Source organism: Bacillus sp. FSL R5-0443 (assembly GCF_038608285.1).
Classification (GTDB): Bacteria; Bacillota; Bacilli; order Bacillales; family Bacillaceae; genus Bacillus; species Bacillus velezensis.
In genome coordinates, this window is record NZ_CP152013.1 from 2,601,311 (window position 1) to 2,657,516 (window position 56,206).

Genomic DNA, 56,206 nt, shown 5'->3' on the forward strand with positions numbered 1-56,206 from the left:
TGTTTGAACGGTAGCGTATTTTTGCCGCTTCTGAAATGATTTGGTTGACCGCAGGCAGAATGAAATCGGCAAACTGCATCTCGGCAATCGGGCGCATGCCGTACATCGCGGCGCCGATGCCGACACCGGCAATCGCTGATTCAGCAAGCGGCGTATCCATCACCCGCTCTTCTCCGAACTGTTCATAGAGACCCGCCGTGGCTTTAAACACGCCGCCTTTTCTCCCGACGTCTTCCCCGAGAACAAACACGCGCGGATCTCTTTCCATTTCTTCTTTCATTGCTGCATTAATACTGTCAATATAAGACATTACAGACATAAGTATTCCTCCCTACTTCGCATAAACGTGATCAAGCGTTGATTCAGGAGATGCGTATGGCGCTTTCTCCGCTTCGTCTGTCGCTTCGTTTACGATAGCCATGATGTCATCCAGCATGGTCTTTTCTTCTTCTTCACCTAGAAGCCCGGCTTCTTGCAAGTATGCTTTGTATAAAAGAAGCGGATCTTGTTTCTTCGCTTCTTCTACTTCTTCGCGTTCTCTGTAGCTGCTGTCGTCGTCATCACTGGAATGCGGCGTCAAACGGTAGGAAACCGTTTCTATTAATGTAGGGCCTTCGCCTTTAGACGCCCGTTCGCGCGCTTCTTTTACGACCCGGTAAACTTCCAGCAGGTCGTTTCCGTCAACAGTGACTCCCGGCATGCCGTAGCCTGCCGCCCGGTCGGATATTTTCTCGCACGCCACCTGTCTGTCATACGGGACAGAAATAGCATACTTATTGTTTTCACACATGAAAATGACCGGCAGTTTATACACGGCGGCAAAGTTTGCCCCTTCGTGAAAATCCCCCTGGTTGGAAGATCCTTCTCCAAAGGTAACGAAAGAGACGATATCCTTTTTATCCATGCGTCCCGCAAGCGCGATTCCGACTGCATGAGGAACCTGCGTCGTAACAGGGGATGAGCCCGTTACGATTCTGTTTTCCTTTTGCCCGAAGTGGCCCGGCATCTGCCTTCCGCCTGAGTTCGGGTCAGCTGCTTTCGCAAAACCCGACATCATCAAATCCTTTGCAGTCATACCGAATGCAAGCACAACCCCTATATCTCTGTAGTACGGAAGCACATAGTCGGTATCACGGTTTAAGGCATAGGCCGCGCCTACTTGCGCCGCTTCCTGTCCTTGACATGAAACAACGAACGGAATTTTGCCCGAGCGGTTTAAGAGCCACATTCTTTCGTCGATTTTTCTGGCTAACAGCATGGTTCTATACATTTCAACGGCTTCTTCGTCAGAGAGCCCTAATGCTTGATGGCGGTTTGTAGTCATTCAAACCCCTCCTTCTTTCCTTTTAAAAATGAATCGCGTTTCCGTCTGCGGCTAACGCAGCTTCTCCAATCGCTTCTGACAGCGACGGATGCGGATGTATGGACTGGCCGATTTCCCAAGGCGTCGCGTCGAGCACCTTGGCAAGCCCCGCTTCAGAGATCATATCGGTGACGTGCGGGCCGATCATATGAACACCGAGAATATCATCTGTATTCCGATCGGCGACGATTTTGACAAAGCCGTCGCTTTCTCCGTATACAAGAGCCTTTCCGATCGCCATGAACGGAAACTTCCCGATCTTCAGTTCATGCCCTTTTCGAAGAGCTTCCTCTTCTGTCAGACCGACGCTCGCCGCTTCCGGATTTGAATAAATACATTTCGGCACAAGAGCGGCATCAAGCGGAGCCGGATTAAGACCCGCCATATGCTCAACGGCAATGATGCCCTCACGGGAGGCCACATGCGCAAGCTGCAGCCCGCCGACAACATCACCGATCGCATAAATGTGCGATTCCTTCGTCTGCCCGGCTTCGTTCACGATGATAGAACCGTTTTCCGCTTCAATATCCGTGTTTTCAAGCCCGATCCCTTCAATGTTCGGCTGGCGGCCGATGGAAACAAGCATTTGTTCCGCGTGATACGTTTCTTTTTTTCCATTCTTTTCAGCGGCAATTGAAACGCCGTCCGCTTTTTCCAATGTATCCGGAAGCACTTTCGCACCCGTCACGATCTTAATTCCTTTTTTCGTTAACAGTTTTTCCATCTCGCTTGAAATATCACGGTCTTCCGTCGGCAAAATGCGGTCCGCATATTCAATCACAGTGATATTGACGCCGAAATCCTTCAGCATGGATGCCCATTCAATTCCGATGACACCGCCGCCGACGATCATCATGGAGTGGGGCAGACGTTCAAGCTCTAACGCTTCATCTGATGTCAGAATATATGTACCGTCTGCTTCTAAACCCGGCAGCATTTTCGGCCTTGAACCGGTTGCGATAATCAATTGTTTCGGTATCAGCATGTCGTTTTCTTCACCATTTGCGTATTCGACGGAAACCGTACCGGGAAGAGGTGAGAAGATGGAAGGGCCGAGCATACGTCCGTACCCGTTGAATACATCAATCTTCCCCTTTTTCATCAAGTGGGCGACACCGCCGGCCAGCCGGTCAACGATTCCCTGCTTTCGTTTTTGCACGCTGTCAAAGCGGAGGGAGACACCTTCCGTTTCAATGCCGAATGCTGCCGCTTCCTTTGCGGTTCGGTACACTTCCGCGCTTCTTAACAGCGCTTTACTCGGGATACATCCTTTATGCAGGCATGTTCCGCCGAGCTTTTCTTTTTCTACAACGGCCGTTTTTAAGCCGAGCTGGGCCGCTCTGATGGCGGCTACATAACCGCCCGTGCCGCCGCCCAGAATGACCACATCATACTCAGTCGCCATTTGTTTTCACTCCTTCGCCGATCTGATATTGCTTTGACTGCTCCTCACCGGCTAAAACCCGAAGCGCGCCTTGCGCGAGAGATTGCAGTTCATTTTCTCCCGGGTACACCAGTACATCCGAAATCCAATCTATGTACGATCTGATGGCGGATACGAAACTTTTCCCGTACGCCAATCCGCCCGTCAGGACGATAATGTCTACTTTTCCTTTTAAAACGGCGCTTGCCGCCCCGATTTCTTTTGCTACTTGATAAGCCATGGCGTCATAAATGAGCCTCGCATGCTCATCTCCGGCCTGAATGCGTTTTTCCACCTTCACCGCGTCCGTTGTCCCCAGGTAGCCGGAGAGTCCGCCCGTGCCGACAAGTTTTTTCATCATATCGGCTTTTGAATACTTGCCGGAAAAACACATTTCTACCAAATCACCCGCAGGAACGGTTCCCGCGCGCTCCGGGCTGAAGGGTCCTTCTCCGTGAAGCCCGTTGTTGACATCCGTCACCCGTCCGCAATCATGGACACCGACTGTGGTGCCGCCGCCCATATGAGTGACGATCATCTTCATCTGTTCATACCGTTTGCCGAGGGACGCCGCCGCCTGACGGGCAACAGCTTTTTGATTCAAAGCATGGAAAATGCTTTTCCGCTTGATTTCAGGCATTCCTGATACTTTAGCGAGCGGAGTCATCTCATCCACCACGACCGGATCGACGATATACGCGGGGATATTTAATCCGTCAGCTATTTCCCTGGCAATAATTCCGCCCAGATTAGAAGCATGCTGGCCGTTGTAGCCGTTTTTCAAATCAGTGATCATGGCGTCATTCACTTCATATGTGCCGCCCTCAATCGGTCTGAGCAGGCCGCCCCTGGCACAAACGGCATCGAACTTTGAAATGTTGATGCCCTGTTCGTGCAAAGACTCAAGAATGCTTATTTTTCGAAATTCGTATTGGTCGATGATGCTGTTAAATGTTTTCAGCTCTTCTTCGGGATGCCGCAGCGTCTTTTCAAAGATACAGCGTTCATTGTGAAAGACACCGATTTTCGTTGATGTTGAGCCTGGATTCAGAATGAGAATGCGTTTTTCCTTTTCGAACATTTTCATACCTCCAGATCAAATTCCTATCGTCTGCTTAATATACTTTGGCCGTTTTGCAGAAACTGGCTTCTTGAACGGCGCATGCGCTCAATTCGTTCCTCAGCCAGACGGTCGGCCGCTAAGTATGTCGGAATGCCGTCACGCGCGGAAATATCGAGCACCCGCTCAATATTTGCATAAATGCCTTCAACCTTTTTCAAAGCCCGCTCAGCATTGTAGCCGTAAAGCTCATCGGCCACATTGATGACGCCGCCTGCATTGATGACATAATCCGGAGCGTACACGATTCCCATTTCATGAATGGTATCGCCGTGGCGTGTTTCTTTCAGCTGGTTATTGGCCGCTCCCGCAATGACTTTCGCCTTCAGGTGTTTAATCGTGTCATCGTTAATGACGGCGCCGAGAGCACATGGGGCATAAATATCGCACGCCTGTGAGTAAATGTCGCCGGGATCAACTGCGCGGGCGCCGAAGTCCTCAACGGCACGTTTAACAGATTCTTTATTGATATCCGTTACGATTAAAGAAGCGCCTTCTTCGTGAAGGTGGCGGCATAGATTGTAAGCCACATTTCCCACGCCTTGCACGGCAATTGTTTTACCTTCCAGGGAATCAGTGCCAAACGCCGCTTTCGCTGCGGCTTTCATCCCTTTGTAGACGCCGTACGCCGTAACGGGAGACGGATTTCCTGATGAACCGAATGCCGGAGAAATTCCGGTTACATAGTCTGTTTCATCATGAATGATGTCCATATCTTCAACGGTGGTGCCGACGTCTTCCGCCGTAATATACCTTCCGTTTAAGCCTTGGATGTAGCGGCCGAACGCGCGGAACATTTCTTCATTTTTATCTTTGCGCGGGTCTCCGATAATAACGGTTTTCCCGCCGCCTAAGTTTAAACCGGCAGCCGCATTTTTATAAGTCATGCCTTTTGCGAGTCTTAGTGCATCTTCAATCGCCGCTTCTTCACTGTCATATGTCCACATTCTTGTTCCGCCGAGTGCGGGGCCGAGCGTCGTATCATGAATCGCGATGATCGCTTTTAATCCGGATTGTTCATCTTGGCAGAATACCAATTGTTCGTAATCATAAGTCTCCATATATTTAAAAATTTCCATAGGTTCGTTCCTCCTACTGTTCTTGTGATGCGCAAATCGCAAGCGCAATTGAATACAGTTTATTTTCTGCGGTATCCGCTCTGCTCGTTAATGCGATCGGCGCTTTTGCACCGGCGATGACGGCAGCAACATTTGCTTTCGCAAAATAAATCATTGACTTATAAAGCATATTTCCGGCCTCGATTGAAGGAACCAAGAGAATATCCGCCTGGCCCGCTACGCTTCCGGAAATCCCTTTTTGCAGCGCAGCCGCTTGGGATACGGCATTATCCAAAGCAAGCGGTCCGTCCGCAATGCAGCCGGTAATCTGTCCTCTGTTGCACATCTGGACGATCGCAGCCGCGTTAAGGGTCGCCTCCATTTTCGGATTAACCGTTTCAATAGCGGCAAGGACTGCGGCTTTCGGCATAGGGTTCCCTACTGAATGTGCGACATGAACCGCATTTTGCAGAATATGCCCGAGCTCTTCAAGAGACGGGGCAATGTTCAGCGCTGAATCAGTCACATACATCAGCCGGTCATAGTCCGGCACCTCAAAAACGGCTACATGTGATAACACCCTTTTTGAACGAAGCCCTTCATGGCGGTTTAAAACCGATTTCAGAAGAGTTGAGCTCGGGAGATTCCCTTTCATTAAAACGTCCGCCTCTTGTTCACGCACTGCGCGCACTGCTTTTGCCGCAGATTCTTCGGGTGAATCGGCGTGGATGATTTCAGCATTGAACTTCGGCTCATTTGCCAGAAGCTCTTTCAGCTTTCCGCTGTCACCCGTCAGTAAAAATCGTGCCGACAAGTGTTCTGCCGCCATTTTGACGGCCTGGATCACTTCTTTATCTGCTGCGTGGGCCACTGCAATGGTTTTTGCGTTTTTTGCCGCGGCTTTTTCAACTAGGTCTCTCAGCTTCATTTTGTACCACCTTCCTTGTGCGAATCCGCTTTTAACAATGCAAGTTCCGTGCCAAATATGCGGGAGGGTTTATTCCGGCTTTCTTCAAGAAAACATGCAGCTGTTTGCGCTTTCTCTGCAATTTATTGCATGCCGTCATTTGCAAGGCCGTACTTGTCCATTTTGTAGTACAGATTCCGAATACTGACACCAAGCGCTTTTGCCGTTTTGGTTCGGTTGAATTTATGCTTTTCAAGCGTTTTTTGAATGACGTGCGCTTCAAATTTTTCAACAGCCTGAGACAGCTTTTCCCCTTCCACATCCGGAAAATCACTTTGGGTGCCGTTTTTTTCATTCAGCTCTGATTCAAAAACAGGCAGATGCTGCTGTTCGATCCGTTCCATGTGCGGCTCTAAAAATATCATTGCCCGTCCGAGAACATTTTCAAGCTCCCGGACGTTTCCCGGCCAGCTGTAGGCTGTTAAAGCTCGCAGCGCGTTCGGCGTAAGCCCCTTTACATTGCGGCCGTAATCCTGATTGATTTTTTCAATGAGCCGAATGCTCAGCGCTTCAATATCTTCTTTGCGCTGCCGAAGCGGCGGGATTGAGATCGGATAGCGGTTAATCCGGTAATACAGGTCTTCACGGAACGCGCCTTCCGCCATGGCCTTTTCGATGTTGACGTTTGTCGCTGCGATAATTCTGACATTGACAGAAATCGCTTTAGCGCCGCCGACTCTGATAATTTCTTTTTCCTGCAGAACTCTGAGCAGCTTTGCCTGGGTGCTTTGGGTCAGCTCTCCGATTTCATCTAAGAAAATGCTGCCGTTATTTGCTTCCTCAAAAAGTCCTTTTTTGCCCCCGCGCCTCGCGCCCGTAAACGCGCCTTCCTCATAGCCGAAAAGCTCGGATTCTAGCAGTGATTCAGACAAGGCCGCACAATTGACCCGGATGAACTTATTGTATTTTCGGTCGCTTTCATTATGGATGGCGTGGGCGAAAAGTTCTTTTCCTGTGCCGGATTCTCCCCGCAGCAGAATCGTCGCCGGCGTTTTCGCCCCGAGCTTCGCCTGTTCAAGGGCGACCAGCATTTGTTCACTCGTGCCGATAATGTCGTCAAACGTGTATTTCGCTTCAAGCGTGCGGATGATCTGGCGCGCCCGATTCAGCTCAGCAGTCAGCGTTTTAATTTCTGACACGTCGTGGATGACGCCGACGCTGCCTTTTAAAATACCGTCCACAATAACGGGGGCAACATTTACGATAACATCCTTTTTATTGGGGCCGACCTTCATTCTCACACCCCGCACGGGCCGCCTTGTCCCCAATACTTTCAGGTGCATGCTCTCCCCTTCTGAGATATCGGTGGAAGCGGGTTTTCCGATGACTTCGCTTTCTGACAGCCCGGTCATTTTTGTATACGCTTTGTTGATTAACATTCCGATGCCGTTTTCATCAACGACAGAAATGGCCTCGTCTGATGATTGTATAATCGCTTCAAGCATGGTGCGGATTTGTTTTAAGTTCGTGACCTCTTCCGCCAGTTCAACTGCGTCGGTGATATCTTTAAACACGCATAACGCGCCGAGAAGTTTTCCGCCTTCATCAATGATCGGCAGTCTTGTCGTGACAATCTGCAGGTGCTTTCCGAGAAGCTGCTTCTGGTTATATTCCGGCTCTCTCGTTTCCAGAATCCGCGGCAGCTTTGTGTTCGGCACTACATCTTTAATTTGGCGGCCGATGACATCCTCCCGTTTTTGGCCGACCATTTTTTCTGCCATCTGATTAAATAAAATGATCGTTTCGTTGACGTCTATAAAAATCATGCCGTCGTGCGTTGAATTAAAAATCCGGTCATGCTTATACGTCTGCGACTTCAGCATTTGGATAAGCTGCTGTTTTTCCTCCATCAGCTGAAACACCATGTACGCCAATTTTCCCGGCATGACGATGGTTTGTTCTTTTTTCTCATGGAGCAGCTCATCCATGACCGCTTTATCGCCTGTTGTATGGATGATAATATCTATATCTTCAGTTATGTAGGGTTTCCAATCTGATGAGGTTGCAATTCCATATTTCCGGGCTTCTTGCAGCCCTTGCGCCTCCGGATCTTGATCAACCACCGCAATAATCCGGATCAGCTTTGTTTTCATCAAAATCTGTAGGAGCGCCGTGCCTCCTTTACCAGCACCTATAATCAGCACCTTCTGCATCCCGATACCCCTTTATATGAAAAAATTTGCACACCTGTATTTCCCGTTGCAATAATTTGCACAACCCCTATGTTACCACGTTTTGATCTCTTGACAAAATATTTTTTCGATTGGACAATAAAGGAAAACATATCGTAAAGGGGTTTTCTGAATATGAGCCGGCTTGTTGCGCTTTTGATTCTGGTCCTCCCCGGCGCTGTCGCGGCGCTCGGCATTAAGCTGATGAGAGATGCATTATTCGGGCATGCGTTTTCCCCGTTTCCGTCCCTTTTTCTTCAGGGGGCGGCCGGATTGGCGTTTTTTTTGTTCGGCCTTTATGTTCTGGCCGGGTTTATTCTGTACAGAGATCGGAAACGCAATCAAGTCAGCCCGCGGTTCAGGAAAAAAAAGCTGTAAAAAAAGCCCTTGCAAAAAAAAGGGCTTTTTCAGTCGTCCGGCAGTATCGTTTTGGCAATGGATTGATCCAGTTCTTCATAGTCATCGTAAGCGATCGTTTCATATAGTTCTTTTCTCGTCTGCATATCCGAAAGCCCCTCTTTTTGCGAGCCTTCTTCTTTCAGAAGGCGGAAAATACGCTCAAAAGCCTTGGCCGCCGTTCTGAGTGACGTGACCGGGTAAATGACCATCTGACAGCCCATATCGGAAAATTCATCAGCACTGTAATACGGCGTTTTTCCGAATTCAGTCATGTTTGCGAGAATCGGCACACTGATTTGTTTGGAAAACGCTCTGAATTCACTTTCGGATTGGAGCGCTTCCGGAAAAACAGCGTCAGCACCCGCTTTTATATAAGCGGACGCCCTTTTTAATGCCCCCTCCAATCCTTCCTGCTGTCTGGCGTCTGTTCTCGCAACAACAAGAAGAGTCGGCGCGGCCCGCTTGACCGCTTGGATTTTTTGCGCCATTTCTTCAATCGGCACGAGCTGCTTCCCATTCAGATGTCCGCATTTTTTCGGCAGGCGCTGATCCTCCATCTGGACGGCGGCCGCGCGCGCTTCATACATTTCTTTCGCCGTCCGGGCGGCATTCAGCACTCCTCCGAAACCCGTGTCAATATCGACAAGGACGGGCAGGTCAGACGAGCGGACCAGATCTTTAACCCGTTCAGCCATTTCCGCCGACGTGATGATCCCTAAATCAGGAAGCCCTCTGCTCGCCGTGTAAGCCGCGCCTGATAAATAAAGAGCCGAAAACCCCGTTTTCTTGGCGATAAGAGCGGCCATCGCATCGTGAGCGCCGGGGATCTGCAATAGATCCGGCGCTGCCATCAGCGTACGGAACCGCTCTGCAAGCTCCTCTTGAGACGACTGCTTGCTGACGATCCACGTCATGTTTGTCACCCTCCTATTTTATACGAGAAATAAGTCCATAAATTCACTAACGCTGAGCTTCTGCATTCGGCCGCTATGTTCGCAGGCCTCTTTGATTTTACGCTGCTGCTTCAATGAAAAATGAGTGCTGATGTTTGCTGAAAACTTGGCAAGAATCTTCGGAACGGCTTCTTTTCTGCGGAACCGGTGCCCGAGCGGGTATTCACATTCAATCCGTCCCGTAGCCGTGCCGTCTGTAAAATGCACCTGTACGGCATTTGATATGGATCGCTTATTCGGGTCTAAGTAATCTTTTGAGTACGCTTTGTGTTCCGTCACCTCCATTTTGCTCCGCAATGTATCAATTCTCGGGTCAGACGCCGTTTCCTCTTCATAATGATCGGCCGTGATATCTCCGAAAAGCAGCCCGATTGCCGTAATGTACTGGAGGCAGTGATCCCGGTCAGCCGGATTGTGAAGCGGCCCTTTTTTATCGATAATCCGGATTGCCGACTCATGCGTCATAATCGTGATCCTGTCAATGTCTTCGATGCGGTCTTTCACCTCCGGATGAAGCCGGACCGCGCATTCCGCCGCTGTCTGGGCATGGAATTCAGCCGGGTAGGATACTTTAAACAGAACATTCTCCATCACATAAGACCCAAGCGGGCGGGCAAGCTTCATTTCCTGCCGGTTAAACAATACGTCTTGAAATCCCCACCCAGATGCGGTCAGAGCCGTCGGGTACCCCATTTCACCTTTGTGCGCCATAAGGGCCAAATATACCCCTCTGCTCGTCGCGTCGCCGGCCGCCCATGATTTGCGTGATCCGGTATTCGGCGCATGACGGTACGTTCTGAGGCTTGAATTATCAATCCAGGCATGAGATACGGCGTTATTGATTTCCTCTTTTGAGCCGCCCAGCATTTGCGCGCAAACAGCCGCAGTCGCCACTTTCACAAACAGCACATGGTCAAGCCCCACTCTGTTTAAGCTGTTTTCCAAAGCGAGAATTCCTTGAATTTCGTGCGCTTTGATCATTGCGCAAAGCACATCGCGCACGGTAAGCGGTTCTTTCCCTTCTGAAATCCGCACTCTGGATAGATAATCCGCACAAGCCAATATGCCTCCGAGATTGTCAGACGGATGACCCCATTCCGCCGCAAGCCACGTATCATTATAATCGAGCCACCTGTTGATACAGCCGATATTAAAAGCAGCCGTGACCGGGTCTAAAACAAAAGGCGTGCCCGGGACTCTGCTGCCGTTGGGCACGGAGGTTCCCGGGACAATCGGGCCGAGCAGCTTTGTACATTCGGGATAGCTGAGCGCCAAAATTCCGCAGCCTATCGTATCAAGAAGCACATGTCCTGCCGTAGTAAAAGCTTCTGAACTGTCAATCTCCTGATGGAGCACGTAGTCAGAAATCTCTTCGATTACAGCGTCCATTCGGCGGGGTTCTGTCATGTTTTCATCTTCCTTTCTCATCTGTTTACAGGCGCGCTCCGGTATAGCGGACACGCGGGCGGAAAAGCCGATTTCGGCTGTGCTGTTCAATGACGTGGGCGCATAATCCGACCGTCCGTGCGCTGAAGAATATAGGCGTGTACAGCGGTATCGGGATGCCGAGCATGTAATAGACCGGCGCTGCGTAGTAATCTAAATTCGGATAAAGGCCTTTTTTCTCCCGCATGACGGTTTCGCCGGCTTCACACATATGATAAAGACGGAAATCACCTGAAAGATCAGACAGCTTTTTTAACGCTTCTTTCATCATGAGCGCCCTCGGGTCCATTTTTTTCATGTAGACACGGTGGCCGAAGCCCATGATTTTTTCTTTGTTTGCGAGTTTTTGAGTTAATAATTGTGTAAACCCGTCTGTATCCTTCGCTTCTTCAAGCATGTACATAACCGCTTCGTTCGCTCCGCCGTGAAGATTTCCCTTAAGCGAGGCGACGGCTCCGGTCAGCGCGCCGTAAATATCCGATTGCGTCGAAGCGATGACACGGGCCGTAAACGTTGAGTTCGGCAATTCATGCTCACTGTATAAAAGAAGCGACCGGTCGAAGATTTCTTCTTCCAAAGATGACGGCGTTTTTCCGGTAATCATATATAAAAAGTTTGCGCTGTATGATAAGGTTCCGACCGGCGCCAAAGGCTCCAGCCCGTTGATGACTCGATAGCTGTTGACCGTCAGATTCGGCATTTTGCCTATCAGTCCGCGTACGCGGTGCTGATTTACGGAAGATGAACGGTCATCGATGTCCTTGTCAAAGCCTCCAAGCGCAGACAAACCCGTCCTCAATCCGTCCATCGGGTGAGTATGTTCGGGCAGCAGACGGCATATGTGCAAGATTTCCTCGGGAAGGTGTCCGCCGCGCCGAACGTCTTCTTCAAGCGCCGCCTTCTCTTTCACATCAGGAAGTCTGTCTTCCAATAAGAGATGAACAATGTCCATATAGCCGGCCGTTTTAGAAAGCTCAATCAGATCGTGGCCTTTGATTAAAATACTGCCCTGCTGTGTATCCAGGAAAGAAATCCCCGTTTCCACCGCAATGACGCCATCTAAACCGGGAGAATAAGATTCCATGGTTTCGCTCCTTTGCGCACTTTTTATTGAAGAAGATACTTAGAAATAATCAGCCTTTGAATCTCATTGGTTCCTTCATAGATTTGCGTGACTTTCGCATCCCGAAATAAACGCTCCGCGGGATACTCTTTCATATAGCCGTAGCCGCCGTGAATCTGCACAGCCTCCACCGCCGCTTTCATCGCCGCATCGGACGCGAATTGCTTCGCCATAGATGCTTCTTTTCCGCACGGAAGCCCTCGCTGATACAGATCAGCGGCATGATAGACCAATAATTTGGCAGCTTCCGCATTCGTCGCCATGTCAGATAATTTAAATGAAACGGCCTGATTCGAAGCGATGGGTCTGCCGAACTGGCTGCGGGTTTTGGCGTACTCCACCGAGCAGCCGAGCGCCGCTTCGATAATCCCGAGCGCCTGAGCCGCTATGCCGATCCGTCCGACGTCAAGGTTTTTCATGGCGATTGAAAAGCCCTCGCCCTCTTCGCCGAGCCGGTTTTCAATCGGAATTTCCGCTTGGTCAAACTGCAATTCGACAGTATTGGAACCTAACAGTCCGAGCTTTTTTTCTTTTTTTCCGACAGAAAAACCGGGTGTGTTTTTCTCAATGATAAACGCGGAAATTCCCTTTCTCCCCTTACCTGGATCGGTTATGGCGAATGTCAGATACAGATCTGCCGCTCCGCCGTTTGTAATAAAGATTTTTGAACCGTTCAGAATATATGAATCGCCTTTTCGCACGGCTCTTGTTTTCAGGCTCCCCGCATCAGATCCGGATTGAGGCTCAGTAAGCGCAAAAGCCCCAATATATTCGCCCGCTGCCAGCTTCGGAATATACGTTTGTTTTTGGGCTTCTGTCCCGAAATGCAAAATCGGGATTGTCCCTACCGATGTGTGGACGGACAAAATGACGCCGACGGCCGCGCTGACTTTTGATATTTCATGAATCGCTAAAATGTAAGATGTTGTATCAGCACCCGCCCCGCCGTAAGCTTCCGGGACGGGAATGCCCATCAATCCCGCTTCGCCCATTTTTTTAATCAGCCGCTCCGGAAATTCATCTGTTGATTCCATGAACTCAACCACCGGCGCGATTTCCTTGCGGGCAAAATCACGCACCATTTTTCTCATCATGATGTGCTCTTCTGTAAAATGCATGGCTGCCGTCTCCCCTCATGATCTTTACGTCATCTGCCGTACTCATAAAAACCGCGCCCGCTTTTTTTGCCGAGCCAGCCGGCGCTGACATATTTTCTGAGCAGAGGGCATGGGCGGTATTTCGGATCTCCGAGCCCCGCATAGAGAACCTCCATAATGGAAAGGCACGTATCCAGCCCGATGAAGTCAGCTAATGTTAAAGGACCCATCGGATGCCGCATGCCGAGCTTCATCACCTCATCAATCGCTTCCTTTGAAGCTGCTCCTTCGTAAAGGCAATAAACGGCTTCGTTAATCATCGGCATTAATATGCGATTAGATATAAAGCCCGGGAAGTCATTGACTTCGACTGGGGTTTTATTCATCCGGACGGCAAGCTTCTTTACTGTTTCCGCCGTTTCTTCCGATGTGGCGAGTCCTCTGATGACTTCGACAAGCTCCATGACAGGAACCGGATTCATAAAATGCATGCCGATTACTTTTTCAGGCCTTTTTGTGGCCGCGGCAAGCTCCGTAATGGGAAGAGAAGACGTATTGCTTGCCAATACGGCATGAGGGGGACAGATTTTATCTAGTGTGTCAAACAATTCTGCTTTTGCTTTTTTGTTTTCTGCAATGGCTTCAATTACAAAATCAGCATCTCCCGCTTCTGTGAGCTCTGCCGGGGAAATACGGCTGAAAACGGCATCTGTCTCCTGCCGTGACTTCCGTCCTTTTGCCTGCTCTTTCTCCAGGTTTGTCTTTATGCGGTGAAGACCTTTTGTTACCGTTTCCGGCTCCCAATCGTATAACTTGACGGCAAACCCGGCGCCTGCAGCCGTCTGCGCGATGCCTGCTCCCATCTGACCCGCACCTGCGACCATGATTGTTTTCATCTTCATCCGGCGCTCCCTCCTTTGATCAGTACACCTCAAGCAGGACGGCATCTCCTTGAGCCGCTCCGCTGCATATAGCCGCTATGCCTAAACCTCCTCCGCGACGCTTTAATTCGTATATTAAACTCATGATGATTCTCGCTCCGCTTGCGCCGATCGGGTGGCCGAACGCGATTGCCCCTCCGTTTACATTCACTTTTTCCCGGCTGAACCCGGCTATTTTTTCACTCACCAGCACGACGGACGCAAATGCTTCATTTACTTCAAACAAATCAATATCGTCAACGGACAGTCCGGTTTTTGTCAAGAGCCGGCTGATGGCCTCTCCCGGCGCGCTTGCCAGCTCGCACGCTTCCAATCCGACTGACGCAAAGCCAAGTATCGCTGCGAGCGGCCTGACATGCTGCTTTGCGGCTTTTTCCTCTGACATCAGCACAAATGCTCCGGCCCCGTCATTTACACCGGGAGCGTTTCCGGCTGTAACCGTTCCGTCGGCTGTAAAAATTGGCTTGAGCGCTGCAAGCTGCTCAAGGCTCGTATCAGGGCGCAGCCCCTCATCCGCTTCAACGGTATGCTGTTTGCCCTTTTTGCCGGTCCAGGTGACGGGGACAATTTCTTCACGCAATTTGCCCGCCTCGGCCGCCTCAGCCGCGCGTTGCTGGCTCAAAAGAGCGTAATGATCCTGTTCATCCCGGGAAATGCCGTACTTTTTGGCCGCAGTGCTTCCGTGGACAGCCATATGCACCTGGTCGAACGCACAGGTCAGCCCGTCATGAACCATTAAATCCTGAAACACCCCGTCCCCCATCCTCACACCCCAGCGGCCAGCCGGAATGGCGTACGGAATGTTGCTCATGCTTTCCATTCCGCCTGCAATCAGCACGTCCGCATCTTTCGCCCGGATCATTTGATCACAGATGGTAACGGCCCTGAGCCCTGATGCACAGACCTTATTAATGGTTTCAGCCGGAACGGACCACGGAAGCCCGGCATATCTTGCAGCCTGCCGTGCCGGAATCTGCCCGGCACCCGCCTGGACGACCATTCCCATCACCGCTCCTTCCGCTTCGCTTTCACTGATAGCGGCGCGCTTGATTGCTTCTTTTATGGCGATGCCGCCAAGCTCGGCCGCCTTTACCTCTTTTAATGCGCCGCCAAATTTTCCGAACGGCGTTCTTGCCGCACTGACGATAACCGTTTTTCCCACAATTTTGCCTCACTTTCAATAAGATAAAAGATAACGCTTACACAAAACGCCCTGTTACAATATATGAACCGGCTGACCGAGTTATGAGTGCACCGCCTTTTTCCCGCCCATAAAAAAAGAAGACTGTCTGAACAGTCTTCTCAGCTGCGGCATTCTTCTTTTATAGAAACAGCCAGCTTTGGATAATCGGTAAAAATTGCGTCTGCTCCCGCTTTCATCAGCTGCTTCATATCCTCAGGACGATTGACGGTGAACGGACGGAGCGCCGCTTGGTGTTTTGCAAGATGTTTGATCACTTCAGCGCTCACCGCCGGCGTACCGAGCTTCGGATGATAACCCGAAGCGGGAATGGCGGCAAGATACCGTTCAGGCCGGTACAGCACATCCATTGTCAGCACCGCCCGTTCAATTTCAGGCGCCAGGGCGTGGCAAACCGCGAGACTCTCATGATTAAATGAAGAAAAAATAACGCGCTTTTCCAGTCCGTAATATCTGACTTTTTTAATCACTTCTTCTTCCATTCCTTCGTAACGGAATACACTGTTTTTCAGCTCAATGTTTATCAGAAAATCAGCACGTTCCGCAAAACGCAGCACATCTGACAAAAGCGGAATTCTGACACCTTTAAAAGCATCTTTCCATTTTCCGGCGGCATCGGCGGTTCTGATTTTGTCATACGCCGTATCTTTCACAAATCCTTTCAAAGACGTCGTGCGGTCGAGGGTTTCATCGTGAATGACCACGATCCGGCCGTCTTTTGTCATCTGTACATCAAGTTCGATTCCGTCAGCCCCGTCCTCAATCGCTTTTTTGAACGCGGGCATCGTATTTTCAGGGCAGTCGCCCGACGCCCCCCGGTGGGCAAAAATATTCGTCATATGTGTCACCTCAGGTGTTTGTCATCGGTTTTCTCTATTATAATCGTTATGCACATAAGGAGGGCGCTATTTACACATATTTTATAATTACCGTCCGCTGTAATAGGTTTCGATTCCCTTTACAACGGCGTCCGCGGCGTGCTCTTGTCCGTTATCGCTTTTCAGCTTGTCCGCATCTTGAGGATTTGTGATAAAACCTAATTCAGCCAGCACACTCGGCATCTTTGAATATGTAATGACATAAAAAGGAGCTTCTTTTACGCCTCTGTCCTTCATCCCTAAAGACGTGACAAGCTGCTGCTGGATGTCGGAAGCAAGCCTTTCGCTGTCTGCTCCTTCATATGTCGAATTAAAATACGTTTCCGTGCCCGATGCCGTTGAGACGGCTGAATTCGTATGGAGGCTGACGAATAAATCGGATTGGCTGGCGCTTGCTTTCGCCACCCGCTCGTCCAAACGTAAAAAAGTATCGTCAGTCCTTGAAGCAACAGGTTTTGCGCCTTCTGTCTCCAATTTGTCGATCACCTTGTTTGACACCGCTAAATTGATGTTTTTCTCAAGCAGTCCATTTCCGCCGGCCCCGCTGTCTTCTCCGCCATGTCCGGCATCGATATAAATGGTTTTCCCTTGCAAAGGTTCAGCTGCATAAGCAGACGGCGCAAGCAGAAGCAGAGCGGCACCGAAGGCAGCAGCGCTTTTTGTCAGTAAACCCACGTTTTTTCCTCCCCGTTTTCACATATCTGTTTCTTTTTTCAGTTCCTCAAGCCGTAATTGTCCGTTGCTCTCTTTTTTATAGGTGATTTGCACCGCCGTATGTTCAGGCAGAGACTGACATTCAAACCGCTTAGCGAAAGGCACCTTCACCTCTTGCCTTTCTCCGTCAATTTCGACCGCGATCGTATCGTTTCCGGCCGCTTTTATAAATGTTCCTTCCTGTGTAAATGACGGCGCCGCATCAGCCTCCGCGGTATACTCGCATCCTGATAACAGCCATGCGGTGAAGATCAGAAGTATGACAGACTTCACACAGATCACCTCACGTTTTCTCATTCGGCTTTATCTTTGAACAGAATGACCGATTTGTAAAGGGAGCCTCCATTCCTCCAGTGCTTTTCCATATTTGGAATGAAGGCTATCTGACCTGCTGTTTACCTGAACTTAGAAAGAAAACAAGCTGATCAGTCTATGAAAAAGGTTCTGTCTGAAGGCCGAATATGCAGAATTTAACGGAAACGGACGACTTTCTGTTCATTTTGAAAAAATATCAGATCGGCAAAAAAAGAGAGCCGCGTCATGCGCTCTCCCGAATAGAAACATTCATATTTATTTTGAGCTTTTCATAAAATGAACGGGACAACTTAAAAGAGCAGCGTATTGGCGGCAATGATGAGAATAATCACTCCGCTCAGCACCGTGCTGAACTGTCCGACGTGAAAAGAACCGATGCGCAGTGACGCGGCTTTTTTTCCAAGCGAGCAGCCGATCCATATGGTCAGAAAGCTTCCGACCGCCGCAGTGATGGAAATGGCAGCGGGAGAAAGCCCGATCAACCCCGCGCTTAATCCGTTGGTCAGCGCATTTGCGGATACGGCCACCCCGAGAACCATGGATTCCAATATACCGATTTCTCCCGAACCGTCGGCATCCGCTGCCTCCGGATTTTGCAGCAGACCGGCAAAACGGCCTTTTTTTCCTGACGCGCCAACACGCGCTGTTTTTCTCGGCACAGCCAGCAGAATGATGCGGATACCGATGACAGATAAAATAAACGCCGCCAGTAATACAGGAAGAAAGCCCGGTAAAACGGCTGAAATCCATTTGCCGAAATAAATTCCGATATAACTGAATACAAAACAGATAAAAGCGATCATCATATTTGACGCATGCGATATTTTGATTTTTCTGATGCCGTATGACATCCCCACTCCTAAATTATCAATGCTCGAGGACACTGCCAAACCTAAAATCAATAACCAAGCCATGTTCGTTTCTCTCCATTCTTTGATGTCTTTTCAACATGTTGTGCCGTTGAATCTACACTATCCTATTCAGCAGCACAGAAAAGGTACCTTTTCTGCAAAAATTATTGATTAATGATCATCATTCCGGCGGAAACGAGGTGACACCCTTGACAGAAAATAAAAATACGACACTGGGGCCCCTTTTAAAATCACTGCTTGATAAGCACTCGCTCTCCATGAGAAAACTCGGCGCCTTAACAAACATTGATACGGCCACCATCTCCCGGATTATAAACGGCAAGCAGAAGGCCAATTTAAAGCATCTTCAGGAATTTTCAAAACATCTCCGCACCCCGCTGGAGGAATTGCTTGAGGCGTCAGGCATAGACATCGGCCATGAAAAAGAAGCTGCGCCGCAAGACCCGATGCACGCGATTCAGGATATGCTGAATATGGCCGAGATGTTTGATCAGCCTTTTTCCCGGGAGCAAATTGAGCGCGAACTGACCAGATATGAACAATATGCCAAAACCCAGCAGGGCCATCGCCTGATTTGCGATGAGTTTCAAAAGAAAATGGACAATGAAGAAAGCGTCGGCCCTTTTATTGATCATTTGAAAAACATGCATCATCAGTATATGGATGAATCAACACCGGCTGAAGACCGCGCGATTCTCGGGAGCGCGCTGCTGTATTATATTTTAGCGACCGACGTCATTCCGGATTACATGTTTCCGATCGGCTACCTGGATGACGCCATCGCCGTTCAAATCGCTTTGAATCGGCTGAAAAAAAAGTAAAGGCGCTTAAAAAAGCGCCCTTTTTGTGTTGAAAAATATGAAACACCGCATTACGGTTTTGTCAAAACAGAGACAGCTGTCATATGATACATCAACCTAACAAAAAGGAGGGTGTCTTCTATGGACAGCAACACAGTTGTGGCAGTGTGCGCTCTGTTAAGTGTTGTGATTCAGATCGGAACGATATTCGCCGCAGGAAAGTGGAAAAAAGAATAAATAAAAACAAATTGACGGTTTTTTCGCACAAGCGTATGCTTATAAATAACCTTGTAAAAGATAAGAAAGAAGATATGTATATGAAAAAAATCATTCTCCTCTTCGCCGCCGCTGTCATATTCAGCTCGATCGGCCATCAAATTTCAGGAGGATATAAAGATCCTGAAAAGGAACGGAGAAAACCGTTTCATTCGTTTAAATGGTTCAGCCGGTCATAACCTCAGGAAGAAGAACAAGCAAAATAATTGCACACAATTAAAACATAAGCTAGAATACGGACGAGTTAAACTCCTAAGGAAGAAGGCGAAATGATGAAGCAAACTTATAAACCGCTGTTTGAACCTTTTACGTTCGAAAGCGGCGTCACCATACCAAACCGTATTTCAGTCGCACCGATGACACACTATTCATCAAATGATGACGGAACAATTTCCGACCGTGAATTAAGCTACATTACTCCCCGTTCAAAAGAAATGGGCATGGTCATTACGGCATGTGCAAACGTAACGCCGGACGGCAAAGCGTTTCCAGGCCAGCCCGGCATCTATGATGATTCTCACATTCCCGGCTTGAAAAAACTCGCTCAGGCGATCCAGTCTCAAGGAGCGAAAGCCGTTGTGCAGATTCACCACGGAGGATTGGAATGCCCTCCTGAACTCGTGCCAAACAACGACGTCGTCAGTCCGAGCGGCTCAGAAGAAGACGGGAGACAAACGTCCCGGGCTCTCACCGAACAAGAAATTGAGCACATCGTGAAAGCATTCGGCGAAGCGACACGCAGAGCGATTGAAGCCGGCTTTGACGGTGTTGAAATTCACGGGGCAAACGGATACCTGATTCACCAATTTTATTCACCGAAAACAAACCGGCGCACAGACCGCTGGGGCGGAAGCGATGAAAAGCGCCTTGCGTTCCCGCTTGCAGTCGTTGACGCTGTCAAACAGGCAATTGATACACACGCTGAAAATCCATTCGTTCTCGGCTACCGCCTGTCACCGGAAGAGCCGGAAACACCGGGGCTTACAATGAAAGAAACATTCATGTTCGCCGACGCGCTTGCGGAAGAGAACTTGGATTATCTGCATATTTCACTGATGGATGTCAACTCCAAAGCCCGCCGCGGGGCGGATTCTTCACGGACGCGGATGGATTTATTAAACGAACGCGTCGGCCATAAAGTGCCGCTGATGGCCGTCGGTTCCATCTATACCGCGGACGAAGCACTTGCTGTATTAGAAAGCGGAATTCCGCTGGTGGCTCTGGGACGTGTCATTTTGATTAACCCCGAATGGGCGGTGCTGGTCAAAGAAGGCCGCGAACAGGAAATCGAAAAAGCCATTCAAGCATCTGAAATTGAGAAATACCGACTTCCTGAACCGTTATGGGAAATGATTCAGAATACAGGCGGCTGGGTGCCGTTTGAAAAGTAGACTAAAAAAACTGCCGGATGTCCGGCAGTTTTTTTTGATTTACAAGTTTTTACCGCTTTGTTTACTCCTATTTCTAACACACAGCGTACATATAGTAAATAGATTAATAGAAAGGAGACCGTATATGATGGCTGGTTTTCCTATTACGATTAACAGTCTTTCCGGAAACGGGGTTGTCAATGTCGGCGGTGCGTTTTCGATAAGTCCTTTAACCGTATCAAAAACCGTCTACGGCTCAGGTGGGGGAAATACAGGGATGGTCCTGCAAATGAATCAATCCAGTACATCTCAATCTTCAAGCTCTCAATACTCTGATCAAAATGTAACGAAAACACTATGACATCCGTATTTCCCTCCCTTTCCGGCTGGCAGCAGCCGGATTCTTTTTGCCGTTTTGTTTAATCTTATTCCATATCACAGCGTACATATAGTTAGTAGACTGTGAGAGAAAGGAGAAAAAATAGAATGAGCGGTTGCCCGATTACGATAAACAACGTATCAGGAAACGGAGTTGTCAATGTTGGCGGCGCCATATCCATCAGTCCGCTGACTGCATCAAAAACTGTTTTCGGTGGCGGAGGGGGAAATATCGGCATTGTCATTCAAAACAATGCTGTAAGCCAGTCCAAAATGTTTGAACATCAATTTTCAGATCAGAATATTGTAAAGTCAATTTAAGGGCTGCCATGCAGCCCTTTCAGCATAAATAAAGCAGACACACTGATTTCCCAAAAACTTGATTTTTAAACATCAGCGATCACCTTCCCTTGTTTTGAATGATTTCAGTTCAAGGTGAATAGAATGCAGATTGAAAGCATGAGTACTGAAACTCATTAAGGAAAGAAGGAATCGTGATGAAAAAACTTTGCCGGGAAGTTTGGATTGAAGTTGACCTTGATGCGATAAAAAAGAACGTACGGGCGATCCGCCGCCATATTCCGAATACGTCTAAAATTATGGCCGTCGTAAAAGCGAACGCTTATGGCCACGGCTCTGTGGAAGTAGCGCGGCAGGCACTGGAAAGCGGGGCGAGCGAGCTCGCTGTCGCCAGCGTCGAAGAGGGAATTGTGTTACGGAGAGCGGGAATTACGGCACCTATTCTTGTGCTCGGCTTCACAGCTCTCAGCTGTGTGAAAAAATCTGCCGTTTGGAACATAACATTATCAGCGTTTCAAGTCAGCTGGATCAAAAAAGCGAATCGGATATTGGAAAAAGAAGCAGATTCGAAACGGCTGTCCATTCATATCAATGTGGATACGGGAATGGGCCGGCTGGGTGTGCGTACGGAAGAAGATCTTTTAGCAGTGGTGAAAGCGCTCAAGTCGAGTACATATCTGTCATGGGATGGCATCTTTACACATTTTTCAACAGCGGATGAACCGGACACTGAGCTGACGATGCTGCAGCACGAAAAGTTTATCAGCTTTCTCCGCTTTTTAAAAAATCAAGACATTACGCTGCCTACCGTGCATATGTGCAATACAGCCGCCGCTATCGCATTCCCGGAATTCAGCGCCGACATGATCCGTTTAGGCATTGGGTTATATGGTTTATATCCGTCCGCCTCGATAAAGGAACTGAACCTCGTGGATCTCACACCCGCACTAAGTTTAAAGGCGCGTATCGCTTATGTGAAAGCTATGGTGACAGATCCCCGGACCGTCAGTTATGGCGCCACATATATCGCCGAACCGGGTGAAATCATCGCGACGATTCCAATCGGCTATGGTGACGGTTACTCCCGCGCCCTGTCCAACCGCGGGTTTATTCTTCACCGCGGCAGACGGGTGCCGGTGGCGGGGAGAGTGACAATGGATATGATCATGGTCAGTTTAGGTGAGAATGAGGGCAAACAAGGAGAAGAAGTCGTCATCTACGGTAAACAACAAGGAGCCGAGATTTCCGTTGATGAAATTGCCGAAATGCTCGGTACGATCAGCTACGAAGTCTTAGCTGTGTTAAGCCGCCGCGTCCCCCGCTTTTATTTCAGAGACGGCAAAATCATTAAAATATCAGCTCCGGTATTATACGTGTAGACGGCATAGATCCCGCATTTATGTATAGAACAAGTACCGGCGTGAGTGATTTCCATTGTTTTCGCCAGCAAAATTTCAAAACGCCTTCTCTTCCGCGTTCATGCACGGAATAGAAGGCGCGAAAAAGACATCTAGCCAAAAGCTTGCGTTACGAAGCTTTATGCTCCAATCTCAGCTTGTCAGCAACCATCGCGATGAATTCCGAGTTGGTTGGTTTTGCTTTTGTCATGCTGACCGTATATCCGAACAGTGAAGAAATGGAATCAATATTTCCCCTGCTCCATGCGACTTCAATGGCGTGGCGGATGGCCCGTTCTACACGGCTTGCAGTCGTGTTGAATTTTTTGGCGATGTCGGGATAAAGGACTTTTGTGATGCTGCCGAGGAGTTCAATATCGTTATACACCATGGAAATGGCTTCACGCAAATAAAGATAGCCTTTGATATGGGCAGGCACACCGATCTCATGGATAATGCTTGTAATGCTGGCATCGAGATTTTTCCGCTTCGGCTCAGGCTGGCTGCGGATAATGCTGCTTTGCGCAGACGGCGCACGGTGTGTGACACTGCTGACATTTCCGCTTACCTGGCGGATATGGCCGACAAGGTTTTCCATATCAAACGGCTTCAGGATGAAATAGGACGCGCCTAAATCGACGGCTTTTTTCGTAACGTCTTCCTGACCGAATGCCGTCAGCATGATGACGTTCGGCTGCTTCTCGAGCTCTGATTCCCGCAGACGCTCCAAAACCGCAAGTCCGTCCAGATGCGGCATGATAATGTCTAAAACGAGCACATCTGGATTCTTATCTTTAAACAAAGAAAGACATTCCTGTCCGTTATAAGCAACGCCGATCACTTCCATATCATCCTGTCCCTCTATATATTCACTCAACAGGCTTACAAGCTCTCGATTATCATCAGCAACACAAACTTTAATTTTCTCCACGTTTCTTCCTCCCCCAATGTATTAACAGGACGCAACCCATTTGACTGCTACATGTTACATTCGACAAAACCACTACTTCCCCTTTTAAAAAATCCATATTTACCAATAATAGTGGTATATCTTTGTTTTTCTAGCATTTTCTAGGTTTTTCGACTAAAAATTAAGTTTGACAAATCAGGAAACGTGAATTTGTCGAAAAATCTTCATGTCTTATTTTACATGAATCCAGGAAAGAAGTGAAGAACGCATCACATAAAAAAACTGCCGGATCATCCGGCAGTCAGCTTGCTTTGTCTTTCCCGTAAACATCAACACCCGCTTCAGACAGCATCCATTCGATATGAACGCCGTAGCCGCTTGTCGGATCATTGACAAATACGTGGGTTACGGCTCCGACGACCTTTCCGTTCTGGATGATCGGGCTTCCGCTCATCCCCTGAACGATTCCGCCGGTTCTTTTCAGCAGTTTCGGATCTGTCACTTTCAACACCATTCCCTTTGTCGCCGGGAATTTTTGCGGCGTGGTGCTGACGATTTCAATATCAAATTTCTCTACTTTATCGTTTTCGATAACCGTCAGCATTTGCGCAGGTCCTTTTTTTACTTCATTTGACAAAGCAATCGGAAGCGCTTTGTCGGAAATGTTGTTTTTAATCGGCTGATGCAGTGTCCCGAAGATGCCGAACGGGCTGTTGCGGTTAATATCGCCGATCGTTTTCCGTTCTGACGAAAACCTTGCCAGTTTTTCGCCTGGATTGCCGCCTTTTCCTTTTTCAATCGATGTTACAGTTGAACGGACGATTTCTCCGTCTTCTACAACAATCGGTTTTTTTGTATCCATATCAGAGATGACGTGGCCCAATGCGCCGTATTTTTTTGTTTTCGGTTCAAAAAATGTCATGGTGCCGATGCCGGCTGCCGAATCGCGGATATAAAGGCCGATTCGATATTTCCCCTCGGCTTCGTCCTTTGTCGGAATCAGCTTTGTTTTGATTTTTTGCTTATCGCGTTTCACCAATAAATCCAAAGATTCACCGGTTTTGCCCGCTTTTTGAATAAACGGGGCGATGTCGCTCATTTTTTCAATTTTATGTCCGTTCATTTTAATAATGATGTCGCCAGATTCAATTCCCGCTTGTTCTCCCGGAGACTTTTTTCCATCCTTTGTCATCACTTGGTGAAAACCGACGACCAAAACACCGACTGAATGCAGTTTTACACCGATGGACTGTCCGCCCGGAATGACCTTCAATTCTGGAAGGACACGCACTTTCGTTTTTTTAATGGGAAATCCGGCAAGATCATATACTACTTCCGACCGGCCTTGTGTTTGCCCTGTTATGTTTGCATGGCCGTGCTCTTCTTTCAGCGTAAAGGCTTCTGATAATTCGCCCTTTTCAGCGCTTATTGATGCATTGACCGAAACGGCCTGTGTCTGGTTTTCAAAGACGCTCATTTCTGATGGTATCAGTAAATATTCTTTAAATGGCTTAAAAAAGCCTACACTTAGTAAAGAAACAAGGAGAATTACACCTATTGCTTTCCTCATGTTATCGTGCATTCATTCCTTCACTCTCCTCGCTCCTATCCCACACCACTTTCTTTTTCTGCTACATCTATACTTTTGCCTTCCTGCGCTTGATTTATAACCGGCATACGAAGAAAAACATTGGATACACTGTTAGAGAAATGGAACAAAAAAATAAGCTGCCTGTATCAGCAGCTTATCCTGTCGTTTTTACCTGTCCGGCCTGTTTTAAAAGCTCTTGTGCATGCCGTTTTGTCAGATCGGTCACTTCGACGCCCGCAATCATGCGGCCGATTTCCGCTACCTTGTCCTGTTTGGAAAGCGGCGTGACATGCGTTGTCGTCCGGCCGTCTTTGAATTCTTTTGCGATTAGAAGGTGCGTATCCGCCATAGCGGCAACCTGCGGCAGGTGTGTAATGCAGAGCACCTGTGAACCGGTCGATACTTTATGGATTTTTTCCGCGATGGCTTGGGCAACCCGCCCGCTTACACCGGTGTCCACTTCGTCAAAGATAATGGAGGTGACATCCTGCTGGGAAGAAAAAATACTCTTCATCGCCAGCATCACCCTTGAAAGCTCGCCTCCGGAAGCGACCTTTGACAGCGGTTTTAAAGGCTCACCGGTGTTTGTTGAAATTAAAAACTTCACAAGGTCAATCCCCTTTTGGGTAAGCTGCACGGGCTGCCCGTTAACAACCGGTGCTTCACTGGCTGACGGATCGGTTTTCACGAGAAATTCCGTATCAAACGTTGATTTGCCCATATACAGACTTTTTAATTCCTGATGAATCGCTTCCGCCAGTTTCTTAGCCCATGCTTTTCTGATTTTTGATAAATTGGCGGCTTCTACGGCCACATCTTTGCCGACCGACTCCAATTCCTTCTTCAGCGCTTCAAGGTGGCTGTCGCGGTTCTCGATTTGATCGATTTCCTCTTCTATTTTAGAGCCGTATTCCAAAATGTCTTCTACCGTCGCTCCGTATTTGCGCTTCAGCTGTTTGATCTCATTTAAACGGGTTTCAATAAAATTCAGCCGTTCCGGGTCATATTCCAGATCATCTAACAGATTGCGCATCTGAAAGGTTGCATCCTCCAGCAGATAATAGGAACTTGACACACTTTCTGACAGCTTTTGCAGCGGTTCATTGATATCCGAAATATCTTCAAGCTGGGCAGAGGCCATTCCGACCCAGTCAAGCCCCCCCTGCTCGCTGCGGAGCGCATTATAGGCGTTTTGCAATGATTCATAAATTTTTTCAAAATTGGATATCTGCTTCCGTTCTTCCTGAAGAAGCTCGTCTTCATTCAATTCAAGCTTCGCCGACTCGATTTCTTCAAGCTGAAATTGAATCAGGTCTAGCCGATGCGCCATTTCCTGCTCGCTTTCTGACAGCTTCTTCACTTTTTTGAGCAGCTTCATATAACGCTCATAGCCTTCATGGTAAGCCTGAAGCGCGGATTCGGCCTCAGCGCCCGCAAACCTGTCCAACAGCTCTAAGTGTTTATCGTCCTCCATTAACAGCTGGTTATCATGCTGTCCGTGAATATCTAATAAAAGTCTGCCGATCTCCCTTAAAGCCGCAATCGTCACTAATTTTCCGTTGACACGGCAGACGCTTTTTCCTCCGGCATTAATGTCCCTTCTCATGACAATCATGTCGTCAGATGCGTCTATTCCCTGCTCACGGCATACTTCAAAAACGGGATGACCGCTGTCCAAAAGAAACAGTCCTTCAAGCTCGGCCTTTGTTTCACCGTAACGGACAAATTCAGACGAACCGCGGCCGCCGACTAATAGGGAAACGGCGTCTATAATAATTGACTTGCCGGCCCCTGTTTCTCCCGTCAGGACGGTGAGCCCCCGTTCAAACGAAATCGTCAGTTCCTCTATAATGGCAAAGTTTTTTATTGATAGTTCAGCTAACAAACAGCATTCCACCTTTTATCTGATAATTACGCTACAGCAGCTCCAAAAGACGGCTTTGAACGCCCTCCGTATCTTCAGGCGTCCTGCAGATGATTAAGATCGTGTCATCTCCGCAAATCGTGCCCATGATTTCTTCCCATTCGAGATTATCCATCAGAGCGCCGATTGCCTGAGCATTCCCCGGCATCGTTTTTAATACGATCATATGGCTTGCTGAGTCAATTTTTACGAACGCATCCATTAATGAACGCTTCAGTTTTGACAGCGGATTGAACCGCTGATCCGCCGGCAGGCTGTATTTGTAGGAGCCGTTGTTTGTCGGCACCTTTACGAGATGCAGCTCTTTAATGTCTCTGGAGACAGTCGCCTGAGTTACCTTATATCCTTCTTCTCTCAGCATGTCAACTAAGTCATCCTGCGTTTCAATCTCATGGCTTGTAATAAGCTCTCTGATTTTTATATGCCTTTGGCCTTTTGTCATGTAAGCACCTCTGTTTTCAAGCTGTTCTTGTCATTATGTTAACCGCTTCTTGATAAAAAGTACATGATGGCAGAAAAAAGGAATAATAGCCCCCTATTATTCCGGTACATCTGTCTTTTTGGCTTTTAATGTCTCATGTGCTTCGCGGACGGTACGGAGAATGTCTTCTTCCGGCAGTTCAGCGCCGTTTCCGTCTTCTCCGCCCCATTCCAAATGAAGCAGAAACTCAATATTGCCGTCTCCCCCTGTAATCGGTGAGAAGGACAGTCCTTTCACTGTATATCCTTCAGAAGCGGCAAATTGATTCATGCGGCGGAGAACGTCAGTATGAACGCCGGGATCTCTGACAATGCCTTTTTTTCCGACGGATTCCCGTCCGGCTTCAAATTGCGGCTTCACCAGTGCGATGCAATCGCTCCCCGGTACAAGCAGCGTTTTTAAAACCGGCAGAATGAGGCGGAGTGAGATGAAAGAAACATCGATTGTCGCAAATTCCGGCAAACCCTCTGTGAAATCGGAAGGCTCGGAATAGCGGAAATTCGTCCGTTCCATGACGACGACCCTCTCGTCCTGTCTGAGCTTCCAAGCAAGCTGATTATAGCCGACATCCACTGCGTAGGACCGCTCGGCTCCGTTTTGGAGGGCGCAATCCGTGAATCCCCCTGTAGACGAGCCGATGTCAATCATCGTTTTGCCTTTTACCGAGACAGGAAACACTTCCAGAGCTTTTTCAAGCTTTAATCCGCCTCTGCTGACGTATTTAAGAGGGTTTCCTTTTACCGTTAACGGAAGATCCCGGGCGATTTTTTCACCCGGTTTGTCCAATCGGTTTTCATTTGAGTATACGATGCCCGCCATAATGGCGCGTTTCGCTTTTTCCCGCGTTTCCGCAAGGCCTTTTTCTACAAGAAGTACATCTAATCGTTCTTTTTTTGCTGTCATGATCCAATTCCTTTATGTGTCTTCGGCGGCATCAGCAGTTTGATCCGGTTCATAACCTCAGCCTTCGTGAGACCGATTTCTTCAAGCAGGGCGGTTACGCTGCCGTGTTCAATAAACCGGTCTGGGATGCCCATTCTGTCAATCGGCGTATGATACATGCCGAGGTCATGAGCGTATTCAAGAATCGTGCTGCCGAATCCGCCTTCAAGCACGGCTTCTTCTATCGTTAAAATCGGCAGACCTTCATTAAGAATGGCCTTCATCATTTGTTTATCAATCGGTTTTATAAACCGCGCATTCACGACACGCACGGACAGGCCTTCTTTTTGCAGTTCTTCAGCCGCTTCCAGCGCCATTTCAATGGTCGTACCGAATGTTAAAATGACCGCGTCTTTTCCGGGACGGAGCACTTCCCATGTTCCGATCGGAATGGTTTTCAGCTCTTTATCCATCTTTACGCCGAGCCCGTTCCCGCGCGGGAAGCGCATCGCGATCGGACCCTCCTCATAATTAAGGGCTGTATTGACCATATGGCGGCCTTCATTTTCATCCTTCGGCATCATTAAAACGAGGTTTGGTATATGCCGCAAAAAGGCGATGTCAAAGACGCCTTGATGCGTCTCCCCGTCGGCGCCGACCAAACCGGCGCGGTCAATGCCGATAAATACATTCGCGTTTTGACGGCAGATGTCATGGACGACCTGATCGTACGCCCGCTGCAAAAAGGTCGAATAAATCGCAAGAAACGGCTTCATGCCTTGGAGCGCCATTCCAGCCGCCATCGTCGCCGCATGCTGTTCTGCGATTCCAACGTCAAACATGCGTTCAGGGAATTCTTTCGCAAACCCTTCCAGTTTGGAGCCGACCGGCATGGCCGGTGTAATGGCTACAATTCTGTCATCCTCACGCGCCAGCTCCTGCACGGTGCCGCTGACAAGTCCGCTCCATGAAGGCGCCGCGGCTTTCGGCTTGACGAAATCACCCGTATTGATTTTGTACGGCCCCGTTCCGTGCCATGTGCCGATTGTGTCGGTCTCAGCCGGTTTATAGCCTTTGCCCTTTTTCGTAATGACATGTAAAAGGACAGGGCCTTTCGTTTTTTTGGCGTATTGCAGGTTTTCAAACAGTTCGTGGTAGGAATGACCGTCAACCGGGCCTAAATACGTAAAGCCCAGCTCTTCAAAAAACATGCCTGACACAAGCATATATTTTAAGCTGTCTTTTATCCGTTCAGCTGTGGCAGCCAATTTTCCGCCGACGGCCGGGATGCGCTTAAATAAATATTCAAGCTCGTCTTTTACCCATTGATATTTGCCGGCCGTGCGAAGCCGTCCCAGCATAGAATGAATCGCCCCGACATTCGGCGCAATGCTCATCTCATTATCATTCAGGATGACGATCATGTCTTTTTTCTCATCACCGATATGGTTCAGCGCTTCAAGCGCCATTCCTCCGGTTAAAGCGCCGTCTCCGATAATCGGGATGATATATTCTTTCGATCCTTTAATATCACGGGCGGCAGCCATTCCCATCGCGCCTGAGAGCGAGGTTGAGCTGTGGCCTGTTTCCCATACGTCATGTTCGCTTTCGCTGCGTTTCGGGAAACCGCAAAGCCCTTTATATTGGCGCAAGGTTTCAAACTCCTTGCCGCGTCCGGTTAACAGTTTATGAACATAGGACTGATGTCCGACATCCCATAAAAATTTATCTTTCGGACTGTCAAATTCTTTGTGAAGCGCAATTGTCAGCTCGACAACCCCGAGGTTCGGCCCAATATGGCCGCCAGAGGCAGACAGCGATGTGATGAGGAAATTGCGGATCTCCTCACTCAGCTCTTCCAGCTGTTCAATTGACATCTTTTTAAGAAATGACGGGTCCTGTATTGATAAAAGATCCAAAGCGGATCAACTCACTTTCAGCATGAATTTCTGCAAATTAAACAGTGTCTTTTTGAAAAGAGAAAAAGACTCCCTTTGTATTTTCATCGAAACTGCTTACATTTTACCATAGGAGCGGCAGCCCCTTCAAATCAGGACCGTTTTTAATGATCTCTCGCCGCGATTAAATCACAGAGGTCATGCAGCAGTTCTTTCTGAAGAGAAAGGCCGCTGATGATCTGTTTCGCCTCGCTGATATGATACGCAAGCTTTTCTTTCGCGCCTTCAAGCGTTAAAAGCGACGGATACGTTGATTTTTCGTTCGACGTATCTGAGCCGACCGGTTTGCCGATCCTCTCCTCATGCCCTTCAATATCAAGGATGTCGTCTCTGATTTGAAATCCGATGCCGATATGGCTGCTGAACAGACGCAGCTTTTCGACTTCATCCTCCGGCGCATCTGCCAAAATGGCGCCCGCCGTCACGGAAAAACCGAGGAGCTTGGCCGTTTTCCGCTCGTGGATGGATTCCAGCTCCTCAAGCGTTATCCGCTTTTGTTCCGCTTCCATGTCGGCAGCCTGTCCGCCGACCATTCCTTCCGTTCCCGCCGCGCTGATCAGCTCATCGACGAGACGGAGCCGTTTTTCTGCTGAAACCGCCTCAGACACATGAGATGTGATCAGTTTAAAGCTTTCTGTCAGAAGCCCGTCTCCGGCCAATACGGCTGCCGCTTCTCCGAAGACTTTATGGTTTGTGGGCTTTCCCCGGCGCAGATCATCATCGTCCATGCAAGGCAGATCATCATGGATTAAAGAATACGTATGAATCATTTCGACAGCGCACCCGACCGGAATCCCGTCTTTTTCATCTTTTCCGTAAGCATTCAGAACGGCTAAGACGACGAGGGGGCGCAGCCTCTTTCCGCCCGCTTCCAAAGAATACAGCATAGATTTTTTGAGGGTTTCCGGCATCGCAAGCCGTTCTGTATACAAAGAAAGCTGCTGTTCAATCAGTTGTTTGCGCGATGCTAAAAATGCGTCCAGTTTATTTGTCACCTTCGTCTTCCTCCTGAACGCTGAAAGGTGCAAGTTCGCCGTTATCTTTTAAAATAAAGTCCATTTGCTTTTCGACATGCTGAAGCTTTTCATGGCACATTTTTGAAAGGGCCATCCCTTCCTGAAAATAATTAATCGCCTGCTCCAGCGGCACGTCTCCTTCTTCAAGCTTTGCCACAATGCCTTCAAGGCCTTTCATCGCCTCTTCAAATGTCAGCTCTTCACTTTTTTTGGTTTCTGTCATTATCGTTCGCCTCTCTTTTGCAATACTTCACACGTCAGAACGCCGTCTGTCATCTTTACTTCAAGCGTATCATTTTGTTCCACTTGATCAACGCTTTTGATCAGCTCTTTGTCTTTATAGGCCAGACTGTATCCTCTCTCCATCACCTGAAGGGGACTTAATGCATTCAGTTTACCAAGAACCGTCTGAAACTGCGAATGAAGCTGCTTCAGCTGGACATTCATGCTTCGGGCGAGCTGATTTGAGCGCTCCTCGTACCGTTTTTTCGCCTGTTTCAGCTGGGTTTCAGGGTGGAGCGCCGTTAATCTGTACGTATTCCGCTCCAGCTGCCTTTGTTTCCTGTCCGTAAGCCCTGTGAGCTGTGATTGGAACTGCTGATACAAAAGGTCAAACTGCTGTTCTTTTTGGGTATACAATCGTTTCGGAAAACGGAACGCGTAGGATGACTGGAGCGATTGAACCCGTTCTTTTTTCTTGCTGATATGCTGCTGCATCGCTCTTGTCAGGCGGACTTCCGCCGTTTTTGTCCGTTCCATTAAGTCCGTCGTGTGGGGGACGGCGATTTCTGCCGCTCCTGTCGGCGTTGCCGCCCGGATATCCGCGACGAAATCACTGATTGTAAAATCTGTTTCATGTCCGACGGCTGATATAATCGGAATGGCGGAAGCAAAAATCGCCCGGGCCACGATTTCTTCGTTAAATGCCCACAATTCTTCGATCGAGCCCCCTCCCCTTCCGACGATCAGGACGTCACACATTTTTTGTGCATTGGCTTCTTCAATGCGCTTCACAATCGATCTGCTGGCATTTTCACCTTGAACGAGCGCGGGAAGCACAATGACTTTCACAAGGGGGTATCTTCTTTTGAGTGTGGTAATGACGTCTCTGACGGCTGCTCCCGTCGGTGACGTGACGACCCCGATCGTGGCCGGAAAAGCGGGGATGGCCTGCTTATGCCGGTCATCAAACAACCCTTCGCCGGCAAGTTTTTTCTTTAATTCTTCATATGCTAAGTAGAGCGCCCCCACACCGTCCGGCTGCATTTCTTTCGCGTACAGCTGATAGCTTCCGCTCGGTTCATAGACGGAGATGCCGCCTCTTACGATGACCTTCATTCCGTCTTCTGGCTTAAACGCAAGCCTCGAACTTTGCCTCTGAAACATGACGGCCTGCATGCGGGCATGCTCATCTTTTAATGTAAAATAGATGTGGCCTCTCGTATGAATTTTAACATTGGAGAGCTCACCCTTAATCCAAATGTCTTCAAGATGAGGGTCCACATCGAATTTTCGTTTAATGTATTTGGTCAGCGCGGAAACCGTGACATATGCCGCTTCACTCACATCCTGCACTCCTTTCATAAAGGCTTTTTGCCCTAAACTAAGAAAACCCGCTCTGGCTGAAAGGAGCCTTAAGAAGCGGGTATCGTGCTCATTGTCACACTTTTTGTGACTGTCTCCGGTTATCTATGATAACGTACGTCTGGCAGATTTAACAGTATTATGCGCAAGCATTGTGATGGTCATCGGACCTACTCCGCCCGGCACCGGCGTAATGAAAGATGCTTTTTCTTTCGCTTCATCAAACTGAACGTCTCCGCAAAGTTTTCCGCTTTCGAGACGGTTGACGCCGACATCAATGACAATGGCGCCCTCTTTGATTTGATCGGCTTTGATGAAGTTCGCTTTACCGACCGCTACCACGAGAATATCTGCTTTTTTCGTATGCTCAGACATATTTTTCGTGCGGGAATGACAATATGTGACGGTCGCGTTTTCGTTCAGCAGCAGCTGGCCGACCGGTTTACCGACAATATTGCTTCGTCCGACTACAACAACTTCTTTGCCGGAAAGATCTACGTTCGTCTTTTTCAATAACTCGACAATTCCGTGCGGCGTGCATGGAAGAAATGTATCTTCGCCAAGCAGCATTTTCCCGACGTTGAGAGGGTGGAAACCGTCAACATCCTTATCAGGGGAGATCCGCTCGATTACGGCTTTTTCAGAAATATGATCCGGGAGCGGCAGCTGGACGAGAATGCCGTGGAATTCCGGATTTTGATTATACTGATCAATCACTGTTAAAAGCTCCGCCTCGGTTAAACTTGAGTCAAAGCGGTCAAGCTTAAATTTCATTCCCATTGTTTCAGCGGCTTTTTTCTTGCCTGTCACATATGAAACAGAAGCGGGATCGTCTCCGATTAAAATGACCGCCAATCCAGGCACTACGCCTTGTGCTTTCAGCTCTTCTACTTCTTTTGCCAATTGTTCGCGTTTTTCTTTAGCCGTTTCTTTTCCGTCGATGATTGTTGCAGTCATTTTCTTTCCTCCTATGATTCGATATCAGTTTTAATGTTAGAAAGAACCCCGTTTACGAATTTTGCAGCTTTATCGTCGCCGAACCGTTTTGCCAGCTCGATTGCTTCGTTTAATGACACGTTAGCAGGAATGTCGTCAGAATAAACCATTTCATACACCGCCAGACGCAGGATCGCGCGGTCTACGTTTGCAATCCGGTCAAGCTTCCAATTGACGAGATGGCCGGAAATCATTTCATCAAGCTGAACCTGATGTTCGATCACTCCGTACACCAGCTGTTCAAAGAAGGCATCTGTTTTTTCACCATCAAGCGCGTGCTCAATGGCATCGTTCGGTGCAATATCGCTGACATCAATCTGAAAAAGTGCCTGCAAAGCTTTTTCTCTAGCTGTTCTTCTTTTCATTTTCTTTCTCCTTCAGATCCGCTTTATCCGCTTGTCGTTAAGCTTAAAGAGATCATAACATATTTTTTTCTCAATCGCATGTCGAAATTTAGGTTTTTTCACCCTAATGCCGAATATTTTCACAAACCGTATTAATTTCATTCGGATTTCACAGCATGAAGAAACTCGGCTGCCGTTTGTAAGCCGGCTTTCTTCATGCCTGAAATGACGGGAAACGTATAAAAAACCAAAGGGCTGCCCATCCCCTTGGTTTTTATACGCTCATTACATTTCTTCGTCGATTTCGACTTCTTGGGCTTTCGTGTCAAATTGAATGCCGACGATATGAATATTGATTTCATTAATGGTCAGAGACGTCATGTTTAATAAGGTTTGGCGGATATTCTCCTGAACGCTTGCCGCCACTTTCGGGATCGAGATCCCGAATTGAACGACGCAATAGACGTCGATGGTAATCCCGTCATCGGCTAAATCGACCTTTACGCCTTTGCCGTGATTGATTTTGCCGAAGCGTTCTACGACGCCCGTGGCGAAATTGCCGCGCATTTCAGCAACTCCTTCAACTTCGGAAGCGGCGATGCCGGCAATGACTTCAATGACCTCAGGAGCAATTTCAACCTTGCCTAAATGAGCCTCATCATGATCCATTTTAAGCACACTGTTGTCTTCCATTCAATTCACCTCCCGCAAAAATTATGAGCCCATTACATCATATGTTTCTAAAAACTTTGTATTAAACTCTCCGCTGACAAATGTTTCGTGTTCAAGCAGTTTCAAATGGAACGGAATCGTCGTTTCAATACCTTCAATCACGAATTCGCTCAGCGCGCGTTTCATCCGTGCGACTGCCTCATCACGCGTTGTTCCGTATGTGATGACTTTAGCAATCATACTGTCATAGTACGGCGGGATCGAGTAGCCGGGATATGCGGCTGAATCCACGCGTACGCCGAGTCCGCCCGGCGGCAGGTACATGTTAATTTTACCGGGTGAAGGCATGAAGTTTTTCGCAGGATTTTCAGCGTTGATGCGGCATTCAATCGCCCAGCCGTTAAATTCAACGGCTTCCTGTCTGAGCGAGAGCTCCTGTCCGGATGCCACTTTAATCTGTTCTTTGATCAGATCCGTTCCCGTCACCATTTCTGTGACAGGGTGCTCTACTTGAATACGCGTGTTCATTTCCATGAAGTAGTAGCGCTGTTCTCTGTAGTCATAGATGAATTCTACTGTGCCGGCTCCCGTGTAACCGACGGCCTTCGCTGCTTTTACCGCTGCTTCACCCATCTGCTCCCTGATTTCAGAATCAAGCGCAGGTGACGGTGACTCTTCAAGAAGTTTTTGCAGACGTCTTTGGATAGAACAGTCACGCTCTCCGAGATGGATTGTGTTTCCGTAATTATCCGCAAGCACCTGAATTTCAACATGGCGGAAATCTTCTATGTACTTCTCGATGTACACACCCGGATTTCCGAATGCCGTAGCGGCTTCCTGCTGGGTAATCTCAATGCCTTTGATCAGTTCTTCTTCTGTGCGTGCGACCCGGATGCCTTTTCCGCCTCCGCCCGCAGTGGCTTTTATAATGACAGGATACCCAATTTCACCTGCAAGCGAAACCGCTTCTTCCGTATTTTTTATGATTCCTTTTGAACCGGGCACAATCGGCACGCCCGCCAGCTGCATCGTGTCGCGCGCGATATCTTTTGTTCCCATTTTTGAAATGGCGTCAGCCGTAGGGCCGACAAACGTTACGTTTAATTCCTCGCACAGCTCGGCAAAGTCGGCGTTTTCAGCTAAAAACCCGTATCCCGGATGAATCGCATCCGTGCCGGTCAGCTTTGCGACGCTGACGATGTTCGTTACATTTAAATAGCTTTCTTTTGATGTTTTCGGCCCGATACAAAAAGCCTCATCGGCCATTTGGACATGCAGGGCGTCTTTATCTGCCTCAGAATAAACGGCTACAGTTTCAATGCCCAGCTCTTTGCAGGCCCGGATGATTCTGACGGCGATTTCTCCTCGGTTGGCGATCAATAGCTTTTTAATCATAATAGCAGGTCTCCTTACTCAGCTTTTACAAGAAATAGAGGTTGTCCGTATTCGACCAGCTGGCCGTTTTCAACTAACACTTCAACGATTTCTCCTTTTACTTCGGCTTCAATCTCGTTAAAGAGTTTCATTGCTTCTACGATACAAACAACTGTATTTTCGCTCACTTTTGAACCTTGGTTTACGTAAGGGCCGGCTTCCGGCGATGAAGAAGCATAAAACGTTCCGACCATCGGAGACGTAATTTTGTGCAGGTTTTCGTCTTGTTTCGGCGCTTCCTGAGCAGGAGCGGCTTCACTCGCTTCCGGTTTTGCAGCCTGCGGAGCAGGTGCGTAAGCGGCGGGAACGGCTTGGGCTTGTCCCGTTACATTCACTGCCGGCGCTTCATTTTTTTTCAGTTTGAGGCTTACGCCTTCAATTTCGTAAACAAATTCGTCGATGGAAGATTCATCGATTCTTTTTATCAGTTCATGAATTTCGTTGATTTTTAACATCAGTTTCCACTCCTATGTATAAAAAATAGAAATTTATGGGTTGCTACTAAAAGTACATACTATGTTTATCTTACAGGAGCGCTTGTGTAAATTCAACACTGATCTAAAATGACATCAGAAAAGCCCGCAGCGGGTGCGGGCGGTTCAGGTCTCTTACTTTGTCGGTTCAAACGTGACGGCGACGTCTTTCATCGTCTTGATTTCTTTTTCCACCAGGTCAATGATAGCGGAAGCTTTTGCGTTTGAATGTTTGTCAGACATGACGGTAATGTTGATTTTGTCTCCTTCAGCATCCACGAGCGCATCTTTGTAGCCTTGTGTTTTAATCAGCGTTTCCAGCTGTTTTTCCGTCCCTTCAGCATTGCTCAGCGCCGTCATTTTATCGTAGGCTTCGCTTTTTTCCTTTGCGGTCGCATCATCGCTTGAAACAATGCTGTTTAACTGTTCCCTTTCTTTGCTTCTCGCGTCTTCAAGCTCCATGCGGTATGCGGTAAATAAGTTTTCATCAGCTGTTTCTGTGGCGACCGATCCGTCTTTGTCCGATGCTTCGGCTGATGTTTCTTTATCCTCTTTTGTGCCTTTAGAATCTTTCGTTCCTTTTGTGCCGTCTTCTTTTTCCGTGCCGCTTCCGCTCTTATCTTTCGTTTCAGGAGCCGGCGTTTTTTCAGTGGCGACTTCTCCGCTGCTTTTTTCGCTTTTCATCTGCACGGCATTTTTGCTTTCCGGCGACATAATATAATAAACACTTAATACCACGACGAGACTGAGCATTGTTAAAAGCCAAACCGTTTGTTTTTTCAGCATGATTTATGAATCCTCCTTGATTTTTTTAGGGGCAACCGCTACACGGTAGCTCGGAACATCAAGCACCCTTGTGACGGCATCAATGATGGTTTTTTTTATTTGAACGTTGTCCACTCCCTGAGCGACAACGAGTACACCGCGGATATCGGGCTTTTTCGTCTGGACGACGACCGGGGTTTCCTGGTCCCCGTTTCGAATCATGACAATTTGTTCTTCAGAGGTTTGATCGGTTACGCTTCTTTTGCCGCCTTCTTTATCGGTTTCTTCAGTGGTGGTGTCTTTTTTCGTTTTATTTTTCTCAAACACTTTCAAAGATGTTGCGTCTACGTTTACGACAATTGAGACATCCTCCACGCCGATAATCGTTTCAAGGATTTCTTTCAGCTGGTTTTCATAGTCTCTTTCGTAATCATCGATCGTGGTTTTTGCGCTGCCGTCTTTCGATGCCTTAAAAACGGGTGCGCTTTTTTGCCCGCTTTTGTCTTCCGTTCGGCCGGACATGACGGTCTGCACCGCTTGGTCCTTCCCGGTTTTCTCCGGTGAAGAGAACAGCTGGCTGACCAGCATAAAAGATACCCCGAGCACAAACACGAACAGAAAGTAATGATATTTTGTCAGTTTTGGTTTTTCTCCGTCTTTCGCCTGTCCGATCATCAGCTGTTTTTTGAGTATGGTCCATAGTCCGTTTTTATTCATGGCCGTTTTTCTCCCCGCCTTCCATATAAACCGTAATTTTCTCACTGCCGATTTCCCATATATCCGCAAGTTTTTCTTTGATGTCTGCGGCCTCTTTTTTGTCGGCTGCGCCTTCCGGTTCGTATTTGCGGTCTGTGCGGATGTCGATCGGTGCGACGGTTTGCACGGTTTTTTCAGAAGATGGGGCCATATACACGCTGATCGTTTTTACATCTTCTTCTGAACGAACCTGTTCTTCCGCTGTAAGGCGGATGTCGTCTATTTTGTATTCGTCATGACTGAACATCTCCTCCGCTTTCTTTTTTAGTTGGACAGCCATTTCTTCTAAAACATATGCGCGGTTTGATGCTTGTATTTCTTTTTTTTCTGATTTAATTTGATTTTTTATATCAGCGGATTGAGATTGCTCTTGTTTTGTCAAATAATCGAAGATGATTTCCGGGTCTGTTTTGAAAAGTTTGAATATCGGGTTGAGCATGACAATGATTAACAGCAGGCTGACAACCATCTTGGCGTATTTTTGCATACTGGAGCTGGGCAGCAGCATGTCGATGACGATGGCGAATAAGATAAATAAAATAATGCTTGTCAGCCATTCTGTTAAAAAGCTCATATCCAATGGGCCTCCTTTATTTCATCATCATAGTGAGGTTGCCTGCTGTAATAATGACTGTGATGCTGAGGAAAAACATGAGAGAGACGATGGCGAGCGCCGCGAAAATATACAGTACGCTTCTGCTGATGACGCCGAGGCACGTAATGACGGGCCCGCCTCCGAGCGGCTGCAGAATAGCGGCCGCGAGCTTATAAATAAAAGCGAGCGAGAGCACTTTGATCGCCGGAAACGCGGAGATGCAGATCAAAATTCCGACTCCGAGGATTCCCACGGTGTTTTTTAATAGGAGCGAGGCGCTGATGACCGTATCCGTCGCATCCGTAAACATCCGGCCGAGTACGGGAATAAAATTGCCTGTTATAAATTTTGCAGTCCTGAGCGTAATCCCGTCCGTCACGGCAGCCGAAGCCCCCTGTACGGAGATGACGCCGAGAAACACGGTGAGAAATACGGCAAGCGCTCCGATCGCGATATTTCTGAGCAGATTGGCAAGCTGCGTGACTTTATATTGATCCGTCATCGTGCTGACGATGCTTAAAATCGCTGACAGGAAGATAAGCGGCATGACGATGTTTTGAATGAGAAGGCCGCTCGTATTCATCAGAAATAAAATAACGGGGTGAAAAAAAGCTGCGGAGACGGCTCCCCCGGAAGACGCCAAAAGCGCGAGTAAAAGCGGGATGAGCGCGAGAATGAAGCTTGTCATCGTCTGGATCGCTTCACTGGCATAATTGACAGCAACATGAAAGCTGTTTAAAGCGAGAATAATCAGCACCATGTAGACGATTGCATAAGCCACTTTGCTGACGGTGCTCTGCTGGAACGCATTTTGCAGAAGCTGCAGAATGACACAAAAAATGGTGAGAAGGATCAAAGTGCCCAGAAGTTTTCCGTTTGCGAGCACTTCATGAAACAGGTAGGAAAATAAGGCCTTCAGCCACGCCTCTGGCGAGAACGTTTTTTCTCCGTTAATAAAGTCGATGATGCTTCCCTTTTGGCTTTCAGGCAAAAGACCGCCGTATTCTGTCATAATGTCGTCCCAAAACTTTCCGATACCTTCTGTTTTCAGCGCTTCGGCCTGCTTTTTCGCCACTTCATCAGCCGTTTCTTGGTGAACTGCGGTTTCCTGCGCCGCACCGTCTGTTCCGGCAGCTTGTACACATTCAGTCTGAAAAAATAAGAGGATGAACAAAAAAGCCCCCGCCCACCGAAAGCGCTTCATTTTTTGTGCCCCCTTTCCATTTATGATTAAGAAGGAATAAGTCCGAGAATCGTTTCAATAATAACGGTCAGTATCGGCACGGCCATTACCAGTATCAAAATTTTTCCGGCCAGCTCTATTTTCGAAGCAATCGCTCCCTGGCCCGCATCCTTTGTCAGCTGCGCTCCGAATTCAGCGATGTAGGCGATGCCGATAATTTTTAAAATGGTTTCCACATAGACCATATTGACATTTGCATTGACGGCTATTTTTTCTATCATTCTGATAATGTCGTAAATCTGGTCGATGAGATAAAGAAAGATCACGCAGCCGCTGAAGACGACAATCATAAACGCGAAAGTCGGTTTCTGTTCTTTTACGATCAGGGAGAGAAATGTGGCGATCAGGCCTAAACCTACAATTTGAACAATCTCAATCTGTAAGCCCCCCTATCCTTGGAATAGAAACACAGCTTTGATCTTTTTGAACAGGTCATCGACAATCGTCGCCACCATAAATAAAATATAGATAAAGCCAAGCAGCGTCACCCATTGGGCGTATTCTTTTTTTCCCATTTGGTCAAGTATGGTGTGCAGAAACGCAACCACGATACCGACTCCGGCGATTTGAAAAATGACATTTACGTCGACTCCCATTTTATGTTTGCTCCCCTCATGTTTACATCAATAGAAGAATGAGTAACAGTCCGGCTAAAAATCCTAAGCTTTTCACCATTTTTTCATTTTTCGCCTGCGCCCGTCCGGCATCCGCTTCCGCCGCTTCCAAATGTGTAAGCGCAAGCTTGATATGTTTCTGCTGTGAAACACGGTCATGGAGCCCGAGCGTCTCTCCAAATTGCTTCAGCACATCATATTCGCTTTTTTTCATCGCCATGGACGACCAATTATGTTTCAAGCTCTGTTCCCAAGCCGTTTTGGCGGAATCGCTTCCCTGCTCAAGCCTTCTGCTGAAAGCTTGAAACAATAACGATACAGGTTTGGAAAGCTGTGCGGCAATTTGTCCCGAGGCGGTATGCAGCGGTGTATGTCCGAACATGATTTCCGCTTCAAGCGATTGGAGCGCCGCGCGCAGCTGACGGATCTGCCTCGGCCTTTCTATATACATTTTGGCGATCTCAAATCCGGTCCAAGTCGTCGCTGTCAGAATAAACACGGCACCCAAAAGCTTCAGCATGTCATCACGCTTTCAGCATGCGGAACAGGTTCCCCGTCCTTTCCGTACATCCTGCTGATCGTTCCCGGACCGCGGCGCCTTGACAGTTCAACATACCGGTCAAACACGTTTTCCTCCCAAAGCATTTTCAGCGACGGCCTCTTTACCAAGTCTTTCATATTCCACCCGTGCGCAGATACGATGACGGATACGCCCGCATGGAGCGCCTCCAGCAGCGCTTGTGAGTCTTCCATTCTCCCGATTTCATCCACAATTATGACATCAGGACTCATAGAGCGAATCATCATCATCAGCCCTTCCGCCTTCGGACAGGCATCAAGGACATCGATTCTGCGGCCGAAACTGTGCTGGGGAATGCCCCGCAGGCAGCCGGCAATTTCCGAACGTTCATCTACGATACCTGTCTTTTTTGCGGGAATGCGTTTTGATCCGGTGCTGGAAAGCCGGGCCAAATCACGAAGCAAGGTCGTTTTCCCCGTTTGCGGAGGACCGATGATCAGCGTATTCAGCCAGTTTTCTTTCCATAAGAAAGGAATGAGCGGTTCTGCGATTCCCAGCTTCTCCCGGGCGATTCGGATATTAAAAGAAGTAATATCCCGGAGTCCTTTGACGGCTCCGTTTTCGACGATGACTCTTCCGGCCAGCCCCACACGGTGGCCTCCTCTGATTGTGATATATCCTTTTTTCAGCTCTTCTTCCAGCGTGTACATACTGTAATTGCTGAGCCGGCTGAGGATCAGCTGTGCGTCGCCGGCCGTACAGACATATGACAAATACAAAGGTTGTCCTTTTTGGATCAGTTCAACCGGCCTGTCGACGCGGATTCTGATTTCTTCTGTATCCCGCCTCGCTTCTTCGGGCACGGCGGAGATGGCATCTCTCAATAATTCAGGGAGAACCTCTGTAATCTCATTCAATAGAGTCTCCTCCTTTTTTACCGATTGGCTTCTCTAAAATGTATGATCCGGGACAGACTTTATGACACCCCGGCCCTCTATTTATGCACACCGGCCAAAATCAGCACGACTCCCGCAAAAATCAATATTAATTTTGCATATGAGAGCTGTCCGGCAATCTGATAAATGCCGATCGTCATTGTGATGATAAAGATCAGCGGGCCGACGATTGCCAAAATACTATTCACCACAACCGCCTTTCTGATGTCGTTTGTCAAAAGCATGATAATAGCGGCCGATAATTCAATGAGCGAGGACAAAACTCGTAAACCGGCCATCGTTAAAACAGTAGAATTGATTGAACCGAACAAAAATTTCATTGCAATCCCCCAACTTCAAGCATTTTGTTACACTATATGCTCTAGCTGACGGAAGTAGTCTCACTATTTTCATATAGAAGAAAGATTCAGGCAGAACGCAAAAAAAGCCTGCCCCGTAAAAGGAGCAGACTCCGAATTTCTTTGACTACGCTCTTGACACGTAAGAGCCGTCTGATGTATTTACAACCAGCGTATCGCCTTCGTTCACGAAAAACGGTACGTTTACGACAAGACCTGTTTCCGTTTTGGCAGGTTTTGTGCCGCCTGACGCCGTGTCGCCTTTAATTCCCGGCTCTGTTTCAACAACTTTCAGTTCAACTGTGTTCGGCAGTTCAATACCGAGCGTTTCAGACTGATACATCATGATGTGCACAGACATATTTTCCAGAAGATATTTCAATTCTTCTTCGATTTGGTTTTCGTTCAATTCAAGCTGTTCATATGAGCTTGTATCCATGAACACGTGCTGATCGCCGTTGGCATAAAGATACTGCATCGTTTTTGTTTCGATTTGAGCTTTCGCGACTTTTTCACCTGCACGGAATGTTTTCTCCTGAATAGCGCCCGTGCGGAGGTTACGCAATTTAGAACGGACAAATGCCGCTCCTTTTCCCGGCTTTACGTGCTGGAAGTCAACGACGCGCCAAATGCCGCCGTCTACTTCAATCGTTAGTCCTGTACGAAAATCGTTAACTGAAATCATGTTTGATGTCCTCCTATATTCCGATCACAAAATAATTAATTCTTTAGGGGAATGCGTAATTGTCCGGTTGCCGTCCTCAGTGATGATGATATCATCTTCGATTCTTGCGCCCCCAACTTCCGGTATGTATATGCCCGGCTCAACCGTTACCGCCATGCCCGGCTCAAGAACGGCCGATGACCTGAGAGACAGCCCCGGTGATTCATGGACTTCCATTCCAAACCCGTGTCCTGTCGAATGGCCGAAATACTGTCCGTAGCCTTTTGCGGTGATGTGATCCCTCGTCAGGGCGTCCGCTTCTTTTCCCGTCATGCCGGGTTTAATATGCAGGACACCAAGCGCTTGGGCATCGTATACGACCTGATAAATCTCTTTCAGTTTATCACTTGGCTCTCCGACCGCGACGGTGCGTGTGATGTCAGAACAATAGCCTTTATAATAAGCGCCGAAATCGAGCGTGACCAAGTCTCCCTTTTCAATCAATTTGCCGCTTGCCACTCCGTGGGGAAGGCTGGATCTGACTCCCGAGGCGACAATCATATCAAAGGAAGAGCCGTCTGCTCCTTGACGTCTCATATAAAATTCAAGCTCGTTTGCAACTGAAATCTCTGAGATGCCCGGTTTGATAAACGTCAGAATATGTTCAAACGCATCATCCGCAATCTTCGCAGCTTCCTCTAATATCTTAATCTCTTCACTTGACTTAATCAAGCGCAACTTTTCAACGGAATCCGCGACGGGAACCATCTCCGCTTCCTGCAGCACCGCTTGGTAGGATGCATATGTTCCGTACGTCATGCTGTTTTGCTCGAAGCCGAGTTTTTTAATGCCGTACTCAAGAATCGTATCCGCAGCCGTTTGGATTAAGCTTCCGCCGTGCTCGATAATGTCAAAACCCTTCACTTGCGTCTTCGCCTGCTCGGTGTAACGGAAATCCGTGATAAATGCCGCACGTTCTTTCGATATGACCGCAAGGCCTGACGAACCCGTAAATCCCGTCATATACTGCAGATTGGCGGAGCTTGTCACCAACATTCCGTCTATATCCAGCTGACCGAAAAGATTTCGCAATTTCTCAAGTTTCATTCCCTTTCTCCTCCTCGCCGATTCTTGACTGCCGCCTGACAACGCGGGAGCATCCCCGCCCGGTTTTCAGCATAAAAAATGTTCACTTCTCGTGAACATTTTACCATACCGGACAGGGATTATACACTTATTCACTTGTTGCCGAGCGCCCTTGCAAGCTTGTCTGACGTAAGTTCATTGTAGTTGAAGGAAATTGAGTAGCCGACAAACAAACCGTACAGAATGTAAAGGCAAAGCGTCGTCACGATTGTATCTGATTTCAATTCAGTGACGGATTTCACATCTTCGAAAATCGGATTGAATAAGAAAAAAACCGCACACCATAAAATGACGCCGTACACCATCCCCGGCCACATGGTTTTAAAACGTTTCAGGCAGACGAAATAAATAAACGCCCCGGCAATTGAAATGAATCCGATGACAACGATGCTGACCATCGTGCCGAGCCATTGTTTTTTCCATTCTCCGATCATAAACGGCTGAAGAATCATGTTGGGGCTGATCTCTGAAAAATGAAAGACATACCCGAGATAGCCGATCAAACTCCAAAATACACCGCCGGCAAATCCGATACCGCAAATTCTGCCGGTAAATGAAACAGGCTGCTGATCATCATCCTGCTTCTTTTTTTCTTCCTGTTCTGAATGTTTTTCGCTTGTCATCATGGCACCTCCAGTCATAGACTGCCCCAAAATTGAAAAGTCATAAAAAACTGCGCCATATTTTCATTCAATGAGTAAAATCTAAAGAAACGGGGTATACTGCATGTAGAAAAAGCATTGATTTTCCGGCTGTCTAACTAGAGGTTTACCGCGGTTTCCTGTACAATAGAGTGAAAGGAAATGGTTAGTAAATCCTAAAAAAACAGGCAGGTTGATAAACAATGTCCAAACAAAAAACGCCCCCTGCTTACGGCGGGCAGGCTGTCGTTGAAGGGGTCATGTTCGGCGGCAGAAAAAATTATGTTACCGCCATCCGCAGGAATGACGGAAGCATTGATTTTTTCAAGCTTCCGAGAGTGCCGAACGCCAAGCTTTCGGCTTTAAAAAAGATTCCTTTTTTGCGGGGAATCGTCGCCATCATTGAGGCGAGCGCCAACGGCACAAAGCATTTAAACTTTTCCAGCGAACGTTACGGGCTTGACCCTCAAGATGACGCCAAGCTGGAGCAGGAAGATAAGAAGGGTTCGGGCTTATCGATGTTTTTCAGCCTGGCGGTGATCGGCGTTCTGTCGTTTTTGTTCAGCAAATTCGTTTTTACGCTCGTCCCGGTCTTCTTAGCGGAGCTTGTAAGGCCCGTATTTTCCTCAGACGCCGCGCAGATCGGAATCGAAAGTCTGTTTAAGCTTATTCTGCTTCTCGGCTACATTTATTTTTTATCAATGACGCCGTTAATTAAAAGAGTGTTTCAATATCATGGAGCCGAACATAAGGTCATAAACTGTTATGAACAGAATTTGCCAATTACAATAGAAAATGTTCAGAAGCAGTCACGGCTTCATTACCGTTGCGGTTCAAGCTTTATTTTATTTACGATCATTGTCGGCATGTTCATCTATTTACTCGTTCCGACAGATCCGCTTTGGGTGCGGATTTTAGACAGGATTGCGCTTATACCGGTCGTTCTCGGCATCTCCTTTGAAGTGCTCCAGCTGACGAACAGAGTGCGGAATATCCCCGTTTTGAAAGTGCTCGGTTATCCCGGCCTGTGGCTGCAGCTTTTAACGACAAAGGAACCGGCGGATGACCAGGTCGAGGTTGCCATAGAAAGCTTTAACGAGCTTCTCAGACTGGAAGACATTTCAGAACAGAGCGAAAAGCCGTCTCACAACGTAATCTGAACAGTTACCGTTATTATTTTGGAGGTGGGCAGTTATGAATCATCGTGTACAACCTTTTTTTGCTGTATTGATAGCGCTTGGCGCATTCGGTTTCATTTATGCAGCGGTAACCAACCCCGGGCAGATGATTTCAAGAGCGATCACCGTTATTATCGCAGGCATCATTATTTATTTTATCGTGAGGACGGTCCTGAACCGCCGCACCGGCCGTGACGGAACCGCTTTCAGAAAAGCGGCCAGACAATCGCGGCTCCGAATGAAGGAGCAAAAAGCGAAGCACCGCGCCGGACACAGAGGCCGGGTCAGCCATTTGCGGAGCGTGCCGAGCAGCAGCAGACCGAAGCCGATGATTCTTAAGAAAAAAAGCCAGACCCAGCTTACCGTCATAGAAGGCAAAAAGAATAAAAAGAAAAACAGAGCGCTTTTTTAATAGCTCCATTGCTTCAAAAATTGCTCTGTTCTGCTTTTTCCTAGCTCAATGAGAGCTAGTTTTTTTTGCGGTGTGAGATGAAACTCCGTCGCCATCACATGTTCCACCGGAATAAAAATAATATTCTGTTCGTACTTTGTCGCGATATGCCTGGCATCATGAGCGTCTTTCATCGTTTCAAACAAAGCCCCGAACAGCTCAAAAGCGTTGCGGATTGATTTTTTCGGGCGCTCTTTTTCGTTGGGCGAAAGCGAAATTCCGATGACCGGCCGTTTGCGTTCTTTTGAATACAGCCAAATCGGGAAATTGCTTAACACGCCGCCGTCAACGACCGTTGAGGTGCCTTTTTCGGTCTTCAGTTTTATCGGTTCAAAAAAATAAGGAATGCTGCAGCTCATTCTGACGGCTCTGGCAACCGGGAACATCTCCGGATTTAATCCATAGCGGGGAAGATCGTCAGGAAGCACGATCATCTTTCCGTTCGTCAGATCTGAAGCGATGAGACGGAGCGAGCCTTTTTTCAAATCGCCGAACGCGATGATGCCCTTCGCTTTTAATTTATCCGCAATCCACTTTTCCAGCATATCGCCTCTGTATAGTCCGAGGCGCCAATATATCGACACCCACCGCAGGATTTTCAGCGGGAGGAACGAGTATCTCTGATCAAGCAATTGCCTTCCGTCAACCTCATCTATGATGGAATGAACCTCTCTGCTCGTATAGCCCGCAGCGATAAATGCGGCAATAATCGCGCCGGCGCTTGTTCCGGCGAGCCTTTCAAAGCGAAAGCCCTTTTCTTCCAGCGCTTCATAAGCGCCGGCAAGCGCCACCCCTTTTATCCCCCCGCCCGAAAATACGCCGTCAATCTGCATAGCGCGCCCTCTCCCTTCCATCTCAAGGTGTATTATTATTTTAAGAAACGGCTGGGCGAAATAGACCAAAGAATGAAGACATTAAAAAAAGGGCGCCCCATTTCGGGCTGCCCTTTATTCACCGGGATTTTCGGTTTTTTTCTGTACGGATTTCAGTTCTTTTTTCCGGCTTTCGTCATCTTCAAAATACTGAACGAGGTCGCCGATGCGGTCAATGCTGTTCCAGCTCAGATGATGTTCGATTCCTTCAACATCATTGTAAATCTTCTCTTCATCAACACCAATGATTCTTAAAAACTGCTCAAGCAATTCGTGTCTGTATACGAGCCGTTTGCCGATCTTTTTGCCTTTTGACGTCAATACGAGCCCGCGATATTTTTCATAAATCAAATACTCGTCTTTATCTAGTTTTTGAACCATTTTCGTTACAGAGGAGGGGTGGACTGCCAAAGCTTCCGCGATATCAGAAACCCGTGCATATCCTTTTTCTTCTATCAGCATATAAATCTGTTCAATATAATCTTCCATACTTGGTGTTGTCATAAGTAACCCTCCCAAAAAGCACCTTAACTTTATAAACCATTACAAGTTTACACTAACGGTCATGAAAAAACAAGGATGCTTCCGGTCTGTCAAGCCTTATCAGCGCTTATAATTCCATTCATCAGCTGCGTATTTCGTCTCAGCCAGCTCATTGACAAATGCAAGCTCTTCAGACGTGAGTGTGTAAGGCTCAAGATGAATGTTCAGCCCTTCCTCAAAACCGGCTTTAAAAGCGATTCTGGCCTCATCCATCGTTACCCGTTTCGGCGCTAAGGCGTTGATGGCTACCGCTTTGTTTTTGAAATTCCGCTGCATGCGCTCACGGACTCTGTCGCTCGGATATAAAAACAGATCAAACAGCTTATCCTCATCAATGTCAAGCAGGATGGAACCGTGCTGAAGAATGACGCCTTTTTGGCGTGTCTGTGCGCTTCCGGCAACTTTCCGTCCTTCGACGACCAGTTCATACCACGAAGGCGCATCAAAGCAGACGGACGAGCGCGGATTTTTCAAGCTTTCTTTTTCTTTCTCCGTTCGCGGAATCGCAAAGCAGGCATCAAGTCCAAGGTTTCTGAATCCCTGCAGAATACCTTCTGAAATCACCCGGTACGCCTCTGTCACCGTGGCCGGCATTTCCGGGTGATCCTCTGAAACGATTACGCTGTATGTCAATTCTTTATCATGCAGAACACCCCGTCCGCCTGTCGGTCTTCTGACAAACCCGAGGCCGTGTTTATGTACTGCGTCAAAGTTAATTTCCTTCTTAATATTTTGAAAATACCCGACAGACAAAGTTGCCGGATTCCAGCCGTAAAAACGGATCACCGGAGGAATTTTTTTTTGGCTGTGCCAATATAAAAGCGCTTCATCCAGCGCCATGTTAAATGCCGGGCTTTCATTCCCTGAGTCAATAAACCGCCATGTTTCTTTTTCCATACACTGAACCCTTCTTTATCGTTTTAATAAAATCAGTTTAACAAACTGCCTTGAAAATGAAAAATATTTCGTTTCATTAAGGATGACAATCGCTTCATGCTTTACTATAATAGTATTTGTCCCAAAACGTCCGGTAAGCCTTGTTTTCAGGAAGCAGGGTTTTGATTTTATAAGTTAAAGGAGTAGAATCGCATTGTCTAATATGATTGCTTTAATTATTGTTGCGGCGTTTATCGTTTATATGATCGTGTCGTATTTTTACCAGCAGCGTTTAATGAAAACACTTACGGAAGAGGAATTCCGCGCGGGCTACAGAAAAGCGCAGCTGATTGACGTCCGTGAACCGAATGAATTTGAAGGCGGCCATATTCTCGGCGCGCGCAACATTCCGCTGTCACAGCTGAAACAGCGCAAAAGTGAAATCCGTCCTGATAAACCCGTTTATCTGTACTGCCAAAACAATGTCCGCAGCGGACGCGCGGCACAGACGCTCCGCAAACACGGCTGTAAAGATATTTACAACCTGAAAGGCGGATTTAAAAAATGGGGCGGAAAAATTAAAGCAAAAAACTAATCATAAAAAAGAGCTTCCGTATAAAACGGACAGCTCTTTTTTTTACACCGTGTCAGCGGATGCCGTCAAGTGTACGTTCGTATTTTAAAACGGGCTTTCTTGCCGCCTTGGTTTCATCCATTCTTTTGACAACTGTTGTATGCGGCGCTTCCTGAACGATTTCAGGCGATTCCTCCGCTTCCCGCGCAATTTGAATCATGGCATCTATAAACGCATCTAGCGTTTCCTTTGATTCCGTTTCCGTCGGTTCGATCATGATGCTTTCTTCAACATTGAGAGGAAAATACACAGTCGGCGGATGATAGCCGAAATCCAAAAGCCGTTTGGCAATATCAAGCGTTCGTACGCCGAGCTTTTTCTGCCTTCTTCCCGATAACACAAATTCATGCTTGCAATGACGGTCATACGGGAGATCAAAATAAGGCGCGAGTCTTCTCATCATATAATTTGCATTTAAAACCGCGTTTTCGGTCACAGTTTTTAAGCCGTCAGGCCCCATGGAACGGATATACGTGTAAGCTCTGACATTAATGCCGAAGTTGCCGTAATAAGGTTTTACACGCCCGATCGACTGCGGCCGGTCATAGTCAAAAGTCAAACGGCCCTCTTTTTTCGTAAGAACAGGTTTCGGCAGATACGGAATGAATTCTTTTTTCACTCCGACCGGACCTGAGCCCGGTCCTCCCCCTCCGTGCGGCCCGGTAAATGTTTTATGCAGATTAAGGTGAACGACGTCAAATCCCATATCTCCCGGTCTTGCTTTACTTAAAACGGCATTTAAATTCGCTCCGTCATAATAAAGCTTTCCGCCGGCCTGATGGACGATTTCAGCCATTTCCGTAATGTTTTCCTCAAATAACCCGAGGGTGTTCGGATTCGTCAGCATCAGCGCCGCTGTTTCTTCGTTTACCGCTCTTTTCAAATCTTCAATGTCAACCAGCCCGTGCTCATTTGACTTAACGGTAATCGTTTCAAAACCGGCGACCGTGGCGGATGCCGGATTCGTACCGTGGGCTGAATCAGGGACAATCACTTTCGTCCGTCCGAAGTCTCCCCGCGCTTCGTGGTAGGCGCGGATCATCATCAGGCCGGTCCATTCGCCGTGAGCGCCCGCCGCAGGCTGCAGCGTCACCTCGTCCATGCCCGTAATCTCCTCCAAGTGTCCGCTTAAATCGTATAAAAGCTCAAGCGCCCCCTGAACCGTGTCCTCGTCCTGAAGCGGATGAATGGCGGAAAAACCTGCGATCCGGGCAATTTTTTCATTTAATTTCGGATTGTATTTCATCGTACAGGAGCCGAGCGGATAAAAGCCTGAATCAACTCCGTGGTTCCTCTTAGAAAGAGCGGTATAATGCCGCATAATATCGAGCTCTGATACTTCCGGCAGCTTTGCGTCTTCATCGCGGATATAGTCACCGGGAAGAAGGCTTTCAAGCTCTGTTTCCGGCACATCAAGCTCCGGAAGGCTGTAACCGATACGCCCTTCGCGGGACATTTCAAAAATAAGCGCCTGATCTTGATTATTCATGTTGATCCCCCAATCCCGCAATAAGCGAATCGATCTCTTCTTTTGTTCTCAGCTCTGTGACGGCAATGAGCATATGCTGATTCAGTTCCGGATACGCAAGGCCTAAGTCATATCCGCCGATTATGCCGTCTTGCAGGAGCCGCCGGTTTGCTTCCTTGACGGGAAGATTCAGCCTGACGGCAAATTCATTAAATATCGGGCCGTCAAATGCTACGTGCAAGCCGGCTTTTTCCGCTTGGCGTCTCGCGTAATCAGCTTTCAATATATTTTGGCGGGCCATGTCTTTGACGCCGTTTTTTCCGAGCGCCGTCATCGCGGCTGAAGCCGCTAAAGCATTCAGCGCCTGATTTGAACAAATGTTAGACGTGGCTTTGTCTCTTCTGATATGCTGCTCGCGCGCCTGAAGAGTGAGAACAAAACCTCTTCGCCCGTTTTCATCCTCCGTTTGGCCGACAAGCCGGCCCGGAACCTTTCTCATCAGTTTTTTCGTTACTGCAAAATAGCCGCAGTGCGGGCCGCCGAACGCCGCAGGTATGCCGAAAGGCTGCGCGTCCCCGACGACGATATCAGCTCCGTATGCCCCGGGCGGTGTCAAAATACCGAGCGCGAGCGGGTTTGAAGAAACAATCAGCTGGCTGTTTCCTTTATGTGCGAGCGGCTCAATGTCCTTTAACGGCTCGATTTGTCCGAAGAAGTTCGGATACTGGACGATCACGGCGGCCGTTTCATCACAAACGGCATGTTCCAATGCTTCAAGATCTGTGACGCCGTTTTTCGCGGGCACCTCTACAACCTCAATATATTGGCCCTTTGCGTATGTTTTCAAAACATCCCGCGATTCCGGATGAACGGCTGCGGAAATGACGATTTTTTTCTTTTTCGTATGTCCCGACGCAAGCATCGCCGCTTCCGCCAGCGCCGTTCCCCCATCGTACATAGAGGAGTTTGCGATATCCATTCCCGTTAATTCACAGATCATCGTTTGAAATTCAAAAATCGCCTGCAGCTCTCCTTGTGAGATTTCAGGCTGGTAAGGCGTATATGCCGTGTAAAACTCTGATCGGGATATCACATGATCGACGATAACCGGCTGGTAGTGATCGTACACTCCTGCGCCCAGAAAAGATGCATATGTAACAGCGTCTTTATTTTTCGCCGCAAGCTTCGTCAGCTCTCTCGTCAGCTCTGTTTCTGATTTTGCTTTTTTAATTTGGTAGTCTTTTTGAAACCGTACATTTTCCGGAATATCGGCAAACAGTTCATCAATTGTTTCTGCGCCGATGGCTTTCAGCATTTCTTTTTTATCCTGTTCTGTCGCGGGCAAATATCGATGCTTCATATGACTCTCCTTTTTCAGCTCTGTTTTGGACGTTTATAAAACGGTGTGCGGACAATCTTCGCTTTTACCGTTTTTTTACGGATTTCCACTTCTACTTCCGTTCCGACTTCACTGAATTCCGTTTTGATTAAGGCAAGGCCGATATTTTTCTTTAAAGTCGGAGATTGCGTGCCTGTCGTGATTTCACCGATCGGAACACCGTCTTTTTTCACGGCGTACCCGTGTCTCGGAATCCCTTTTTCAATCATCTCAAGTCCGACCAGCTTTCGCGGGGCTCCTTTTTCTTTCTGTTCGCGCAATACAGACTTCCCGAAAAAATCGGAATCTTTCTTGTGTTTCACGGCAAATCCGATTCCGGCTTCAATCGGTGTAATATCTTTCGTCAATTCCTGACCGTATAAAGCAAGCTTCGCTTCAAATCTCAGCGTATCACGGGCGCCGAGGCCGCACGGAACGAGGCCTTCATGCTCTCCCGCTGCAAGTATCTCCTTAAATAGATGAACCGCATCTTCATTGCGGCAATATAACTCAAATCCGTCTTCACCGGTATAGCCTGTTCTTGAAAGCAGGACTTGTCGTCCGGCAACGTCCGCCCCATCAATAAACGTAAACGGCTTTAAGGAGGACAAATCACATTCAGTCAGCTTCGTAAGAACCGACTGAGCATTCGGCCCCTGAACGGCAAGCAGTGAAATCCCGTCAGACTGATTCGTCAGCGTGACATCGCCTTCCGCATGTTCCGTCAGCCAAGCGATGTCTTTTTCAATATTAGACGCGTTAATCACGAGCAGATAGCAGCTCTCGCTTTTCTGATAGATCAGCAAGTCATCGACCGTACCGCCGTCAGGATAACACATGGCGGTATAAAGCGCGTTTCCCGGCTTTAAATCGGCAACGTCATTTGTCATCATTTTTTGCAGAAAAGACAGGGCGTCTTTACCGGATACTTCAACTTCTCCCATATGGGACACATCAAACAGGCCCGCTTTTGTGCGGACGGCTTCATGCTCCTCTTTAATAGAAGAAAATTGAACCGGCAGCTCCCATCCTCCAAAATCAATCGTTTTTCCGCCGTATTCTTTGTACACGTCATAAAGCGGTGTTCGTTTCAGCATCATCTTCCCCCTTCAGTCATTGGCGCATTGTAAAAACATATAAAAAAGGACAGAGAAACACCTCATGAAAATGAAGGTTTCTCTGTCCCGGCACCTGAAAGTTTACTTTATGAACATATCATAAAGACGTCCCCTTTGGTGGTCTGCTGCTTCTAAGTGCAGACACTCTCCAGAGTTGCGTCGAGCAAGAGTTCTTTTGCCTGAGAGATTCACTCCGCAGTTTGCTCCTTCGGCGCCCGGACGCCCATCTTTCGTCCGAGTCTCTCCCCTTGCTGTCATTCGCTCATATTTACCAATTTTATGGACATACTAAAGCAATATCTTTTAGTGAAATCATTACTTATATCCTACCACCCTCATTTACGTCCGGCAACAAAAATTATGATAAATCAGTTTTTTAAAAGAAAGGCGGTTTTGTTACATATGACAGCAGAGATCATATTTGATGCAAACTGGCCGGGAGAGTTTTCTGAGCGGCTGAAAACGGACGGTCCCTGGTCAAATTGGGAGATGTACAAACTGTCGGCTGAAGTCCAGCAGACCCTTGCCATTCCTGAATTTGAAGGGTTGAGGGCTCCTTTATACCTGCCCGATTTCACTCCGCTTCCCCATCAGCTTGAGGTCGCGCAGAAAGTCGTTGAAAAAATGAACGGCAAGGCGATTTTGGCTGATGAAGTGGGGCTCGGAAAAACGGTGGAAGCGGGCCTGATTTTAAAAGAATATATGATTCGCGGGCTGGCCAAAAAAATCCTGATTCTTGTGCCGGCATCACTCGTTTCCCAGTGGGTGAAAGAGCTTCAGGAGAAGTTTTTAATACCCGCTGTTGAACAGAAGAAAAGCTATGTGTGGGAACAGTGCGATATCGTCGTTTCTTCTATTGATACGGCCAAACGCTCGCCTCACAAAGACATTGTGCTTTCTATTCCGTATGATCTCGTCATTATTGACGAGGCGCACAAGCTCAAAAACAGCAAAACGAAAAATTATGAATTTGCGAGAAGTCTTGTGAAGAAATACTGCCTGCTTCTGACGGCGACGCCGATTCAAAACCGGATCGAAGAAATCTTCAATTTAGTGTCACTGTTAAAGCCCGGCCATTTAGGAAACGAAAGCGGATTTCAAGAAACCTTCAATCAGAAGGACGGGATTGACGCTCATGAGCATTTGAAAGAGCTCGTCAATAAGGTGATGATCCGCAACACGCGGAGCGACACCGGCCTTACATGGACGAAGCGCCACGTGGAAACAGTGCCGATCACCTTTTCACCGACGGAACAGGCGCTTTACGATGACATCGCCGCACTGAAAAACGGCACGGAAAAGCCCGCAAGCGCATTTTCCATTATGACGCTGCAAAGAGAATGCTGTTCAAGCAGGGAAGCCGTGTATATGACGCTCAAAAAAATGCTTGACCAAAAAGACAAACAAGCGCCCGCATTCGATGAACAGACGATCGCTGATTTAATGGACCGCATCAATCAAGTCACGCAAAACTCAAAAGCGATTCAAGTTGTTGACTTGATCCAAAAGATTAATGACAAAGTCATTATTTTTACTGAATACAGGGCGACACAGATTTACCTGCAATGGTTCCTTCAGCAGAACGGCATAAGCTCCGTTCCGTTCAGAGGCGGATTTAAACGCGGAAAAAAAGACTGGATGAAGGATCTCTTCCGCGGCAAAGTGCAGGTGCTGATCGCTACAGAAGCCGGAGGCGAAGGGATCAACCTGCAATTCTGCAACCATATTATCAATTATGACCTCCCGTGGAACCCGATGCGGCTTGAACAAAGAATCGGAAGGATTCACAGACTCGGTCAGGAAAGAGATGTCCATATCTACAATATGGCGACAAAACATACGGTTGAAGAGCATATCTTAAAACTTCTGTATGACAAAATTCATTTATTTGAAAATGTCGTCGGAGAATTAGATGACATCTTAACAAAAATCAAAGTGAGCAATTTTGAAGACCATTTGCATGATATTTTATGCCATTCGCTGACAGAGGAAGAAATGAGAATCAAAATGGACAATCTCACCTCTTTTCTGTCATACGGTACGGAAAAGCCCGCCAGAAAAAAAGGATCTTAATCTAAAAGGAGGAAGCGCGACATGAGACAGCAGGAGGTTCACGAATTTTTACTGCGCTTTTTTGAAGCGAACCACTGTCCGATTACAGAACAAGGGCCGGGTTTTATGACGGTTCAGTTGACGGTCGAGATGGACAAACAAATTATGAACCGCCCGTTTTATTGGCATTGGCGTGAAAAAACGGGCGGCGAACCGAACCCGATGAAGATTACGTTCATCACTGATAAAGAAACGGCTCCGGAGGATATGGACGGCGAATTTATTTACTTTGGAGCCCCGCGCCTCTTTCAAATCTTTCAAGCAGTTAAACAAAATGGGAGATTTACAAGAATATATGAGAAAATTGTATCAGCCGGAGCCAGAGTGCCGCTTCAGCCCTGGCTTGGATTAAATGTAGTGATTTCATACCAATCCGACATGAAAAAAGACAGACTTTTGTCTTTAGGCCTGCATCTTGTTTCTGGAACAATTATAGAGGGGTTTCAGCAGAAGCTTGCACCGCTTCCGCTGACCTCGCAAATATCAGACTATTGCTTTACCATATCGCCGA

At 47.8% G+C, this 56,206-nt stretch carries 61 protein-coding genes and 1 riboswitch (2 of these 62 cut by a window edge); of the genes, 12 read left to right on the top strand and 49 right to left on the bottom strand.

Annotated elements, in window-relative coordinates:
* The 7 genes from bfmBAB to NYE28_RS12840 all read right to left on the bottom strand — a co-directional run.
* On the bottom strand, window positions 1–319 hold the 5' portion of the coding sequence (gene bfmBAB / locus NYE28_RS12810) for a 3-methyl-2-oxobutanoate dehydrogenase subunit beta (RefSeq protein ID WP_342490092.1). The gene continues 665 nt to the left of window position 1, outside the view; only the first 319 of its 984 coding nucleotides appear in the window; it begins with the start codon at window positions 317–319; the stop codon falls past the left edge of the window.
* A 12-nt stretch (window positions 320–331) separates the two neighbouring features.
* Complete coding sequence (locus tag NYE28_RS12815; RefSeq protein WP_015240177.1) at window positions 332–1,324, bottom strand: thiamine pyrophosphate-dependent dehydrogenase E1 component subunit alpha; 993 nt, start codon at window positions 1,322–1,324, stop codon at window positions 332–334.
* A 22-nt stretch (window positions 1,325–1,346) separates the two neighbouring features.
* The gene (gene lpdA / locus NYE28_RS12820; protein ID WP_052827635.1) at window positions 1,347–2,768 is read right to left on the bottom strand and encodes a dihydrolipoyl dehydrogenase; all 1,422 of its coding nucleotides are present in this window, start codon (window positions 2,766–2,768) and stop codon (window positions 1,347–1,349) included.
* Window positions 2,758–3,873 carry a butyrate kinase gene (gene buk / locus NYE28_RS12825; RefSeq protein WP_094032254.1) on the bottom strand — a complete coding sequence of 372 codons (1,116 nt, stop codon included), beginning with the start codon at window positions 3,871–3,873 and terminating at the stop codon, window positions 2,758–2,760. Before buk ends, lpdA begins: the two co-directional genes overlap by 11 nt.
* Before the next feature lie 17 nt (window positions 3,874–3,890).
* On the bottom strand, window positions 3,891–4,985 hold the full coding sequence (gene bcd / locus NYE28_RS12830) for a branched-chain amino acid dehydrogenase (RefSeq protein WP_043020804.1): 1,095 nt from the start codon (window positions 4,983–4,985) through the stop codon (window positions 3,891–3,893).
* A 13-nt stretch (window positions 4,986–4,998) separates the two neighbouring features.
* On the bottom strand, window positions 4,999–5,892 hold the full coding sequence (yqiS, locus tag NYE28_RS12835) for a phosphate butyryltransferase (protein WP_015417787.1): 894 nt from the start codon (window positions 5,890–5,892) through the stop codon (window positions 4,999–5,001).
* Window positions 5,893–6,014: 122 nt separating this feature from the next.
* The gene (locus NYE28_RS12840) at window positions 6,015–8,084 is read right to left on the bottom strand and encodes a sigma-54-dependent Fis family transcriptional regulator (RefSeq protein ID WP_100001553.1); all 2,070 of its coding nucleotides are present in this window, start codon (window positions 8,082–8,084) and stop codon (window positions 6,015–6,017) included.
* 153 nt (window positions 8,085–8,237) lie between these two features.
* Here NYE28_RS12840 and NYE28_RS12845 point away from each other — a divergent pair, with 153 nt between their 5' ends.
* Window positions 8,238–8,480 carry a DUF2627 domain-containing protein gene (locus NYE28_RS12845; protein WP_007408378.1) on the top strand — a complete coding sequence of 81 codons (243 nt, stop codon included), beginning with the start codon at window positions 8,238–8,240 and terminating at the stop codon, window positions 8,478–8,480.
* 29 nt (window positions 8,481–8,509) lie between these two features.
* Here NYE28_RS12845 and prpB read toward each other — a convergent pair whose 3' ends face one another.
* From prpB to ytaF, 10 genes are all read right to left on the bottom strand, one after another.
* Window positions 8,510–9,415: a methylisocitrate lyase gene (gene prpB / locus NYE28_RS12850; RefSeq protein WP_015417790.1), complete on the bottom strand. Its 906-nt coding sequence runs from the start codon at window positions 9,413–9,415 to the stop codon at window positions 8,510–8,512.
* A gap of 18 nt (window positions 9,416–9,433) precedes the next feature.
* Window positions 9,434–10,861, bottom strand: a complete 1,428-nt coding sequence (locus tag NYE28_RS12855) for a bifunctional 2-methylcitrate dehydratase/aconitate hydratase (protein WP_161936392.1) — start codon at window positions 10,859–10,861, stop codon at window positions 9,434–9,436.
* A 25-nt stretch (window positions 10,862–10,886) separates the two neighbouring features.
* Entirely contained in the window at window positions 10,887–11,984 is a 1,098-nt protein-coding gene (gene mmgD, locus NYE28_RS12860) for a citrate synthase (RefSeq protein WP_033574137.1), read from the bottom strand.
* Between the two features lie 23 nt (window positions 11,985–12,007).
* Window positions 12,008–13,141 (bottom strand): acyl-CoA dehydrogenase, encoded by a 1,134-nt coding sequence (locus tag NYE28_RS12865; protein ID WP_033574138.1) that lies wholly within the window; start codon window positions 13,139–13,141, stop codon window positions 12,008–12,010.
* Between the two features lie 29 nt (window positions 13,142–13,170).
* A complete protein-coding gene (locus NYE28_RS12870) occupies window positions 13,171–14,022 on the bottom strand; it encodes a 3-hydroxybutyryl-CoA dehydrogenase (RefSeq protein ID WP_337681038.1) in 852 nt (283 codons plus the stop codon).
* Window positions 14,023–14,041: 19 nt separating this feature from the next.
* Window positions 14,042–15,223: an acetyl-CoA C-acetyltransferase gene (locus NYE28_RS12875; RefSeq protein ID WP_033574140.1), complete on the bottom strand. Its 1,182-nt coding sequence runs from the start codon at window positions 15,221–15,223 to the stop codon at window positions 14,042–14,044.
* Window positions 15,224–15,363: 140 nt separating this feature from the next.
* A complete protein-coding gene (locus NYE28_RS12880; protein WP_015240188.1) occupies window positions 15,364–16,101 on the bottom strand; it encodes a glycerophosphodiester phosphodiesterase in 738 nt (245 codons plus the stop codon).
* Between the two features lie 87 nt (window positions 16,102–16,188).
* Window positions 16,189–16,815, bottom strand: coding sequence for an N-acetylmuramoyl-L-alanine amidase (locus NYE28_RS12885; protein ID WP_025284986.1), 627 nt, complete (start codon window positions 16,813–16,815; stop codon window positions 16,189–16,191).
* An 18-nt stretch (window positions 16,816–16,833) separates the two neighbouring features.
* Window positions 16,834–17,151: a hypothetical protein gene (locus NYE28_RS12890; RefSeq protein ID WP_014721488.1), complete on the bottom strand. Its 318-nt coding sequence runs from the start codon at window positions 17,149–17,151 to the stop codon at window positions 16,834–16,836.
* A 308-nt stretch (window positions 17,152–17,459) separates the two neighbouring features.
* Complete coding sequence (gene ytaF / locus NYE28_RS12895; RefSeq protein WP_007408366.1) at window positions 17,460–18,083, bottom strand: sporulation membrane protein YtaF; 624 nt, start codon at window positions 18,081–18,083, stop codon at window positions 17,460–17,462.
* Window positions 18,084–18,229: 146 nt separating this feature from the next.
* Here ytaF and NYE28_RS12900 point away from each other — a divergent pair, with 146 nt between their 5' ends.
* From NYE28_RS12900 to alr, 6 genes are all read left to right on the top strand, one after another.
* Window positions 18,230–18,862 carry a helix-turn-helix domain-containing protein gene (locus NYE28_RS12900; RefSeq protein ID WP_007408365.1) on the top strand — a complete coding sequence of 211 codons (633 nt, stop codon included), beginning with the start codon at window positions 18,230–18,232 and terminating at the stop codon, window positions 18,860–18,862.
* Window positions 18,863–19,158: 296 nt separating this feature from the next.
* Window positions 19,159–19,296 carry a hypothetical protein gene (locus tag NYE28_RS12905; protein ID WP_014470646.1) on the top strand — a complete coding sequence of 46 codons (138 nt, stop codon included), beginning with the start codon at window positions 19,159–19,161 and terminating at the stop codon, window positions 19,294–19,296.
* Window positions 19,297–19,389: 93 nt separating this feature from the next.
* Window positions 19,390–20,508, top strand: coding sequence for an NADH-dependent flavin oxidoreductase (locus NYE28_RS12910; RefSeq protein ID WP_033574248.1), 1,119 nt, complete (start codon window positions 19,390–19,392; stop codon window positions 20,506–20,508).
* Between the two features lie 127 nt (window positions 20,509–20,635).
* On the top strand, window positions 20,636–20,848 hold the full coding sequence (locus tag NYE28_RS12915) for a spore germination protein (RefSeq protein WP_007408362.1): 213 nt from the start codon (window positions 20,636–20,638) through the stop codon (window positions 20,846–20,848).
* Window positions 20,849–20,973: 125 nt separating this feature from the next.
* Window positions 20,974–21,186 carry a spore germination protein gene (locus NYE28_RS12920; protein ID WP_342490093.1) on the top strand — a complete coding sequence of 71 codons (213 nt, stop codon included), beginning with the start codon at window positions 20,974–20,976 and terminating at the stop codon, window positions 21,184–21,186.
* 176 nt (window positions 21,187–21,362) lie between these two features.
* Entirely contained in the window at window positions 21,363–22,544 is a 1,182-nt protein-coding gene (gene alr / locus NYE28_RS12925; protein WP_094031829.1) for an alanine racemase, read from the top strand.
* A gap of 148 nt (window positions 22,545–22,692) precedes the next feature.
* Here the strand turns inward: alr and spo0A are convergent, their stop codons facing one another.
* From spo0A to NYE28_RS13055, 26 genes are all read right to left on the bottom strand, one after another.
* On the bottom strand, window positions 22,693–23,493 hold the full coding sequence (gene spo0A / locus NYE28_RS12930; protein WP_003153177.1) for a sporulation transcription factor Spo0A: 801 nt from the start codon (window positions 23,491–23,493) through the stop codon (window positions 22,693–22,695).
* Window positions 23,494–23,773: 280 nt separating this feature from the next.
* Window positions 23,774–25,054: a SpoIVB peptidase gene (gene spoIVB / locus NYE28_RS12935; protein WP_043020798.1), complete on the bottom strand. Its 1,281-nt coding sequence runs from the start codon at window positions 25,052–25,054 to the stop codon at window positions 23,774–23,776.
* A 163-nt stretch (window positions 25,055–25,217) separates the two neighbouring features.
* A complete protein-coding gene (gene recN / locus NYE28_RS12940; protein WP_007408359.1) occupies window positions 25,218–26,948 on the bottom strand; it encodes a DNA repair protein RecN in 1,731 nt (576 codons plus the stop codon).
* Window positions 26,949–26,979: 31 nt separating this feature from the next.
* Window positions 26,980–27,429, bottom strand: coding sequence for a transcriptional regulator ArgR (argR, locus tag NYE28_RS12945; RefSeq protein WP_003153173.1), 450 nt, complete (start codon window positions 27,427–27,429; stop codon window positions 26,980–26,982).
* A gap of 96 nt (window positions 27,430–27,525) precedes the next feature.
* Window positions 27,526–28,371: a TlyA family RNA methyltransferase gene (locus NYE28_RS12950; protein WP_007612503.1), complete on the bottom strand. Its 846-nt coding sequence runs from the start codon at window positions 28,369–28,371 to the stop codon at window positions 27,526–27,528.
* Window positions 28,368–30,269 (bottom strand): 1-deoxy-D-xylulose-5-phosphate synthase, encoded by a 1,902-nt coding sequence (dxs, locus tag NYE28_RS12955; RefSeq protein ID WP_012117963.1) that lies wholly within the window; start codon window positions 30,267–30,269, stop codon window positions 28,368–28,370. Before dxs ends, NYE28_RS12950 begins: the two co-directional genes overlap by 4 nt.
* 143 nt (window positions 30,270–30,412) lie before the next feature.
* Complete coding sequence (locus tag NYE28_RS12960) at window positions 30,413–31,303, bottom strand: polyprenyl synthetase family protein (protein ID WP_007408353.1); 891 nt, start codon at window positions 31,301–31,303, stop codon at window positions 30,413–30,415.
* On the bottom strand, window positions 31,293–31,547 hold the full coding sequence (locus NYE28_RS12965) for an exodeoxyribonuclease VII small subunit (protein WP_007408352.1): 255 nt from the start codon (window positions 31,545–31,547) through the stop codon (window positions 31,293–31,295). Before NYE28_RS12965 ends, NYE28_RS12960 begins: the two co-directional genes overlap by 11 nt.
* Window positions 31,547–32,890, bottom strand: coding sequence for an exodeoxyribonuclease VII large subunit (gene xseA / locus NYE28_RS12970; protein ID WP_007408351.1), 1,344 nt, complete (start codon window positions 32,888–32,890; stop codon window positions 31,547–31,549). Before xseA ends, NYE28_RS12965 begins: the two co-directional genes overlap by 1 nt.
* Before the next feature lie 123 nt (window positions 32,891–33,013).
* Window positions 33,014–33,865, bottom strand: coding sequence for a bifunctional methylenetetrahydrofolate dehydrogenase/methenyltetrahydrofolate cyclohydrolase FolD (gene folD / locus NYE28_RS12975; RefSeq protein WP_007408350.1), 852 nt, complete (start codon window positions 33,863–33,865; stop codon window positions 33,014–33,016).
* A gap of 11 nt (window positions 33,866–33,876) precedes the next feature.
* On the bottom strand, window positions 33,877–34,269 hold the full coding sequence (gene nusB / locus NYE28_RS12980) for a transcription antitermination factor NusB (RefSeq protein WP_007408349.1): 393 nt from the start codon (window positions 34,267–34,269) through the stop codon (window positions 33,877–33,879).
* 264 nt (window positions 34,270–34,533) lie between these two features.
* Window positions 34,534–34,941, bottom strand: a complete 408-nt coding sequence (locus tag NYE28_RS12985; protein WP_003153156.1) for an Asp23/Gls24 family envelope stress response protein — start codon at window positions 34,939–34,941, stop codon at window positions 34,534–34,536.
* Window positions 34,942–34,962: 21 nt separating this feature from the next.
* Window positions 34,963–36,315 carry an acetyl-CoA carboxylase biotin carboxylase subunit gene (gene accC / locus NYE28_RS12990; RefSeq protein ID WP_342490094.1) on the bottom strand — a complete coding sequence of 451 codons (1,353 nt, stop codon included), beginning with the start codon at window positions 36,313–36,315 and terminating at the stop codon, window positions 34,963–34,965.
* A gap of 14 nt (window positions 36,316–36,329) precedes the next feature.
* Complete coding sequence (accB, locus tag NYE28_RS12995; protein ID WP_007408347.1) at window positions 36,330–36,809, bottom strand: acetyl-CoA carboxylase biotin carboxyl carrier protein; 480 nt, start codon at window positions 36,807–36,809, stop codon at window positions 36,330–36,332.
* A gap of 153 nt (window positions 36,810–36,962) precedes the next feature.
* A complete protein-coding gene (locus NYE28_RS13000) occupies window positions 36,963–37,613 on the bottom strand; it encodes a SpoIIIAH-like family protein (RefSeq protein WP_007408346.1) in 651 nt (216 codons plus the stop codon).
* A 3-nt stretch (window positions 37,614–37,616) separates the two neighbouring features.
* Window positions 37,617–38,309, bottom strand: coding sequence for a stage III sporulation protein AG (gene spoIIIAG / locus NYE28_RS13005; protein ID WP_033574142.1), 693 nt, complete (start codon window positions 38,307–38,309; stop codon window positions 37,617–37,619).
* Window positions 38,302–38,922: a stage III sporulation protein AF gene (spoIIIAF, locus tag NYE28_RS13010; RefSeq protein ID WP_003153146.1), complete on the bottom strand. Its 621-nt coding sequence runs from the start codon at window positions 38,920–38,922 to the stop codon at window positions 38,302–38,304. The genes spoIIIAG and spoIIIAF overlap by 8 nt, the downstream gene beginning before the upstream one ends.
* Before the next feature lie 16 nt (window positions 38,923–38,938).
* On the bottom strand, window positions 38,939–40,147 hold the full coding sequence (gene spoIIIAE / locus NYE28_RS13015; protein WP_052827643.1) for a stage III sporulation protein AE: 1,209 nt from the start codon (window positions 40,145–40,147) through the stop codon (window positions 38,939–38,941).
* A 26-nt stretch (window positions 40,148–40,173) separates the two neighbouring features.
* On the bottom strand, window positions 40,174–40,563 hold the full coding sequence (gene spoIIIAD, locus NYE28_RS13020; RefSeq protein ID WP_071392571.1) for a stage III sporulation protein AD: 390 nt from the start codon (window positions 40,561–40,563) through the stop codon (window positions 40,174–40,176).
* A gap of 12 nt (window positions 40,564–40,575) precedes the next feature.
* The gene (gene spoIIIAC / locus NYE28_RS13025; protein ID WP_003153142.1) at window positions 40,576–40,782 is read right to left on the bottom strand and encodes a stage III sporulation protein AC; all 207 of its coding nucleotides are present in this window, start codon (window positions 40,780–40,782) and stop codon (window positions 40,576–40,578) included.
* Between the two features lie 22 nt (window positions 40,783–40,804).
* Window positions 40,805–41,320, bottom strand: a complete 516-nt coding sequence (gene spoIIIAB, locus NYE28_RS13030; protein WP_007408343.1) for a stage III sporulation protein SpoIIIAB — start codon at window positions 41,318–41,320, stop codon at window positions 40,805–40,807.
* The gene (spoIIIAA, locus tag NYE28_RS13035) at window positions 41,314–42,237 is read right to left on the bottom strand and encodes a stage III sporulation protein AA (RefSeq protein ID WP_007408342.1); all 924 of its coding nucleotides are present in this window, start codon (window positions 42,235–42,237) and stop codon (window positions 41,314–41,316) included. The genes spoIIIAB and spoIIIAA overlap by 7 nt, the downstream gene beginning before the upstream one ends.
* A gap of 77 nt (window positions 42,238–42,314) precedes the next feature.
* On the bottom strand, window positions 42,315–42,596 hold the full coding sequence (locus NYE28_RS13040; RefSeq protein WP_003153124.1) for a YqhV family protein: 282 nt from the start codon (window positions 42,594–42,596) through the stop codon (window positions 42,315–42,317).
* A 145-nt stretch (window positions 42,597–42,741) separates the two neighbouring features.
* A complete protein-coding gene (gene efp / locus NYE28_RS13045; protein ID WP_003153123.1) occupies window positions 42,742–43,299 on the bottom strand; it encodes an elongation factor P in 558 nt (185 codons plus the stop codon).
* 24 nt (window positions 43,300–43,323) lie between these two features.
* A complete protein-coding gene (locus tag NYE28_RS13050) occupies window positions 43,324–44,385 on the bottom strand; it encodes a Xaa-Pro peptidase family protein (RefSeq protein ID WP_160223170.1) in 1,062 nt (353 codons plus the stop codon).
* A 131-nt stretch (window positions 44,386–44,516) separates the two neighbouring features.
* Window positions 44,517–45,047: a YqhR family membrane protein gene (locus tag NYE28_RS13055; RefSeq protein ID WP_003153121.1), complete on the bottom strand. Its 531-nt coding sequence runs from the start codon at window positions 45,045–45,047 to the stop codon at window positions 44,517–44,519.
* Between the two features lie 221 nt (window positions 45,048–45,268).
* Here NYE28_RS13055 and NYE28_RS13060 point away from each other — a divergent pair, with 221 nt between their 5' ends.
* Together NYE28_RS13060 and NYE28_RS13065 are read left to right on the top strand one after the other, a co-directional pair.
* Window positions 45,269–46,225: a DUF1385 domain-containing protein gene (locus NYE28_RS13060; protein ID WP_007408341.1), complete on the top strand. Its 957-nt coding sequence runs from the start codon at window positions 45,269–45,271 to the stop codon at window positions 46,223–46,225.
* 34 nt (window positions 46,226–46,259) lie between these two features.
* Window positions 46,260–46,655 carry an SA1362 family protein gene (locus NYE28_RS13065; protein WP_007408340.1) on the top strand — a complete coding sequence of 132 codons (396 nt, stop codon included), beginning with the start codon at window positions 46,260–46,262 and terminating at the stop codon, window positions 46,653–46,655.
* Here the strand turns inward: NYE28_RS13065 and NYE28_RS13070 are convergent.
* The 3 genes from NYE28_RS13070 to NYE28_RS13080 all read right to left on the bottom strand — a co-directional run bounded on the left by NYE28_RS13070 (window position 46,652) and on the right by NYE28_RS13080 (window position 49,006).
* Window positions 46,652–47,527, bottom strand: a complete 876-nt coding sequence (locus NYE28_RS13070; RefSeq protein ID WP_094031830.1) for a patatin-like phospholipase family protein — start codon at window positions 47,525–47,527, stop codon at window positions 46,652–46,654. The two genes, NYE28_RS13065 and NYE28_RS13070, sit on opposite strands and share 4 nt — an antisense overlap.
* A gap of 114 nt (window positions 47,528–47,641) precedes the next feature.
* On the bottom strand, window positions 47,642–48,070 hold the full coding sequence (gene mntR / locus NYE28_RS13075; protein WP_007408338.1) for a transcriptional regulator MntR: 429 nt from the start codon (window positions 48,068–48,070) through the stop codon (window positions 47,642–47,644).
* 99 nt (window positions 48,071–48,169) lie between these two features.
* The gene (locus NYE28_RS13080; protein ID WP_094031831.1) at window positions 48,170–49,006 is read right to left on the bottom strand and encodes a biotin/lipoate A/B protein ligase family protein; all 837 of its coding nucleotides are present in this window, start codon (window positions 49,004–49,006) and stop codon (window positions 48,170–48,172) included.
* Window positions 49,007–49,199: 193 nt separating this feature from the next.
* On the opposite strand from NYE28_RS13080, the gene NYE28_RS13085 reads away from it, so the two are divergent.
* Entirely contained in the window at window positions 49,200–49,580 is a 381-nt protein-coding gene (locus tag NYE28_RS13085) for a rhodanese-like domain-containing protein (protein ID WP_007408335.1), read from the top strand.
* A gap of 52 nt (window positions 49,581–49,632) precedes the next feature.
* Here the strand turns inward: NYE28_RS13085 and gcvPB are convergent, their stop codons facing one another.
* The 3 genes from gcvPB to gcvT are packed head-to-tail and all read right to left on the bottom strand — an operon-like array spanning window position 49,633 to window position 53,562.
* Window positions 49,633–51,108 carry an aminomethyl-transferring glycine dehydrogenase subunit GcvPB gene (gene gcvPB, locus NYE28_RS13090; RefSeq protein WP_094031832.1) on the bottom strand — a complete coding sequence of 492 codons (1,476 nt, stop codon included), beginning with the start codon at window positions 51,106–51,108 and terminating at the stop codon, window positions 49,633–49,635.
* A complete protein-coding gene (gcvPA, locus tag NYE28_RS13095) occupies window positions 51,101–52,447 on the bottom strand; it encodes an aminomethyl-transferring glycine dehydrogenase subunit GcvPA (protein ID WP_059368121.1) in 1,347 nt (448 codons plus the stop codon). Before gcvPA ends, gcvPB begins: the two co-directional genes overlap by 8 nt.
* A gap of 14 nt (window positions 52,448–52,461) precedes the next feature.
* Complete coding sequence (gcvT, locus tag NYE28_RS13100; protein ID WP_032866432.1) at window positions 52,462–53,562, bottom strand: glycine cleavage system aminomethyltransferase GcvT; 1,101 nt, start codon at window positions 53,560–53,562, stop codon at window positions 52,462–52,464.
* A gap of 178 nt (window positions 53,563–53,740) precedes the next feature.
* Window positions 53,741–53,841, bottom strand: a riboswitch (glycine riboswitch).
* A gap of 144 nt (window positions 53,842–53,985) precedes the next feature.
* Between gcvT and NYE28_RS13105 the strand changes: the two genes are divergently transcribed.
* On the top strand, window positions 53,986–55,656 hold the full coding sequence (locus NYE28_RS13105; RefSeq protein ID WP_124934996.1) for an SNF2-related protein: 1,671 nt from the start codon (window positions 53,986–53,988) through the stop codon (window positions 55,654–55,656).
* 21 nt (window positions 55,657–55,677) lie between these two features.
* Window positions 55,678–56,206: the 5' portion of a YqhG family protein gene (locus tag NYE28_RS13110; RefSeq protein ID WP_076424968.1), read on the top strand. The gene runs 266 nt beyond the window's last position; only the first 529 of its 795 coding nucleotides appear in the window; the start codon lies at window positions 55,678–55,680; its stop codon lies beyond the right edge, outside the window.

What these genes read in the sequence shown, in the direction of transcription:
- NYE28_RS12815 (WP_015240177.1), bottom strand. Translation starts at nt 1,324, where the DNA reads ATGACTACAAACCGCCATCAAGCATTAGGGCTCTCTGACGAAGAAGCC.
- lpdA (WP_052827635.1), bottom strand. Translation starts at nt 2,768, where the DNA reads ATGGCGACTGAGTATGATGTGGTCATTCTGGGCGGCGGCACGGGCGGT.
- buk (WP_094032254.1), bottom strand. Translation starts at nt 3,873, where the DNA reads ATGAAAATGTTCGAAAAGGAAAAACGCATTCTCATTCTGAATCCAGGC.
- bcd (WP_043020804.1), bottom strand. Translation starts at nt 4,985, where the DNA reads ATGGAAATTTTTAAATATATGGAGACTTATGATTACGAACAATTGGTA.
- yqiS (WP_015417787.1), bottom strand. Translation starts at nt 5,892, where the DNA reads ATGAAGCTGAGAGACCTAGTTGAAAAAGCCGCGGCAAAAAACGCAAAA.
- NYE28_RS12840 (WP_100001553.1), bottom strand. Translation starts at nt 8,084, where the DNA reads ATGCAGAAGGTGCTGATTATAGGTGCTGGTAAAGGAGGCACGGCGCTC.
- NYE28_RS12845 (WP_007408378.1), top strand. Translation starts at nt 8,238, where the DNA reads ATGAGCCGGCTTGTTGCGCTTTTGATTCTGGTCCTCCCCGGCGCTGTC.
- prpB (WP_015417790.1), bottom strand. Translation starts at nt 9,415, where the DNA reads ATGACGTGGATCGTCAGCAAGCAGTCGTCTCAAGAGGAGCTTGCAGAG.
- NYE28_RS12855 (WP_161936392.1), bottom strand. Translation starts at nt 10,861, where the DNA reads ATGACAGAACCCCGCCGAATGGACGCTGTAATCGAAGAGATTTCTGAC.
- mmgD (WP_033574137.1), bottom strand. Translation starts at nt 11,984, where the DNA reads ATGGAATCTTATTCTCCCGGTTTAGATGGCGTCATTGCGGTGGAAACG.
- NYE28_RS12865 (WP_033574138.1), bottom strand. Translation starts at nt 13,141, where the DNA reads ATGCATTTTACAGAAGAGCACATCATGATGAGAAAAATGGTGCGTGAT.
- NYE28_RS12870 (WP_337681038.1), bottom strand. Translation starts at nt 14,022, where the DNA reads ATGAAGATGAAAACAATCATGGTCGCAGGTGCGGGTCAGATGGGAGCA.
- NYE28_RS12880 (WP_015240188.1), bottom strand. Translation starts at nt 16,101, where the DNA reads ATGACGAATATTTTTGCCCACCGGGGGGCGTCGGGCGACTGCCCTGAA.
- NYE28_RS12890 (WP_014721488.1), bottom strand. Translation starts at nt 17,151, where the DNA reads ATGAGAAAACGTGAGGTGATCTGTGTGAAGTCTGTCATACTTCTGATC.
- ytaF (WP_007408366.1), bottom strand. Translation starts at nt 18,083, where the DNA reads ATGGCTTGGTTATTGATTTTAGGTTTGGCAGTGTCCTCGAGCATTGAT.
- NYE28_RS12905 (WP_014470646.1), top strand. Translation starts at nt 19,159, where the DNA reads ATGAAAAAAATCATTCTCCTCTTCGCCGCCGCTGTCATATTCAGCTCG.
- NYE28_RS12910 (WP_033574248.1), top strand. Translation starts at nt 19,390, where the DNA reads ATGAAGCAAACTTATAAACCGCTGTTTGAACCTTTTACGTTCGAAAGC.
- NYE28_RS12915 (WP_007408362.1), top strand. Translation starts at nt 20,636, where the DNA reads ATGGCTGGTTTTCCTATTACGATTAACAGTCTTTCCGGAAACGGGGTT.
- NYE28_RS12920 (WP_342490093.1), top strand. Translation starts at nt 20,974, where the DNA reads ATGAGCGGTTGCCCGATTACGATAAACAACGTATCAGGAAACGGAGTT.
- alr (WP_094031829.1), top strand. Translation starts at nt 21,363, where the DNA reads ATGAAAAAACTTTGCCGGGAAGTTTGGATTGAAGTTGACCTTGATGCG.
- spoIVB (WP_043020798.1), bottom strand. Translation starts at nt 25,054, where the DNA reads ATGCACGATAACATGAGGAAAGCAATAGGTGTAATTCTCCTTGTTTCT.
- argR (WP_003153173.1), bottom strand. Translation starts at nt 27,429, where the DNA reads ATGACAAAAGGCCAAAGGCATATAAAAATCAGAGAGCTTATTACAAGC.
- NYE28_RS12950 (WP_007612503.1), bottom strand. Translation starts at nt 28,371, where the DNA reads ATGACAGCAAAAAAAGAACGATTAGATGTACTTCTTGTAGAAAAAGGC.
- NYE28_RS12965 (WP_007408352.1), bottom strand. Translation starts at nt 31,547, where the DNA reads ATGACAGAAACCAAAAAAAGTGAAGAGCTGACATTTGAAGAGGCGATG.
- folD (WP_007408350.1), bottom strand. Translation starts at nt 33,865, where the DNA reads ATGACTGCAACAATCATCGACGGAAAAGAAACGGCTAAAGAAAAACGC.
- nusB (WP_007408349.1), bottom strand. Translation starts at nt 34,269, where the DNA reads ATGAAAAGAAGAACAGCTAGAGAAAAAGCTTTGCAGGCACTTTTTCAG.
- NYE28_RS12985 (WP_003153156.1), bottom strand. Translation starts at nt 34,941, where the DNA reads ATGGAAGACAACAGTGTGCTTAAAATGGATCATGATGAGGCTCATTTA.
- accC (WP_342490094.1), bottom strand. Translation starts at nt 36,315, where the DNA reads ATGATTAAAAAGCTATTGATCGCCAACCGAGGAGAAATCGCCGTCAGA.
- accB (WP_007408347.1), bottom strand. Translation starts at nt 36,809, where the DNA reads ATGTTAAAAATCAACGAAATTCATGAACTGATAAAAAGAATCGATGAA.
- NYE28_RS13000 (WP_007408346.1), bottom strand. Translation starts at nt 37,613, where the DNA reads ATGCTGAAAAAACAAACGGTTTGGCTTTTAACAATGCTCAGTCTCGTC.
- spoIIIAG (WP_033574142.1), bottom strand. Translation starts at nt 38,309, where the DNA reads ATGAATAAAAACGGACTATGGACCATACTCAAAAAACAGCTGATGATC.
- spoIIIAF (WP_003153146.1), bottom strand. Translation starts at nt 38,922, where the DNA reads ATGAGCTTTTTAACAGAATGGCTGACAAGCATTATTTTATTTATCTTA.
- spoIIIAE (WP_052827643.1), bottom strand. Translation starts at nt 40,147, where the DNA reads ATGAAGCGCTTTCGGTGGGCGGGGGCTTTTTTGTTCATCCTCTTATTT.
- spoIIIAC (WP_003153142.1), bottom strand. Translation starts at nt 40,782, where the DNA reads ATGGGAGTCGACGTAAATGTCATTTTTCAAATCGCCGGAGTCGGTATC.
- spoIIIAB (WP_007408343.1), bottom strand. Translation starts at nt 41,320, where the DNA reads ATGCTGAAGCTTTTGGGTGCCGTGTTTATTCTGACAGCGACGACTTGG.
- NYE28_RS13040 (WP_003153124.1), bottom strand. Translation starts at nt 42,596, where the DNA reads ATGAAATTTTTGTTCGGTTCAATCAATTCTACTGTTTTAACGATGGCC.
- efp (WP_003153123.1), bottom strand. Translation starts at nt 43,299, where the DNA reads ATGATTTCAGTTAACGATTTTCGTACAGGACTAACGATTGAAGTAGAC.
- NYE28_RS13050 (WP_160223170.1), bottom strand. Translation starts at nt 44,385, where the DNA reads ATGAAACTTGAGAAATTGCGAAATCTTTTCGGTCAGCTGGATATAGAC.
- NYE28_RS13055 (WP_003153121.1), bottom strand. Translation starts at nt 45,047, where the DNA reads ATGACAAGCGAAAAACATTCAGAACAGGAAGAAAAAAAGAAGCAGGAT.
- NYE28_RS13060 (WP_007408341.1), top strand. Translation starts at nt 45,269, where the DNA reads ATGTCCAAACAAAAAACGCCCCCTGCTTACGGCGGGCAGGCTGTCGTT.
- NYE28_RS13065 (WP_007408340.1), top strand. Translation starts at nt 46,260, where the DNA reads ATGAATCATCGTGTACAACCTTTTTTTGCTGTATTGATAGCGCTTGGC.
- NYE28_RS13070 (WP_094031830.1), bottom strand. Translation starts at nt 47,527, where the DNA reads ATGCAGATTGACGGCGTATTTTCGGGCGGGGGGATAAAAGGGGTGGCG.
- mntR (WP_007408338.1), bottom strand. Translation starts at nt 48,070, where the DNA reads ATGACAACACCAAGTATGGAAGATTATATTGAACAGATTTATATGCTG.
- NYE28_RS13080 (WP_094031831.1), bottom strand. Translation starts at nt 49,006, where the DNA reads ATGGAAAAAGAAACATGGCGGTTTATTGACTCAGGGAATGAAAGCCCG.
- gcvPB (WP_094031832.1), bottom strand. Translation starts at nt 51,108, where the DNA reads ATGAATAATCAAGATCAGGCGCTTATTTTTGAAATGTCCCGCGAAGGG.
- gcvPA (WP_059368121.1), bottom strand. Translation starts at nt 52,447, where the DNA reads ATGAAGCATCGATATTTGCCCGCGACAGAACAGGATAAAAAAGAAATG.
- gcvT (WP_032866432.1), bottom strand. Translation starts at nt 53,562, where the DNA reads ATGCTGAAACGAACACCGCTTTATGACGTGTACAAAGAATACGGCGGA.
- NYE28_RS13105 (WP_124934996.1), top strand. Translation starts at nt 53,986, where the DNA reads ATGACAGCAGAGATCATATTTGATGCAAACTGGCCGGGAGAGTTTTCT.